Origin of the sequence: Vreelandella salicampi (genome assembly GCF_013415105.1) — a bacterium.
Taxonomy (GTDB): Bacteria; Pseudomonadota; Gammaproteobacteria; order Pseudomonadales; family Halomonadaceae; genus Vreelandella; species Vreelandella salicampi.
The window spans coordinates 1-57,671 of sequence record NZ_JACCDF010000019.1; the positions used below are offsets into that span (position 1 = coordinate 1).

Annotated in this window: 50 protein-coding genes and 1 pseudogene; 9 read left to right on the forward strand and 42 right to left on the reverse strand. The window is 56.6% G+C overall.

Annotated elements, in window-relative coordinates:
• The 6 genes and pseudogenes from HZS81_RS16550 to HZS81_RS16575 all read right to left on the reverse strand — a co-directional run.
• Window positions 1-130: pseudogene (locus HZS81_RS16550) on the reverse strand (electron transfer flavoprotein subunit beta/FixA family protein); the annotation flags it as partial.
• A gap of 112 nt (window positions 131-242) precedes the next feature.
• Window positions 243-1,466 (reverse strand): CaiB/BaiF CoA transferase family protein, encoded by a 1,224-nt coding sequence (locus HZS81_RS16555; RefSeq protein ID WP_179931623.1) that lies wholly within the window; start codon window positions 1,464-1,466, stop codon window positions 243-245.
• A gap of 53 nt (window positions 1,467-1,519) precedes the next feature.
• Window positions 1,520-2,698, reverse strand: a complete 1,179-nt coding sequence (locus HZS81_RS16560; protein ID WP_179931624.1) for an acyl-CoA dehydrogenase — start codon at window positions 2,696-2,698, stop codon at window positions 1,520-1,522.
• Window positions 2,699-2,880: 182 nt separating this feature from the next.
• Entirely contained in the window at window positions 2,881-3,384 is a 504-nt protein-coding gene (locus HZS81_RS16565) for a disulfide bond formation protein B (protein WP_422141798.1), read from the reverse strand.
• A complete protein-coding gene (gshA, locus tag HZS81_RS16570; protein ID WP_179931626.1) occupies window positions 3,384-5,024 on the reverse strand; it encodes a glutamate--cysteine ligase in 1,641 nt (546 codons plus the stop codon). The genes HZS81_RS16565 and gshA overlap by 1 nt, the downstream gene beginning before the upstream one ends.
• 146 nt (window positions 5,025-5,170) lie before the next feature.
• Window positions 5,171-7,531 carry a Tex family protein gene (locus tag HZS81_RS16575; protein ID WP_179931627.1) on the reverse strand — a complete coding sequence of 787 codons (2,361 nt, stop codon included), beginning with the start codon at window positions 7,529-7,531 and terminating at the stop codon, window positions 5,171-5,173.
• A 264-nt stretch (window positions 7,532-7,795) separates the two neighbouring features.
• Between HZS81_RS16575 and parS the strand changes: the two genes are divergently transcribed.
• Together parS and HZS81_RS16585 are read left to right on the forward strand one after the other, a co-directional pair.
• Window positions 7,796-8,266 (forward strand): type II RES/Xre toxin-antitoxin system antitoxin, encoded by a 471-nt coding sequence (gene parS, locus HZS81_RS16580; RefSeq protein WP_179931628.1) that lies wholly within the window; start codon window positions 7,796-7,798, stop codon window positions 8,264-8,266.
• The gene (locus tag HZS81_RS16585; RefSeq protein WP_179931629.1) at window positions 8,263-8,727 is read left to right on the forward strand and encodes a type II RES/Xre toxin-antitoxin system toxin; all 465 of its coding nucleotides are present in this window, start codon (window positions 8,263-8,265) and stop codon (window positions 8,725-8,727) included. Before parS ends, HZS81_RS16585 begins: the two co-directional genes overlap by 4 nt.
• Window positions 8,728-8,838: 111 nt before the next feature.
• Here HZS81_RS16585 and HZS81_RS16590 read toward each other — a convergent pair whose 3' ends face one another.
• From HZS81_RS16590 to yrfG, 4 genes are all read right to left on the reverse strand, one after another.
• On the reverse strand, window positions 8,839-10,395 hold the full coding sequence (locus HZS81_RS16590) for a phosphoenolpyruvate carboxykinase (protein WP_179931630.1): 1,557 nt from the start codon (window positions 10,393-10,395) through the stop codon (window positions 8,839-8,841).
• A 312-nt stretch (window positions 10,396-10,707) separates the two neighbouring features.
• Window positions 10,708-11,583, reverse strand: a complete 876-nt coding sequence (gene hslO / locus HZS81_RS16595) for an Hsp33 family molecular chaperone HslO (protein ID WP_179931631.1) — start codon at window positions 11,581-11,583, stop codon at window positions 10,708-10,710.
• A 7-nt stretch (window positions 11,584-11,590) separates the two neighbouring features.
• Entirely contained in the window at window positions 11,591-11,980 is a 390-nt protein-coding gene (hslR, locus tag HZS81_RS16600; protein WP_179931632.1) for a ribosome-associated heat shock protein Hsp15, read from the reverse strand.
• Between the two features lie 11 nt (window positions 11,981-11,991).
• Window positions 11,992-12,651 (reverse strand): GMP/IMP nucleotidase, encoded by a 660-nt coding sequence (gene yrfG, locus HZS81_RS16605; RefSeq protein ID WP_179931633.1) that lies wholly within the window; start codon window positions 12,649-12,651, stop codon window positions 11,992-11,994.
• Window positions 12,652-12,749: 98 nt separating this feature from the next.
• Between yrfG and nudE the strand changes: the two genes are divergently transcribed.
• Window positions 12,750-13,382, forward strand: coding sequence for an ADP compounds hydrolase NudE (gene nudE, locus HZS81_RS16610; protein WP_241697541.1), 633 nt, complete (start codon window positions 12,750-12,752; stop codon window positions 13,380-13,382).
• Window positions 13,383-13,520: 138 nt separating this feature from the next.
• Here the strand turns inward: nudE and HZS81_RS16615 are convergent, their stop codons facing one another.
• The 12 genes from HZS81_RS16615 to nrdR all read right to left on the reverse strand — a co-directional run bounded on the left by HZS81_RS16615 (window position 13,521) and on the right by nrdR (window position 28,149).
• Complete coding sequence (locus HZS81_RS16615) at window positions 13,521-14,576, reverse strand: oxidoreductase (RefSeq protein ID WP_179931634.1); 1,056 nt, start codon at window positions 14,574-14,576, stop codon at window positions 13,521-13,523.
• A gap of 43 nt (window positions 14,577-14,619) precedes the next feature.
• Entirely contained in the window at window positions 14,620-16,464 is a 1,845-nt protein-coding gene (gene ilvD / locus HZS81_RS16620) for a dihydroxy-acid dehydratase (RefSeq protein WP_179931635.1), read from the reverse strand.
• A gap of 135 nt (window positions 16,465-16,599) precedes the next feature.
• The gene (locus tag HZS81_RS16625) at window positions 16,600-18,702 is read right to left on the reverse strand and encodes a methyl-accepting chemotaxis protein (RefSeq protein WP_179931636.1); all 2,103 of its coding nucleotides are present in this window, start codon (window positions 18,700-18,702) and stop codon (window positions 16,600-16,602) included.
• 177 nt (window positions 18,703-18,879) lie between these two features.
• Window positions 18,880-21,366: an endopeptidase La gene (gene lon / locus HZS81_RS16630; protein WP_179931637.1), complete on the reverse strand. Its 2,487-nt coding sequence runs from the start codon at window positions 21,364-21,366 to the stop codon at window positions 18,880-18,882.
• A gap of 112 nt (window positions 21,367-21,478) precedes the next feature.
• Window positions 21,479-22,726, reverse strand: coding sequence for a DUF945 family protein (locus tag HZS81_RS16635; protein ID WP_179931638.1), 1,248 nt, complete (start codon window positions 22,724-22,726; stop codon window positions 21,479-21,481).
• Between the two features lie 53 nt (window positions 22,727-22,779).
• The gene (locus HZS81_RS16640) at window positions 22,780-23,253 is read right to left on the reverse strand and encodes a phosphatidylglycerophosphatase A family protein (RefSeq protein ID WP_179931639.1); all 474 of its coding nucleotides are present in this window, start codon (window positions 23,251-23,253) and stop codon (window positions 22,780-22,782) included.
• Window positions 23,246-24,259 carry a thiamine-phosphate kinase gene (gene thiL / locus HZS81_RS16645; RefSeq protein ID WP_179931640.1) on the reverse strand — a complete coding sequence of 338 codons (1,014 nt, stop codon included), beginning with the start codon at window positions 24,257-24,259 and terminating at the stop codon, window positions 23,246-23,248. Before thiL ends, HZS81_RS16640 begins: the two co-directional genes overlap by 8 nt.
• A gap of 40 nt (window positions 24,260-24,299) precedes the next feature.
• Window positions 24,300-24,797: a transcription antitermination factor NusB gene (gene nusB / locus HZS81_RS16650; RefSeq protein ID WP_179931641.1), complete on the reverse strand. Its 498-nt coding sequence runs from the start codon at window positions 24,795-24,797 to the stop codon at window positions 24,300-24,302.
• On the reverse strand, window positions 24,794-25,282 hold the full coding sequence (ribH, locus tag HZS81_RS16655; RefSeq protein ID WP_179931642.1) for a 6,7-dimethyl-8-ribityllumazine synthase: 489 nt from the start codon (window positions 25,280-25,282) through the stop codon (window positions 24,794-24,796). The genes nusB and ribH overlap by 4 nt, the downstream gene beginning before the upstream one ends.
• Window positions 25,282-26,469, reverse strand: coding sequence for a bifunctional 3,4-dihydroxy-2-butanone-4-phosphate synthase/GTP cyclohydrolase II (gene ribBA / locus HZS81_RS16660; protein ID WP_179931643.1), 1,188 nt, complete (start codon window positions 26,467-26,469; stop codon window positions 25,282-25,284). Before ribBA ends, ribH begins: the two co-directional genes overlap by 1 nt.
• A 70-nt stretch (window positions 26,470-26,539) precedes the next feature.
• Window positions 26,540-27,673, reverse strand: a complete 1,134-nt coding sequence (gene ribD / locus HZS81_RS16665; RefSeq protein ID WP_179931644.1) for a bifunctional diaminohydroxyphosphoribosylaminopyrimidine deaminase/5-amino-6-(5-phosphoribosylamino)uracil reductase RibD — start codon at window positions 27,671-27,673, stop codon at window positions 26,540-26,542.
• 20 nt (window positions 27,674-27,693) lie between these two features.
• Entirely contained in the window at window positions 27,694-28,149 is a 456-nt protein-coding gene (nrdR, locus tag HZS81_RS16670; protein ID WP_179931645.1) for a transcriptional regulator NrdR, read from the reverse strand.
• Window positions 28,150-28,372: 223 nt separating this feature from the next.
• Between nrdR and dsbG the strand changes: the two genes are divergently transcribed.
• Complete coding sequence (gene dsbG, locus HZS81_RS16675) at window positions 28,373-29,167, forward strand: thiol:disulfide interchange protein DsbG (protein ID WP_179931646.1); 795 nt, start codon at window positions 28,373-28,375, stop codon at window positions 29,165-29,167.
• A gap of 126 nt (window positions 29,168-29,293) precedes the next feature.
• On the opposite strand, the gene HZS81_RS16680 is transcribed toward dsbG, so the two are convergent.
• From HZS81_RS16680 to HZS81_RS16745, 14 genes are all read right to left on the reverse strand, one after another.
• On the reverse strand, window positions 29,294-29,584 hold the full coding sequence (locus tag HZS81_RS16680; protein WP_179931647.1) for a type II toxin-antitoxin system RelE/ParE family toxin: 291 nt from the start codon (window positions 29,582-29,584) through the stop codon (window positions 29,294-29,296).
• Complete coding sequence (locus HZS81_RS16685; protein WP_179931648.1) at window positions 29,572-29,850, reverse strand: CopG family ribbon-helix-helix protein; 279 nt, start codon at window positions 29,848-29,850, stop codon at window positions 29,572-29,574. Before HZS81_RS16685 ends, HZS81_RS16680 begins: the two co-directional genes overlap by 13 nt.
• A gap of 157 nt (window positions 29,851-30,007) precedes the next feature.
• Window positions 30,008-31,060 carry a c-type cytochrome gene (locus HZS81_RS16690; RefSeq protein WP_206679574.1) on the reverse strand — a complete coding sequence of 351 codons (1,053 nt, stop codon included), beginning with the start codon at window positions 31,058-31,060 and terminating at the stop codon, window positions 30,008-30,010.
• A gap of 2 nt (window positions 31,061-31,062) precedes the next feature.
• Window positions 31,063-31,725 carry a c-type cytochrome gene (locus HZS81_RS16695; RefSeq protein WP_179931649.1) on the reverse strand — a complete coding sequence of 221 codons (663 nt, stop codon included), beginning with the start codon at window positions 31,723-31,725 and terminating at the stop codon, window positions 31,063-31,065.
• Window positions 31,726-31,788: 63 nt separating this feature from the next.
• Window positions 31,789-33,129 carry an ATP-binding protein gene (locus tag HZS81_RS16700; protein WP_179931650.1) on the reverse strand — a complete coding sequence of 447 codons (1,341 nt, stop codon included), beginning with the start codon at window positions 33,127-33,129 and terminating at the stop codon, window positions 31,789-31,791.
• Window positions 33,126-33,827 carry a response regulator gene (locus tag HZS81_RS16705; protein ID WP_179931651.1) on the reverse strand — a complete coding sequence of 234 codons (702 nt, stop codon included), beginning with the start codon at window positions 33,825-33,827 and terminating at the stop codon, window positions 33,126-33,128. Before HZS81_RS16705 ends, HZS81_RS16700 begins: the two co-directional genes overlap by 4 nt.
• Before the next feature lie 141 nt (window positions 33,828-33,968).
• Window positions 33,969-34,376 (reverse strand): DUF6691 family protein, encoded by a 408-nt coding sequence (locus tag HZS81_RS16710; protein WP_179931652.1) that lies wholly within the window; start codon window positions 34,374-34,376, stop codon window positions 33,969-33,971.
• The gene (locus HZS81_RS16715; protein ID WP_179931653.1) at window positions 34,373-34,834 is read right to left on the reverse strand and encodes a YeeE/YedE family protein; all 462 of its coding nucleotides are present in this window, start codon (window positions 34,832-34,834) and stop codon (window positions 34,373-34,375) included. Before HZS81_RS16715 ends, HZS81_RS16710 begins: the two co-directional genes overlap by 4 nt.
• 44 nt (window positions 34,835-34,878) lie before the next feature.
• A complete protein-coding gene (locus tag HZS81_RS16720; protein ID WP_179931654.1) occupies window positions 34,879-35,070 on the reverse strand; it encodes a YgaP family membrane protein in 192 nt (63 codons plus the stop codon).
• A 45-nt stretch (window positions 35,071-35,115) separates the two neighbouring features.
• A complete protein-coding gene (locus HZS81_RS16725; RefSeq protein ID WP_179931655.1) occupies window positions 35,116-36,924 on the reverse strand; it encodes a SulP family inorganic anion transporter in 1,809 nt (602 codons plus the stop codon).
• Between the two features lie 49 nt (window positions 36,925-36,973).
• Window positions 36,974-37,840, reverse strand: coding sequence for an MBL fold metallo-hydrolase (locus HZS81_RS16730; RefSeq protein ID WP_179931656.1), 867 nt, complete (start codon window positions 37,838-37,840; stop codon window positions 36,974-36,976).
• Between the two features lie 207 nt (window positions 37,841-38,047).
• The gene (locus tag HZS81_RS16735) at window positions 38,048-38,497 is read right to left on the reverse strand and encodes a hypothetical protein (RefSeq protein ID WP_179931657.1); all 450 of its coding nucleotides are present in this window, start codon (window positions 38,495-38,497) and stop codon (window positions 38,048-38,050) included.
• Between the two features lie 39 nt (window positions 38,498-38,536).
• Window positions 38,537-39,169, reverse strand: a complete 633-nt coding sequence (locus HZS81_RS16740; RefSeq protein ID WP_241697542.1) for a rhodanese-like domain-containing protein — start codon at window positions 39,167-39,169, stop codon at window positions 38,537-38,539.
• A 315-nt stretch (window positions 39,170-39,484) separates the two neighbouring features.
• Window positions 39,485-40,477, reverse strand: a complete 993-nt coding sequence (locus tag HZS81_RS16745) for an OmpA family protein (RefSeq protein WP_179931658.1) — start codon at window positions 40,475-40,477, stop codon at window positions 39,485-39,487.
• Window positions 40,478-40,649: 172 nt separating this feature from the next.
• Between HZS81_RS16745 and HZS81_RS16750 the strand changes: the two genes are divergently transcribed.
• Together HZS81_RS16750 and HZS81_RS16755 are read left to right on the forward strand one after the other, a co-directional pair.
• A complete protein-coding gene (locus HZS81_RS16750) occupies window positions 40,650-41,333 on the forward strand; it encodes a hypothetical protein (protein WP_179931671.1) in 684 nt (227 codons plus the stop codon).
• Window positions 41,334-41,385: 52 nt separating this feature from the next.
• Complete coding sequence (locus HZS81_RS16755) at window positions 41,386-41,910, forward strand: FlgO family outer membrane protein (RefSeq protein WP_179931659.1); 525 nt, start codon at window positions 41,386-41,388, stop codon at window positions 41,908-41,910.
• Window positions 41,911-42,045: 135 nt separating this feature from the next.
• Here the strand turns inward: HZS81_RS16755 and HZS81_RS16760 are convergent, their stop codons facing one another.
• The 3 genes from HZS81_RS16760 to HZS81_RS16770 all read right to left on the reverse strand — a co-directional run bounded on the left by HZS81_RS16760 (window position 42,046) and on the right by HZS81_RS16770 (window position 44,450).
• Entirely contained in the window at window positions 42,046-43,242 is a 1,197-nt protein-coding gene (locus HZS81_RS16760) for a Calx-beta domain-containing protein (RefSeq protein WP_179931660.1), read from the reverse strand.
• A gap of 116 nt (window positions 43,243-43,358) precedes the next feature.
• Complete coding sequence (locus HZS81_RS16765; RefSeq protein WP_179931661.1) at window positions 43,359-43,568, reverse strand: DUF6447 family protein; 210 nt, start codon at window positions 43,566-43,568, stop codon at window positions 43,359-43,361.
• A gap of 201 nt (window positions 43,569-43,769) precedes the next feature.
• Window positions 43,770-44,450 carry a hypothetical protein gene (locus tag HZS81_RS16770; RefSeq protein WP_194249408.1) on the reverse strand — a complete coding sequence of 227 codons (681 nt, stop codon included), beginning with the start codon at window positions 44,448-44,450 and terminating at the stop codon, window positions 43,770-43,772.
• Window positions 44,451-45,065: 615 nt separating this feature from the next.
• Between HZS81_RS16770 and HZS81_RS16775 the strand changes: the two genes are divergently transcribed.
• A complete protein-coding gene (locus tag HZS81_RS16775) occupies window positions 45,066-47,669 on the forward strand; it encodes a sulfatase-like hydrolase/transferase (RefSeq protein WP_179931662.1) in 2,604 nt (867 codons plus the stop codon).
• A 67-nt stretch (window positions 47,670-47,736) separates the two neighbouring features.
• Here the strand turns inward: HZS81_RS16775 and HZS81_RS16780 are convergent, their stop codons facing one another.
• From HZS81_RS16780 to HZS81_RS16790, 3 genes are all read right to left on the reverse strand, one after another.
• Window positions 47,737-47,979 carry a SapC family protein gene (locus HZS81_RS16780; RefSeq protein ID WP_338401873.1) on the reverse strand — a complete coding sequence of 81 codons (243 nt, stop codon included), beginning with the start codon at window positions 47,977-47,979 and terminating at the stop codon, window positions 47,737-47,739.
• A 35-nt stretch (window positions 47,980-48,014) separates the two neighbouring features.
• Window positions 48,015-48,170 (reverse strand): hypothetical protein, encoded by a 156-nt coding sequence (locus tag HZS81_RS16785; protein ID WP_179931663.1) that lies wholly within the window; start codon window positions 48,168-48,170, stop codon window positions 48,015-48,017.
• A gap of 246 nt (window positions 48,171-48,416) precedes the next feature.
• A complete protein-coding gene (locus HZS81_RS16790) occupies window positions 48,417-54,719 on the reverse strand; it encodes a DUF4347 domain-containing protein (protein ID WP_179931664.1) in 6,303 nt (2,100 codons plus the stop codon).
• Between the two features lie 340 nt (window positions 54,720-55,059).
• Here HZS81_RS16790 and HZS81_RS16795 point away from each other — a divergent pair, with 340 nt between their 5' ends.
• Window positions 55,060-56,439: a sensor histidine kinase gene (locus tag HZS81_RS16795; protein ID WP_179931665.1), complete on the forward strand. Its 1,380-nt coding sequence runs from the start codon at window positions 55,060-55,062 to the stop codon at window positions 56,437-56,439.
• Window positions 56,440-56,451: 12 nt separating this feature from the next.
• Complete coding sequence (locus tag HZS81_RS16800; protein WP_179931666.1) at window positions 56,452-57,219, forward strand: response regulator transcription factor; 768 nt, start codon at window positions 56,452-56,454, stop codon at window positions 57,217-57,219.
• Window positions 57,220-57,671: the final 452 nt, after the last annotated feature.

Sequence of the window (57,671 nt, forward strand, 5' to 3'; positions counted from 1 at the left end):
CTACGGCGATTTCGCAGAAGGGATTCATGGCCATTTTGACGTTGGTGAGATCAACGTCAGAATTATCCGGCTTGACCCGAATTTTGACGTTGTAGTCGATGACGCGTTTCACCGCGACGAGGATTTTCATCAGCCACCTCTTGGATACATATTGTGTGAGGGAGAATGTGTGATGGAGCCTATATGATAGCGCCTGCTTAATGGCGTTAGTGCCGTACCCAACCCAGCTAACGCGTAATACGCTACACCACCCCTTTTTTCTTCAGTGCTTCAATCTCACTAGCCGGCTTTTTCAGCACGCGCTCAAGCACAGTGGCCGTGTCTTCCCCTAGCGCGGGCGGGGCCTTGTGGTATTCAAGCGCGGTTTTCGAGTACTTGATCGGGTTAGCCACGCCCTGCACCGGCCCATGGGCAGAATCGAGGGATACCTGCATGCCACGTGCTTGAACTTGTGGGTCGGCAAAAACCTGCTCGATATCCTGAATCGGGCCGCAGGGAACGCCAATCTCGTTGAGAAGCACGGTCCACTCTTTGAGCGTGCGCGTTTTGGTTACGCTGACTAACAGCTCAATAAGCTCAACCCGATGCTTTACCCGTTCAGCGTTAGTTGCAAAGCGTATGTCATGGGCAAGCTCGCCGTGACCAATCGCCTCACAAAAACGCTGAAACTGTCCATTATTACCGACGGCAATAATAATTTGCTCACCGTCGGCGGTGGGAAATGGCTGATAGGGTACCAGATTGGGGTGGTAATCGCCGGTACGCGCTGGCGGCTTCCCGCTACAGAAGTAGTTCTGCGCCTGGTTAGCGAGCCAGCTCACCTGGACATCCAGTAGCGCCATATCGATATGCTGCCCTTCCCCGGTCTGGGTTCGGTGGTACAACGCACCTAAAATGGCAATAGTGGCGTTCATGCCGGTGGTCAAATCCGCCACCGCCACGCCGACACGTTTCGGGCCGGCGCCTGGCTCGCCATCTGCCGCCCCAGTAATGCTCATCAGCCCACCCTGAGCCTGAATAAGATAGTCGTAACCCGCCATTTCGGCCATCGGACCGGTGTGCCCAAAGCCCGTGATTGAGCAGTAGATTAACCCCGGGTTAAGCGCCGAGAGCGTTGCGTAGTCTAACCCCTTCTTCGCGAGGCCGCCGCTTTTAAAGTTCTCGACCAAAATGTCGCTTTGGTTGGCGATCTCGCGAATCAAGTCTTGGCCTTCGGGCTGACTAATATCGACGGTCAGCGAGTGCTTGCCGCGGTTAGCCGCAAGGTAGTAAGCCGATTCACGTGTCTCACTGCCATCTTCCGCCTGAAACCAGGGCGGCCCCCAGAGGCGCGTATCATCACCGCTGCCGGGGCGCTCGATCTTAATCACCTCGGCCCCCATATCCGCCAGAATCTGGGTACTCCAGGGGCCCGCCAACACGCGGCTAAGGTCAAGTACACGCAACCCTTGTAAGGGACCTGCCATGGTTTACTCCTGCCGTGAGAAAGAATTAGGCTCGCTGACGTTTCAGGTAACGCCTAGAAAAAAGCTTGGATTCCGGTTTGTGCCCGGCCCAGAATCAACGCGTGGATATCGTGCGTGCCTTCATAGGTGTTGACCGACTCCAAATTCACCATGTGGCGAATCACGCCGTACTCGTCTGATACGCCGTTGCCACCGTGCATATCCCGCGCTACGCGGGCAATATCCAACGCCTTACCACAGTTGTTACGCTTGATCAGCGAGATCATCTCCGGCGCCCAGTTGCCGCTATCCATTAGGCGGCCCACTTGGAGTGCGCTTTGCAGGCCCAAGGTGATCTCGGTCTGCATATCGGCGAGTTTCTTCTGAATCAGCTGGTTAGCGGCGAGTGGGCGGCCGAACTGCTTGCGATCCAGCGTGTATTGACGACCGGCATGCCAGCAGAATTCGGCGCTGCCCATGACGCCCCAAGCAATGCCGTAGCGCGCTTTATTCAAGCAGCCGAACGGGCCTTTTAGGCCGCTTACGTTAGGCAGCAAGTTCTCTTCCGGCACGAAGGCGTTATCCAGCACGATTTCACCGGTGATCGAGGCACGCAGTGAGACCTTGCCCTCGATCTTCGGCGCGCTGAACCCCTCAGTGCCCCGCTCGACGATAAAGCCTTTAATTTGGTTATCGTGAGCGGTGGATTTGGCCCACACCACAGCAACATCGGCAATCGGGCTGTTGGTAATCCAAATTTTGGCGCCGGTGAGGCGGTAACCGCCATCCACTTTCTCGGCACGCGTGGCCATCGAGCCGGGGTCGGAGCCGTGGTCGGGCTCGGTCAGCCCAAAACAGCCGACCCACTCGCCGCTGGCAAGCTTAGGCAGGTACTTCTGCTTCTGCTCTTCTGAGCCATAGGTTTCAATAGGGAACATCACCAGCGACGACTGCACACTCATGGCCGAGCGATAGCCCGAATCGACACGCTCGACTTCGCGAGCGATCAACCCGTAAGCCACATGGTTGACGCCTGCACCGCCGTATTCCGGCGAGACCGTCGCACCCAACAGGCCGAGTTCGCCCATCTCGCTCATAATCTCGCGATCAAAGCGCTCTTCACGAAACGCCGATAACACACGCGGTTGCAGGTTTTCTTGGCAGTAATCGTAGGCGGCGTCGCGGATCTGACGCTCTTCATCGGTCAACTGCTGTTCCAGTAGTAACGGATCATCCCAATTAAAACGGCTCATCGTCATAGCTCCCAGGCTGTAGCGGCAATAGGTAATCTTCAAAGTGCCTTACTAGAAAATATCTATATTTTATCAAATCGTCAAAATATTTTTCTTTCCGCGCAAACGCACTCGGCACCCGTACATGACGTACGGGTGCCGAGCGGAGCGAAATAAACGTAAACGAAGTGCGTGAAAGCGGTTTAGCGGCGAGCCGTGACAGCGAGCCAAAGCAGGCTCAGTGGTGCCATAGCTAAGAACAAAAAGCCGATGAGTGTCCATGCCGGCAGCGACAGTCCTAGCAGGGAGAAACTGATTTCGGCGCACTCGCCGGAACCGGTGAGGACCATCGCTACCACGTCCTGTAGCGGTAACATATCCATCATATAATCAAGATTTGGCCCGCAGCTCGGCACTTCATCGGCGGGCAATGACTGCAACCACACATGGCGCCCGGCGACAAAAGCACCGCCGGCAACGGTGATCAAGCTCAGCACACCATACAAGGCACGCCCGATGCGCCCAACAGGGTTATGTAGTGCCGCGACGGCTAGCACGATGGCGGTGGCAATCACCCCCACCCGCTGAAAAATACACAAAGGACAAGGGGCAAGGCCGACGATATGTTCAAGCGCGAGCGCAACGGCCATCATCAATACGCAGAACGCGAACCCTGCCAGTGCCACCCCGCGCGTAGAAGCCAGCATCAAGATGACACCTCGCCGTGTAGTGGCGTGAGGGCGCGATTTTCGCGCGCGCTAGCAAAGTAGTCGGCCAGAAACGCGTCAAAGCTCTCTAGATCGGCTTCTTCGATATCTTGCTGCTGTTGATGCGACGTCTCTACTAGCTGATCTAGCAGTGACTCACGGGCACGCATCAACGGCTGATGGCGCAGCTGCTCGCCCTGTTCTTTGGCCAAGGAAAGCATCAACTCGTTAAGCGACACGTTCTCTTGTTCGAGGCGTGCCAAAAGCTGCGCTGACGGCGTCAGCGACGGGTCTTGCAGGCTAGGTGCCAATGCCGCAATTGCCTCGGCATGGGGAGAACCGTCCTCCATCGCATCCAACAACGTTGCCACTTCGGCCATCTCAGTAAATATTTGCTCGCCCCAGTCGCGCACGCTAGTGGTTTTGCCATCGCGAGTTAGCTCTAGCGCTGGGTCGCGGCCACGCTCGACGACAAAGCGACGGTTATCGTCCAGACGGTCGCACTCCTCATCGGAAATCCATGGGCTTTCGCTGAGCAAACACCACATGAGGAAGGTATCGATAAAGCGAATTTGGGTTTCGGTCACGCCGAGCGGATCAAAGGGGTTTAAGTCCAGACAACGCACTTCGATGTATTCCACACCGCGCGCTTCTAGCGCCTGGCTCGGCGTCTCGTTGTGCTTAGCGACGCGCTTGGGACGAATGTCGCTGTAGTACTCGTTCTCGATCTGCAGAATATTGGCATTAAGCTGACGCCATTCACCGCCGACATTCACGCCTAACTTTTCGTAATCAGGCCAGGGCGAGGAGATGGCGTGGCGCAACGTATTGACGTAGTTGGATAACGAGTTGAAACAGATTTTTAGCTGCTCTTGCACCTTGTTCTGGTAGCCCAGATCCGACATACGTAGCGTCGTAGCGTAAGGTGCATAATAGCTTTCATCGTCTAACGTTTTGAGCTTTTCCGGCACGTTACCGCTGGGCAAAAAGCTTTTGTCGATCACCGGCGAAGCGCCGAAGAGATACAGCAAAAGCCAGCTGTGGCGACGGAAGTTGCGAATCAAACCGAAGTAGCGTGCCGATCGGTAGTCGTTCAGCGAGATTTTCTCCTGCCCTTCAAATGCTTGTAGCTCCTGCCACATCGAATCCGGCAGCGAGACGTTATAGTGCACACCGGCAATCGCCTGCATAATGCGCCCATAACGCACATCTAGCCCTTTGCGATAAACATACTTCATGGTACCGACATTAGAGGTGCCGTAGTCAGCAATCGCGACGCTATCGTTGCCATTTAAGCGGGCGGGCATACTCGCCGGCCAGATCCACTCATCATCAAGGTAACGATAGCTAAACGCCTGCAGATCGCCCAAAAAAGCCAGCGCTTCGCGTGGCTCGGAGTAAACCGGCGTGATGTACTCTAAAAGCGCCTCGGAGTAGTCGGTGGTGATATGCGGATGGGTCAGCTTAGAGCCAAGCGCCCGCGGGTGCGGTGTCTGAGCAATGCGGCCCTCGGCATCGACGCGCAGCCCTTCTTTTTCGATCCCACGGCGCAGGCGCCCCAAGCGTCCCTTGCGGGCGGCGGGCAGCAAACGCGCCACGTTAGCGACTAAAAATGACGGTACAGAGAGAGGCTCAGACAAGGTGAACACTCCTTGTTTAAAAGCCCGCCGCAGCAGGCTAGGTGAACTCAGCGAATGTCGCCACGGCAACACAAATCGCAGGATATGGCGCCATTTAGGCAACAATCAAGGTAACAGGCTAATTAATTCACGCTATGACGCAGCTTTTACTTATCTTGGCGTGCTTTGAGTAACGCCGCCCCTAGCGTCCCCACCGGTGCGCTCTCTTGCGCCGGCTTAGTGGATTTTCGTTTCCCACGGCTGGGCTTTATGTCACCGGATTTAGCCCCGTTTTTAGCGCCATCGCCTCGCTGGCTAGCGGCGCTGTCGGCATCCGGTTGATCATCCAGGCGCATGGACATACCCACCCGTTTGCGCGCAATATCCACGCTCATTACCTTCACAGTGACGATGTCACCGGCTTTTACCACACTCCGCGGGTCTTCGACAAAGCGATCAGACAGCGCGGAAATATGCACCAAGCCATCCTGATGCACGCCGATATCCACAAACGCGCCGAAGTGCGTCACATTGGTCACGGTGCCTTCGAGCACCATACCCAGTTTAAGGTCATTGAGCGTTTCCACGCCTTCGCGGAATTCGGCAGCCTTAAACTCAGGGCGTGGATCGCGGCCGGGTTTATCCAGCTCTTTGAGAATGTCGGTTACCGTGGGCACACCAAACCGCTCGTCGGCAAATTCGTCCGGTTTGAGCGCTTTCAGCGTGGCGCTATCGCCGATCAGACTACGCAGCTCGCGCCCGCTCTGCTTGGCGATGCGTTCGGCGAGTGGGTAAGCTTCCGGGTGAACGGCGCTGGCATCCAGTGGATTTTTTGCCTGGGGAATACGCAAGAAACCGGCGCACTGCTCGAACGTCTTCGGCCCTAGCCGGCTGACGTCTAGGAGTTCCTTACGGCTGGCAAAAGCGCCTTTGGCGTTGCGCTGGGCGACGATATTGTCGGCAAGTGTCGATGAGAGCCCTGCTACGCGCGCGAGCAGCGCGCTGGAGGCGGTGTTCAAATCCACCCCAACGGCGTTAACGCAGTCTTCGATCACCGCTTCGAGCGATTTGGAGAGCTGGACTTGGGAGACATCGTGCTGGTACTGCCCCACCCCGATGGACTTCGGCTCGATCTTGACCAGTTCGGCCAACGGGTCCTGCAACCGCCGCGCGATAGAGACGGCGCCGCGCACCGTGACATCCAGGTCAGGCAGCTCGCGGGAGGCGTATTCAGACGCCGAGTAAACCGACGCCCCTGCTTCGGAGACCATGACCTTGCTCAGCTGGCAATCAGGCGCCATGGCTTTGACGAGCTCGGCGGCGAGTTTGTCGGTTTCGCGGCTGGCCGTACCGTTGCCAACCGCGATCAGCGAAACGTTATGCTTTTTCACCAAGCGTGCCAGCTCAGCAAGCGATTCGTCCCACCGCTTTTGCGGCGCATGGGGGTAGATCGTGGCCTGATCGACAAACTGGCCCGTGGCGTCCACCACCGCCACTTTACAGCCAGTGCGCAGGCCAGGGTCCATGGCCAGCGTGACTTTCTGCCCGGCCGGTGCAGCCAGCAGTAAATCTTTCAAGTTCGCCGCAAACACCTCAATGGCGGTGAGCTCGGCTTGTTCGCGTAACTGGCCCAGAAGTTCGGTTTCCAGCGCAGTGTAAAGTTTCACCCGCCAGGTCCAGCGCACGACCTCAGACAGCCATTTATCTGCGGGACGCCCTTCGTCACGCACACCCACGTGCTTGGCAATCGCCACCTGGGCGGGGTGTATATCGACCTCGTCTTCGCCGGGCAAACGAATCGCAAGACTCAATATACCCTCGTTGCGGCCGCGGAACATCGCCAGCGCACGGTGAGACGGCACTTTCGCCAGTTTCTCATCGTGCTCAAAATAGTCGGAGAATTTGGCGCCTTCCTGCGCCTTGCCATCTAGCAAGCGAGATGAAAGCTCACCTTCTTGCCATAGGCGCTGGCGCAACTGCCCCACCAGTTCCGGGTCTTCGGCAAAGCGCTCCATCAGAACTTGCTTCGCTCCGTCGAGAGCAGACTTGGCATCCTCAATCGCGGGCGTTTCGCCTTCCGCCGGGCGCAGGTAATTGGCTGCTTCGGTTTCGGGATGACGCGTGGGGTCGGCAAGCAGCGCATCCGCTAGCGGCTCTAAGCCCGCTTCGCGGGCAATCTGCGCTTTGGTCCGGCGCTTTTTCTTATACGGAAGGTATAAATCTTCTAAGCGTTGCTTGGTATCCGCCGCGTCGATCTTACTCGCCAGCTCCGGGCTTAGCTTGCCCTGCTCATCAATGGCGGAAAGTACCGCCGCGCGTCGCTCTTCCAGTTCGCGCAAGTAACGCAGGCGCTCATCGAGCTGACGCAGTTGTATGTCATCCAGCGCACCGGTGACTTCTTTACGGTAACGGGCAATAAACGGCACGGTAGCGCCTTCATCCAACAACGCCACCGTCGCCGATACCTGTTGCGGGCGAACGCTCAGCTCATCGGCTAAGCGCGTGAGAATACGCTGATTGACATCCATATATCGCAACTAACTCATGCAGCTTTTAGTAGAAGCGACAAGGTATCACAAAGCGGCATTAACTGCCTCAGGCAGGCACGAAATGCAGTACGGCGCCGTTAAGCGGTTAAACCCGACAACCCCAGAAATGGTGTCGTTTCACGGTCACTCATCTCAACAAACACCGTCGTCGCGATATTACGGCAGGCCTTTACTGGCGCAGAAGTTACTCCTGATATATTCTGTCATTTGAGGTTTATTAAACATCATTTGATGAGGTTGATCATGGCAGAAGCAGCCGTCTCGCCGCAAAAGCTGAGGAGAAATGAACGTAAAGCCCTCGCGGCCGATTTCTGGCGGTTCAGTACAAGTCAGGAGTTATGCAACGAATCTGAGCGCTTGAAGAGTATCCACGACGGGTTTTCCCCAAGTTTATTCCAAGCGGTGCGGGTGACCTTTCAGCTTCAGGACAAGCAGGTTGAGGTGCTGCTGAATGCATCCACATCGACGCTTGACCGTCGCCGCCGTGAGCGAAAGAAGCTGGACTCGGTGGCGTCGGAACGTCTTGATAGAATTGCGACCGTCAGCCATCTCGCTGTGGAGGTTTTCGAGGATAAACAGGCCGCAATCGATTGGCTGTCTCGCCCGAACGAGACGCTGGGAGGGCAGGCCCCGATTATGCTATGCGAGACCGAGATTGGGGCAAAGCAGGTGCGGCGTGTGTTGCACGCCATGGAGTGGGGCGGGGCGGCGTGAAAGCTTGGAGAATCGCAAAAGCGAAACGCGCCAAGGATCTTAGCGGCAAGGGAGCGGCTATCGAAGGGGGTCGCTGGAATGATGAAGACGTACCAGCAGTGTACATGGGACTAGGCCCTGCCATTTGTTGCTTGGAAACCTATGTCCATGCATCAGGAAAGCCAGCGGTACCACTGAAGTTAACCTGCTTTGAACTGCCGGATGATGCTTCCTTTTATTGGGAGCCGGCTATTGGGGACCTTCCTCATGGCTGGTCGTCACTACCGGCAGACCGCCCCAGCATGGACTTCGGTACAAACTGGATTCGTTCGAATAGCCATCTGGGAATGATAGTTCCTTCTGCTGTGCTGCCCTTGGAACGCAATATCGTAATCAATCCCCACCACCCCAAGGTTAGTCAGATTAACATCGTGGATAGCTACGATTTTGTTTATGACCCTAGAATGCTGGAAAAATTGTAACGCAATCCATACGTAAAAAAGTTGACGCCCAAAATGTCGCTCCCAAACAACAAGCGGGGCAATGCTATGCACTGCCCCGCTTGTTGTTATACCGCTGCCAAAATGCGGTAATTACATCTGGCTCGGGCCCGCTTTGACAATGGCGTCGTTAACACCTTCAAACTTCTTGAAGTTATCCACGAACTTGGTGGTCAGTTCGCGCAGGTGATGGTCGTAGGCGTCTTGGTCTTCCCAGGTTTCGCGCGGGTCAAGCAATCTGGAATCGACACCCGGCACGGCTGTGGGCACTTGCAAATTCAGCCCGTTGATGTGCTTAGTTTCCACGTCGCGCAGCACGCCGGATTGAATCGCACTGATAATGGCGCGGGTCGTCGGAATAGAAAAGCGCGCGCCACCTTCACCGAAGGCGCCACCCGTCCAACCTGTGTTGACGAGATATACTTGCGCATCTTTCTGTTCAACACGTTTGATCAGAAGATCCGCATACTCGCGTGCCGGACGCGGAAAGAACGGCGCACCAAAGCAGGTAGAGAACGTTGCTGCCAGTCCTTCGGATGAGCCCATTTCTGTCGACCCTACCTTGGCGGTATAGCCAGAGAGGAAGTGATACGCGGCGGCTTCTTTAGACAGCACAGAAACCGGGGGCAGAACACCTGACATATCGCAGGTCAAAAAGACGATCGCGTTAGGTTCACCGGCAAGGTTTTCCCGTACACGCTTTTCGATATGCTCGAGCGGATAAGCGGCGCGTGAGTTCTGTGTGAGGCTGTCGTCGACGTAATCCGGCTCACGACGATCATCGAGTACGACGTTTTCCAGCACGGTACCAAATTTAATCGCATTCCAGATCACTGGCTCATTCTTTTCGGAGAGATCGATGCACTTGGCGTAGCAGCCGCCTTCCATGTTGAAGACGGTGCCATCCCCCCAGCCGTGCTCATCATCACCAATCAGGTAGCGCGCCGGGTCAGCGGAAAGCGTGGTTTTACCGGTACCGGAAAGACCGAAGAAGAGGCAAGTTTCACCGTCTTCGCCAACGTTAGCGGAGCAGTGCATCGGCAGCACGCCGGATTCCGGCAGCAAGAAGTTCTGCACCGAGAACATGGCTTTTTTCATTTCACCGGCGTAGCGCATACCAGCAATAAGCACTTTCTTCTCTGCGAAGTTAATAATGACACAGCCGTCAGAATTAGTGCCGTCACGGCTTGGCACGCACTCAAAGTGCGGAGCATTGAGAATCTGCCATGTCTCTTTGGTGCTCGGGTTATACACCTCAGGACGGACAAACATCGTGCGGCCGAACAGATTGTGCCACGCGGTTTCCGCGGTCACGCGCACCGGCAGATAGTGAACCGGGTCGCTGCCTACGTGTAGCTCGGAGACAAAGTGTTCGCCACTTTCCAAGTAATCGCTGACGCGTGCCCACAGAGCGCCGAATTTATCGGCGTCAAACGGACGGTTTACGCTACCCCAGTCGATGCTGTCACAGGTCGACGGCTCGTCGACGATGAAGCGATCTTTCGGTGAACGGCCGGTACGCTCGCCGGTGTTTACCACCAGCGCACCGTTGGCCGACAGGCGGCCTTCACCACAGGCCACGGCGCGCTCAATCAGTTCGGCACTGGTTAGGTTCACGTGGGCTTGGGGGGCAGCTTGGGTCGTGGTCATGTCGATTCCTGGGCCTTGAGGCCAATTATCTCATTTACCCGGCGTCACCGACGCCTGAAAAATCACCCCTACCGCGTAGTTACACGGCTGGGCACGCTGAAAACGAGCGCATTATGACAAAAAGAAAGCCCCCGGGAAATGGGGGTATATGGCAAATATTTTGTAGTTAAACTACAACACAACCACTACATTTTGTGTTGCGCTGCAAAACTGCAGTAAAACGGCCGTTTACTCGTGACGCTAATCTTATTGATTCTTCGGTCTCTTATTTTCTTAGCGCATAATCCTCGCTTTTCCGTGCTGACGACAACATCAATGAATTGTCGGTGCTGAAGCGTCTGGATTAACCAAAAATGTCTCGATTTCTGCCGCTGTGTAGTGGTATTCCGAGTGGCAAAAGTGGCATTGCGTCTCTATGCCGCCCTGCTCTGCGACAATATCGCGCAGCTCATCTGCCCCTAAAGTCAGTAGCGCCTTGGCCATACGCTCGCGGGAACAGGTGCAGCCAAAATACAGCGCCTTGGGCTCAAAAACGCGCACCGTCTCTTCGTGATAGAGCCGATACAGCACTTCGCGCTGCTCCAAGCCCAAAAGTTCTTCGCGTTTGATGGTGTCGGCCAGCTGTGCGCTACGCTCCCACGCATCAACATCTTGATTTTGCGCTTCATGGGGTAAGCGCTGTAGCAGCAACCCACCCGCACGCTGACCGTCTGCCGCAAGCCACAGCCGCGTGGGTAGCTGTTCCGATTGACCAAAATAGGCTTCTAAACACCCGGCAAGCGAGTCGTGATCCAGCGCCACAATTCCCTGATACCGATGCCCCTCTTTCGGGTCGAGTGTGATCACAATCTGGCCGTCACCCACTAAATCGCGAAAGGCCGCCGTTTCACTTGGCAGTGCCGCTCCTTCCGCCACCCGGGCAATAGCACGCAATTCGCCGCCAGGATTGGATTCGGCCATCAAAAGCGAAAGCCCCCCTTGGCCACGCACTTCAATGCTCAAAGTACCGTCAAGCTTGACGGTGTCCGTCAGCAGGGCGACGGCGGCTAAAAGCTCGCCGAGCAGCGCGTTCACCGCGGGCGGATACGCATGGCGTTCAAGCACTTCCTGGTAAGCGCGCTCAAGGGTCACAATCTCGCCACGCACATTGGTCTGGTCAAACAAAAATCGTTGGATCTGATCGGACATGGTTTTCTCACTCACCCTGCTGGCGTTGGAAGCGCTGAATCTCGCGGCGCTGTTTTTTATCCGGGCGTTTCAGCGGGTGTTGCATTACCTGATTGTTCAAACGGCGCGCTTCGGCTTCACGCTCGCGCCGTTCACGACTTGCTTCGGTTTCGGCGTAAAGCATGCGGGCTTCCGGTGCGCCACGGCGCTGACCGGAGATACCGGTAACTTCGACATCAAAAATATCCCATCCCTGGGGGACGCGGATGATCGCACCCAGCTCTACGTTCTTGCTGGTCTTGGCCCGCGCACCATCGTATTGTACTTTGCCGCCTTCAATCGCCTTTTTCGCCAGCGCGCGAGTCTTGAAAAAGCGCGCGGCCCAAAGCCACTTATCTAACCGTACATTTTCGCTCATCTAGGCTCCTCCTACGGTAAATCGCGAGGCAATAGCTGGGCAAAGCGGTCCAACGCAATGAACTCTTGCAGCGCTTTCTCCGGCCGCTGACTATCGGGCTGCTTAATGCCAAGCAAATGCTTAATGCCAAATTCGCGGGCACTTTCCAGCACATGAGGGTTATCGTCAATAAACAGCGTGCGCGCCGGGTCGAATGACTCAAGCTCTTGTAGCGCGAACCAGAAAGCCTGCTCCTCCTTGGCCGCCCCCACGTCTTCTGAAGACACGATAGCATCGAGATACGCTTCAAGCCCCGTTAGCGGCAACTTGAGCTCTAGGCTCGCCCTATCGGCGTTGGTGGCCAGCACCACGCGAGGATGTTCTGTTTGTAGCCACTTAAGAAAATCGAGCGCATCACCACGCAAACCAATGAGATGCTGCACTTCACGCTTGAGGGCGACAACGTCCACGCCCAGTTCACGGCTCCAGTACGCCAAGCTGTACCAATTGAGCGTTCCCTGTTCACCAATAATGCGGGCTTTGAGCGCTGTTTGCGACGCTTCATCAAGCTGATGCAGTTCGACATAGCGGCGTGGCAAATGCTCTAACCAGAAGTGGCTATCGAAGTGTAAATCCAATAGCGTGCCATCCATATCTAACAACACGGTATCGATAGCTTGCCAGTCGATCATGCACCACTCCAGACAGTAGGGGAAAGCGTGCTATTGTAGCGCAATCGCTTTTACCCAGCACGCTTACACCCTGATCTTGCTTAGCCACGGAGGCACCGATGTCATCGTCTGATACACAACCCACTAACGCGTCGAAGCCTGAGGGCAACGCGCCAAAGTACCTGCAAAAACCCCAGATTTTAGCCCGTGAAAGCGTGGCAAAGAGCCGTTTGTTTCACGTTGAGTCGCTCGACCTGCGGTTTTCCAACGGCGAAGAACGCACCTTTGAGCGGCTAACCGGCGCCGACCGCGGTGCGGTGATGATCGTCGCCATGCCAGACCCAGAACACGTGCTGTTAATTCGCGAGTATGCCGCTGGCTTTGAAGATTACGTGCTTACGCTACCTAAAGGGCTGGTGGACCCAGGGGAAAGTTTCGTGACCGCCGCAAACCGCGAATTGATGGAAGAGTGTGGTTTCGGTGCGCACCGCATTGAGCCGCTTGTCGAGCTTTCGCTTGCGCCCAACTACATGCGCCACCGCATGCAGGTGCTTCTTGCCACCGACCTCTACCCCAAGCGTCTGCCGGGGGATGAGCCAGAGCCGTTGATTGTGGAAACTCACGCCATCGAAGAACTCCCCACCCTGCTGTTGCGTGAGGATTTTCACGAAGCCCGTGCCATTGCCGCGCTGTATATCGCCCGAGATAGGTTGCGCGAAGAGAAGCGCAATAGTGAGGCGGATTTGCTTTGATAGGGTAGTGAATAGTAAGTGGTAAGTGGTAAGTGGTAAGTGGTAAGTAGTGAATAGTAAGTGGTAAGGAGTGAATAGCCGGGTGCGCCGTAGGCTTACCACGCGCTACGAAAACACACTCACGCCTCACCCTTCACATCAATGATTTTTCAATACAATCCAGCGCCGTTGGCGGTGGCTGTCCAGTCCTGCTTCCAGCAAGGCCATTGAGCGCAGGGCATCGTCAACGCTTACCGGTAGCGGCGCTTTATCACGGATAGCGGCGGCGATGCCTTGGTAATAGGCAAGGTAGTCCCCCGGCTGGTTTGGAAGTTCACGACGCGTTAACGACGTGCTTTCGCCCTCTCTTTCGCGCAGCGTCAGGGTGCCATGTTGGCTATCTTCGCCCCATTGCGATGTCGGCACTTCGCCAGCTTTTAAACGATCCTCCTGAGGGTCTAAGCCGTATTTCACGAAGCTGCCTTGGGTGCCATGAATCCGGAAGCGCGGCGTCGGTTCGGCAACCAACGTGCCTGCCGCCAGAGTAACGCGATAGCTTTCGTAGTCGAGCAGTGCCAGAAAGTCATCGTCGGCCTGGGCGCCATCTCGCAGCACGCCGAGTTCCAGCAGAATAGCCTGGGGCATGCCAAATAGCTCGCAGGCTTGATCCAATAGATGCGGTCCCAGGTCATACCAGATACCGCCACCGGGTACGGCCTTCTCGCGCCAGCGGTCGCGGACTTCCGGGCGAAAGCGGTCAAAATGAGATTCAAAATGTACCAGCCGCCCTAGCGTCCCCGCTTCAAGCAAGGCTTTAACGGTCAAGAAATCGCTATCCCAACGGCGGTTGTGAAACACCGACAGTAGACACTCGTTGTCATCAGCCAACTTTTTGAGCAGCTTTCCTTCTGACAACGTAACCGTGAACGGTTTATCCACCACGACATGCTTGCCCGCCGAGAGCGCGGCTTTAGCAAGGGGGAAGTGAGTGTTGTTAGGGGTGGCAATCACGATCAGGTCAATATCACTGCGCTGACAAAGCGCTAATGCCTGAGCAGCTACCTCAACATCGGGCAGGGACGCTTGCACCTTGGCAGCATCGCTTGAAGACACCGCGACCAAGTCCAGGCCTTCCGTGGCCTGGATTAGCGGAGCGTGGAAGGTTTGGCTAGCGAAACCATAACCGACTAAGCCAACATTAATAATCGCCTTCATGTGATTCCTTACTCGAGTTGACTGCGTTTGTTAGCTGCGTGTATCAGTCGAGCTTGCTTAGATCACGAACAGCCCCTTTGTCAGCTGAGGTTGCCAGTAGCGCATAGGCTTTAAGCGCTGGGGTAATCTTACGCGGGCGCTGTTCTAGGGGTTTCCAAGCATCTTTGCCTTTGGCGTCCATGGCGTCTCGGCGAGCCTTAAGTTCGGCGTCCGAGAGTTTGACATTAATCGCCCGGTTGGGAATATCGATAACAATTGTATCGCCCTGCTCGACTAGCCCAATAGCACCGCCTGCAGCGGCTTCCGGTGACACATGACCAATCGAAAGCCCGGACGTACCGCCAGAAAAGCGCCCATCGGTCAGGAGTGCGCAGGCTTTTCCCAGGCCTTTAGACTTCAAGTATGAGGTGGGATAAAGCATTTCCTGCATACCCGGCCCACCCTTCGGCCCTTCGTAGCGGATCACGACCACGTCGCCCTCTTTGACATTGCCTTCCAGCACGCTGGCTACCGCTTGATCTTGAGATTCGACCACATGGGCTTTGCCTTCAAACACTAAAATCGCGTCGTCTACGCCAGCCGTTTTTACCACGCAGCCGTTTAAAGCGATATTGCCGTAAAGCACGGCTAGCCCACCCTGAAGGGAGAAGGCGTTTTCAAGACGGCGAATGCACCCATTGGCGCGATCACCATCAAGGCTCGGCCAGCGCGAATTTTGCGAAAACGCTGTTTGGGTAGGCACGCCTCCTGGTCCTGCTTTGTAGAACTCTACGACCTCAGCGCTGGGCGAGCGCATGATATCCCACTCATCGAGCGCCGCTTTGAGGCTATCGCCGTACACCGTGGGTACCGTATTGTCGAGCACGCCCGCGCGGTCCAGCTCACCGAGAATCGCCATGATACCGCCGGCACGGTGGCAATCTTCAATGTGATACTTTTGCGTATTGGGCGCCAGCTTGCACAGCTGAGGCACTTCGCGCGAGAGGCGATCAATATCCGCCATACTGAAGTCGATCTCCGCCTCTTGGGCGGCGGCGAGAAGGTGCAGGATGGTATTGGTGGAGCCCCCCATGGCGATATCCAGCGTCATGGCGTTCTTAAACGCTGCCAAAGAACCAATCGCACGAGGCAAAAGGTGGGCCTCGTTGCCTTCGTAATAGCGCTTGGCGAGATCGACAATACGGTGACCCGCTGTCTCAAAGAGGCGGCGGCGGTCAGCGTGGGTGGCAAGCATCGTGCCATTGCCGGGCAATGCCAAGCCCAACGCTTCCATCAAGCAGTTCATCGAATTGGCGGTAAACATGCCCGAACAGCTGCCGCAGGTTGGGCAAGCACTGCGCTCGACTTCAGCGAGCGTTTCATCGTCGACGCGATCATCAGCGGCCATGACCATGGCATCGACAAGATCGAGACCGTGATCGAGCAGTTTGGTTTTACCTGCTTCCATCGGCCCGCCGGAGACGAAAATCACTGGAATGTTCAAGCGCATCGCCGCCATCAACATCCCAGGCGTGATCTTGTCGCAGTTGGAAATGCACACCAGGGCATCGGCGCAGTGCGCATTGCACATGTATTCGACACTATCCGCAATGATATCGCGGCTGGGCAGCGAATAGAGCATACCGTCGTGCCCCATGGCAATGCCGTCATCCACCGCGATGGTATTGAACTCTTTGGCCACGCCCCCCGCTTGTTCAATTTCCCCCGCGACCAGCTGCCCCATATCCTTTAGGTGAACGTGACCGGGCACGAACTGGGTAAACGAGTTTGCCACGGCGATGATTGGCTTGTGAAAGTCGTCATCTTTCATACCGGTGGCACGCCATAGGGCGCGGGCACCGGCCATATTACGACCGGCAGTAGTGGTACGGGAGGGATACTCGGGCATGGTGTCCTCAATCTTCCTAAAGCCAAGCCGCCCTTACAGGCGGCTTGACTCAGTTAAATACAGCGCTGATGGGGTAACGCTAATATTAGCGTAAACGCTGATTGTGGCACGAGCCCGCGTATGAAACTAGCGGGGTTAGAGAGCGTGCTCCAGCCTCGGCGCTGCCTGTTGATGTGAGGTGCGCTCCAGCCGCGCCAATGCCGCTTCAATACTCTCTTCACGCCCGCCTTCCAGGCGGAACGCGGCGATAACGTTGGCTAACTCATGAGCCTCGTTGGTCAGTTGGCTGGCCGCCTCAGCGATCGATTGCACCCGGCTGGCATTTTGCTGTGTCACTTGATCCATCTCAGAAACGGCAGAGTTGATCTGAGTGATACCGCTGGTTTGCTCTTCCGAGGCATGCGTGATTTCTTCCATGAGATCGCTCACTTTCATCACCTGCGCGACCACGGCTTCAATGGACGTTTCCGCCTCCCCTGCCGCCTTTCGGCCACTTTGAATCTCGCTGTCGGAGGCATCAATCAGCTCGCGAATTTCCTGTGCGGCCGTCGCACTACGCCCTGCAAGCTGGCGCACCTCACTTGCCACCACCGCGAAACCGCGCCCGGCTTCACCGGCTCGAGCAGCCTCGACCGACGCATTCAGTGCCAGAATATTGGTCTGGAAAGCGATGCCATCGATCACGCTGATAATATCGGTCATCTTGGCTGAGCGCTTAGCAATACCCTCCATTCGCTCAACCAGCTCCTGCATTTTCTCGCCTGTCTCACGGGTGGCATTCGCATTTTCCATGGCAAGTTTATTCGCTTGTCGCGCATTGTCGGTATTTTGCTGCACCGTGGCGGTCATTTGATCCATGCTGGAGGCGGTTTGCTGCAACGATGACGCCTGCTGTTCGGTGCGCGACGCGAGGTCTTCGTTTTCATCGGCAATACGCTGTGCCGCCGGGGTCACCACTTGGATGCGCTCATCGACTTCCCCCACGATGCTCGACAGCGATGCTCGCATCGTGCGAATCGAGTTCAGCAGGTCACCCAGCTCATCCTGGCGTTGCTGATTAACCCGCGTTGCCAAATTACCTGCGGCAATTTGAAAGGTGACCCGACGCGCGTCGTTTAGCGAGCTTAAGAGCGACCTAAAAATCAATACGCTTAACAGCACCATCGTCGCGATGCCGATAATCAGCACCCCTGCTTGGGCGATCAACATTTGCGTTTGCCCGGCTTGGGCGGCGCCCATTAACTCGGCCGCCAACTCACGTTCACGCGCAACAAGGGCATCAGCGGAGGCTTTAAGCGCCGCTAACGTAGGCTCTACGTCGCCGTTGAAGGATTCAAACGCCTGAAACCCTTGTCCATCGTCCAATGCGGCATAAGTGGTGCTAATCCCCTCATGAATGGCGTTTAGCTGGTCACGAAAATCGGTAACGTCTTGGCGTTCGGTTTGATCCGAATTGCTATACTGCTCCCATCGGTCATTCATGCGCGCTTCGCTTTCTTCCCAAGTCGAGATGAGCGCCTGGAGGTCTACACCTCGCGGATTGCGCGCCGCCGGCGCCAAGGCGTTAACTTCCTGGTTAAGCAGTCGCTCAATGGCTTGCAAACTTGCCACGTCTTCAAGCCCGGCTTGATTCAACCGCGCTAAACGCTCTCCCGACACCATCAGCCCGTATACGCCCAAGCTACCGGCAACGGCAAGCAGAACAACGGCGACAAGCACCATGCCCATCAGCTTCGCCCGCATGCTGTTAAAGCTAAAGCGCGCCATCCAGCCCACCGGTCCCGTGCGCTTGATTTCCCCGCGTTGGAGCTTATATCCGCGTAAGCTGCCTTTCCGGCAAATCGTGGCATAGACACGCTCGGCACGCTGAATCGCTTTTTGCGTCGCGCGACGTTGGACCGAGGTGTAACCCACCACCTGATCGCCATCACGCAACGCCGCCACCGTGGCTTGTACCCAGTAATAATCCCCGTTTTTACACCGGTTTTTCAGCACACCTTGCCAGGTATGGCCCGCTTTTAGCGTTTCCCAGAGATCTTTAAACACCTGCGGCGGCATATCGGGGTGACGCAACAGGTTTTGTGGGGAACCAATGAGTTCATCGTAGGTATAGCCACTCACCGTGACAAAGTCGGAGTTGGCGTAGGTGATATTTCCGTCTGTATCAGAGCGAGAAATTAATACGTCGTCGTTCTCCAACGCGTACTCTTTATCGGTTACCGGCTGATTATCGCGCATTACTGTCCCTCATACTTGCCTTTGGTATATATATAAGCTTAAACGTATAGAGATTAGCGTTGACACACAACGACTAAAGTATGAGGAAATCAACGCCACGCGAACCGCGCAGCGTTGTGTAGGGAAGAGATCAGGGAAGAAATCAAGAAAGCGTACAGAGAAGAGCGTCGTAGACCCTCAGCCGAAAACAACCTTGGCGACATCCTGATAGCGATCAGCAAAGTGCACCGTCACCCCTTCTGTCAGGTAGTCTGGCAGCTCATCGTAATCGCGACGGTTGGCTTCGGGCAGAATTACCTCGAAGATATCGCTGCGCCGGGCGGCGATCACTTTCTCGCGAATACCACCGACCGGCAGCACCTGTCCGGTAAGCGTTAACTCACCGGTCATCGCCAAGGGCCGGTTGATCGCCTCGTGCTTCGCCAAAGAGAGCAGCGCCGTGGTCATTGACACGCCAGCCGATGGGCCGTCTTTGGGGGTCGCCCCTTCGGGCACATGCAGGTGAACAAACGCCGAATCGAAGAAACCCGCATCGGCGCCGTACTCTTCCAAGTGGCCCAAGGTATAACTGTAGGCAATATTAGCCGACTCTTGCATCACATCACCGAGTTTGCCGGTCAGTTTGAAGCCACGATCCAGCGAGTGCACCTTGGTCGCCTCAATCGGCAACGTAACGCCCCCCATGCTGGTCCAGGCAAGGCCCGTCACCACGCCTTCGCCCCTAAGCACCTTCTCTTTGCGGAAGATGGGTTTACCCAGAAACTCTTCTAAGTTATTCACCGACACTTTGACCGTTTCTTGCTCATTTTCGAGCATTTTCACGGCGGCTTTACGCACAATACGGTGTAGCTGTTTTTCTAACTGGCGCACACCTGCTTCACGTGCATAGCCCTCGATCACCTGTTTCAGCGCCGCATCCGTCAGGTTGATACGCTTTTTACTCAAGTTATCGCGTTTCAACAGCTTCGGCCACAGATGATGCTTGGCAATCGCAACTTTCTCTTCGGCGATATAGCCTGAGAGACGAATCTGCTCCATGCGATCAAGAAGCGGCCCGGGGATCGAATCCAGCGTGTTCGCCGTACAGACGAACAATACCTTCGAAAGATCCATGCGCACGTCTAGGTAGTGATCCAGGAAATCGACGTTCTGCTCAGGGTCAAGCACTTCCAACAGCGCAGAGGCCGGGTCGCCCTGGAACGATTGTCCCAATTTATCGACTTCATCAAGCATGATGACCGGATTTTGGACTTCGACTTCCTTAAACGCCTGCACCAACTTGCCGGGCATAGCACCGATATAGGTGCGGCGATGGCCTTTTATTTCTGCCTCGTCGCGCATGCCGCCCACCGAGAAGCGATAAAACTTGCGCCCCAGTGCCTCGGCAATCGAGCGGCCGACAGAGGTTTTACCTACCCCTGGCGGGCCTACCAGCAGCACAATTGAGCCGCCCACGTCGCCTTTGAACGTGCCCTCGGCGAGAAACTCGATGATGCGCTCTTTCACATCCTTTAAGCCATCGTGGTCGCGGTCAAGCACCTCACGAGCATGGGGCAGATCCAGGTTGTCGTCGCTGGTCACGCCCCACGGCAGGCAGGTGAGCCAATCCAAATAGCCGCGTGTCGTGCCATACTCCGGCGAGCCCGTCTCCAGCACGCTGAGCTTGTGGAGCTCTTCGTCAATACGTTCCTGCACATGCTCGGGCACGGTCAGGTTTTCCAGCCGCGCGCGGAAGGTATCGACATCGTTTTCGCGGTCGTCCTTGGAAATTCCCAGTTCACGCTGGATGACCTTGAGCTGCTCACGCAGGAAGAACTCACGCTGACGCTCCTGCATCTGCGCGTTAACCTGCTCGCTGATTTCGCTTTGCAGCTGCGCCACATCGATCTCTTTGCGCAACAGCGGCAACACTTTCTGCATGCGCTCGGCCACGGATAGCGTGGCGAGCACATCCTGAAGCGCCGGGCCTTTGGCCGAGGTAATCGCCGCGGCAAAGTCGGTCAACGGCCCCGGCTGATTCGGGCTGAAGCGGTTCAGATAGTGCTTGAGCTCTTCGCCATACAGCGGATTAATCGGCAGCAACTCTTTGATGCCGTTGATAATCGCCATGGCATAGGCGCGGGTCTCTTCATTCTCGGCGTCAACCGGCTCTTTGGGGTAAGTAACCTCTACCAGGTAGGGCGGTTCTTTCGACAACCAGCGCTTGATTTTAAAGCGCTGCAACCCCTGGGCAATAAACTGAATCTGCTGGTCTTCGCTTTTGAGCTTATGCACTTTGACGGCGGTGCCGATCTCAGGAAAGCTATCGGCACTGAGCGAATCCACGCCTGCCTCACCGACAAACGCCACCCCAATCGTGTGATGTGGCGTGTTGCCCAGCCGACGCATTGTCTCTTCCCAGCGCTCGCGGTTAATCACCAACGGCTGCACTTGGGCAGGAAAGAAAGGGCGATTATGAATCGGTAACAGGTAAATGCGCTCTGGCAGCATGTCGCTTGCCGACACAATAGAGTGCACTTGCTCACCATCGGAGCGGTACTCTTCTTCGCTGCGTTCATGTTCCTGCTCGTAGGCGGAGGCCTCTTCTTCCGCTACCCACGTTGGGGCTTCGTTTTCACTGTCGACGTCGTTATCAAATTCGTGGTCAAAATCCTGGTCGCTCATGCGCCCTCCCTCGGAATCAGTGGCGACGTATGCGTCGCCAAGCATTGCCTAAGGAATGCGGGCAGTTGCGCAAAACTTCAAGGCGGAAGGCCCAAGTGTGTGCCCAATGCGACTAGAAATCGGGGAGCGGGCGTCCGTTCACCCGCCACTTTCCCTGAATCAGGTCAAACGTGAGTGAGCGCGTACTTAGGGGAAGCCCCAGCCACAACGCAACGACAGGCGGCGCATTGTCCCAGGTGATATCGCCTTCGAAGTGAGAACGCCAACGTGACGGCATCGGCTGACGCGATGCGTCGATTAAGCTAAGCTCATCTAAGCGGCGAGAATCAAAAAATAGCGCGCCATCGGCATCGATATCGATACCCAAAAGCGGGCTTTGCATATCGATGGCGTGAATATCCAACCGCGGTGACTCTTTCAGCGTTTGCAAAAGGTTAGGTTCAAGACGCGCTAACAGCCCCTCTTCCACCGGCATATCGACGCTTCCTCGCGCGGCTTCCTGACGCAGCTGGGCAATTACCTCGCGAACGGCATCGGCGTCAATGCGGGAAAGTTCCGCCGCTATCCGCCCGCGTAGTATCGGCGCCTGTGGCGCCTCATCGCCCAAAATGGCGTCGCCAACAATGAGCTCGCTAGCAATGCGCAACTCTTGTTCATCAAGCACCATATCGCTTTTCAGTTCGAGTGGCGCCACCGTGAGATTAAGCTCAGGGTGGATAAGCGATAACGACTCAACCCGCAGTTGGTCATGCTGGTTAAAGTGGTAGGCATCCTGCGTGTAGGTATAGCGGCTCTCTAGCACACTAGGCCCGAGCACCAAACGGGCGTCACGATCTCTTAGCACCAACTCATTGAATAAGCCGCGCAGACGCCAATCGCCAAACACGCCCTCTAAGCGCACACGTGCTCCGCGCACCTCCAGGTAACGGCCATCTTGTTCGATCACAAGCGGCGCCAGCGCCAGGCGTAACTCCGTGTGTCCGCTTAAGGTGTGATAGCGCCCCTGCCAGCGGGGCGCAGAAGGCACCGACACATCGCCGACAGCACGCTGCAAAGCGGTGTCTAACCGCGGCAGGAGGGTTCCTTCAATATCGGTATTCAAAATACCATGGCGAGCACGGTATGAGACCTGCAGCCGCCATGGGCGACCGAGTAGCGGGGAAAGGAGGATCTTACCGTGAGACGTCAGCCAGCCAGCATCACTTTCGGTGCGCTGCACATGCCACTCGCCGCGGGCTTCTAAGTCTTCAAGCGCTTGATGCATACTGCGCTCAAACAAGATGCTTGATAGTAACTGAGCGGCCATCCACACCACGACCACCACCGCAATGGCCGGGACAATGAGTCGTTCCTTGCGCATGGTGCTACTCCCTGACGCACACCTCTAAAAACACGGCCTGAGCAGAAAGCCCATTAATGCAGCCAGAACCAAAGGTGCATCGTACTCCAAGCGTATAACCCTGCCATTACATCATCAATCATAATGCCGAAACCGCCGGCAACGCGGCGATCCGCCCAGCGAATCGGCCACGGTTTAAATACATCAAATACGCGGAAGACAACAAATCCCCAAAGCGCGGCTTCCCAAGAGAACGGTACCGCTGCCATGGTGATCCAATAGCCGACGAACTCATCCCACACAATACCGGAGTGATCGTGCACGCCCAGATCATGAGACGTTTTATCGCACAGCCAAACGCCTACCACAAAGGCGACAAGAACAATTCCCAAGTACCAGTCTAGCGGCAAATCCGCCATGAGCCAGAAGAAAGGAATCGCGGCCAAGGTACCAAACGTCCCCGGTGCAAAAGGCACGGCGCCACTGCCCAATCCAAAGGCAAAAAAGTGCGTAGGACGTCGCCAAACGCTAGACGGCGATTTATTCATGCGCCCCTCCCCCACGGTTCCCCGGCCGATAACGGCCTGATGCCGATTGCTCAACAAAGTGTTGCCACCCAGTTTTGGCTTCAGTAGGCACACCACTCACACCGAGCTCTTCCACACATCGCCCGATGGCGGTAAGCGTAACATTCAGCGGCGCCAGGGCAGCTTCAGCCTGCGCCCAGTGTGCCTGAGGAACCGTGACCAGCAGCTCATAGTCGTCGCCACCCGACAGCGCTGCCTGCAGGGCTTGCTGTGGGCCTAAGGCGTCCACCAGCCCCTCGGCAAGCGGAATAGCGTCGGCGTCAAGCACCGCACCCACGCCAGAGGCCTCGCGAAGATGCGTCAGATCCGCAAGTAAACCATCGGAAATATCCAACGCACTCGACGCGATCTCCCGTAGCGCTCGACCCGCGGCAAGGCGTGGCACTGGCAGCAAGTAACGCGCCAACAGTGGATGCGTCAGATCGCGTTCACCTTGTTGCCATAGTGCTAAACCGCCGCCTCCACCGCCTAACGCGCCAGTCACCGCGATCACATCGCCTGCCTGTGCGCCGCTACGCGTTAGCGCGCAACCGCTAGGCACTTCCCCCATGACGGTAACGCCGACCGATAAGCTGCCAGACGTGACATCACCGCCGACCAGCGTCGTCTCGTGCTGATCACACAGGGCGAGAAACCCTTGCGCAAACGCCTGCAACCAGGTACTAACGACCTCGTCGTCACCTAAGCGCTGCTGATCGAGCGTGAGCGCCATTAAGCACCAACGCGAATCTGCTCCCATCGCCGCCAGATCAGACAGCGCGACCGCCAAGGCGCGATGACCTATCGCCTTAGCTGGCGCGTCTGGCGGAAAGTGAACGTTCACCACGGACGTATCAACGCTGACAACCAGCTGCTGCCCGGTCGCGGGTGTCAGCAATGCCGCATCGTCACCCCCACCCAAGGCCACACCATGACCTTGGGCTAAGGGGGTAAAGTAACGCTGAATTAGATCGAATTCGGCAAGCACACAGGCCCCTTAACGCGATAGGTAGCCGTCACGGACGCTCTCATTGGCGACGCGCGACAACCTCGGCACTGCGCAAGCGGTTCGCCAGCTTATCCAGAATGCCGTTCACGTATTTATGCCCATCGGTGGCGCCAAACGATTTAGCCAGCTCCACACCTTCATTAATGACCACACGGTAAGGCACCTCCAGACGACGCGAGAGCTCGTAGGCACCTAAGCGCAGGATTGCCAATTCAACGGCGTCCAGATCTTCCAAGCGGCGATCAAGCAGCGGCGCGATATCACGATCCAGCTCGTCCTTGAAGCGCGCCACGTTGTGCAAAAGCTCATGGAACAGCGCCTTATCGGCGATTTCCATCACCTTGGCCCAATTCTCGTAATCTTCCAGGTCGTCGTCGGGCTTCTGGCTACGGAATTCCGATTCAATCGCGGTCATGGATTTGTGGGTCATTTGCCACTGATAAAGCCCCTGCACGGCCAGCTCGCGCGCCGCGTGGCGGCTTTCTTGCGCCCGAGAAGGCTTGCGCTGCTGACTCATTGCCCGGCCTCCGGGGAAAGCGCACGTAACAGTGACACCATTTCCATCGCCGCCATCGCCGCTTCGGTACCTTTGTTGCCGGCTTTAGTGCCCGCACGTTCAATGGCTTGCTCAATCGACTCGACCGTCAGTACACCATTGGCGACCGGCGTATCAAACTCCAGCTGGAGGTTGTTCATCGCCGAATTACAGCCACCGGCGACGTATTCAAAGTGCGGTGTGCCACCGCGGATCACGGCCCCTAGGGCGATGACTGCATCAGGGCGGCTCACTTTCAGCACTTTCTTCACCGCCAAAGGCAGCTCCCACGCACCGGGGACATGCACGATTTGAATCTGCTCGGAATCGACGCCGTGACGCACCAGACTATCCACGGCACCTTCAACCAAGCTATCGACCACGTGATGGTTAAAGCGCCCCACCACGAGGACATAGCGGCCATTAACGTCGAAAAAGTTACCTTCTACTTGCGAGAGGGGTTCCATCAATCTGTTCCTGCTGAAATAGAGTGCTGCTGAGAAGTCGACTCACCAGTGGCATCCGTTGGGCTTAGTCGCTCCACGACTTCCAAATCAAAGCCTGAAAGCGCGGAGAATTTCCACGGCGAGCTCAATAGTCGCATTTTACCCACGCCCAAGTGGCGCAAAATCTGCGAGCCCGTGCCAATGGTCAAATAGTTACCCGCGCCATCAGAATCGCTGGTACGCGGCTGACGCACACGATCTAAGAAAATATCTAGCTGATCTTTCAAATCTTGATGCGGACGCGCATCGTCAATCAAGACAAAAACACCGGGCTCGGCGCTGGCAATTTCCGCCAGGGCACGCTGGGCATCCCAGCGGTGCTTGCCGTCTTTTAACAGACCCATCACATCGTGCAGCGTATCCGCTAAGTGCACGCGTACGGTCGTCGGTTGATCGGCGGTAGGCTGACCGTTCACCAGCGCCAAATGGTGAGCGCCTTGAATACGGTCGCGAAAGACATGCAGCATCATGTCGCCATGAGCGGTGCTTTGCGGCAACGCCTCGACGTGATCCACGGTCTGCTCGTTAACGATGCGGTAGTGGATCAAATCGGCGATAGTGCCCATTTTGATGCCGTGCTCTTTGGCAAACGCCTCAAGCTCCGGTCGGCGCGCCATGCTGCCATCATCGTTCATGATTTCGCAGATCACACCGCTCGGGTCGCAGCCGGCAAGCGAAGCCAAATCACACGCCGCTTCGGTATGACCCGCTCGACGCAGCACGCCACCCGGCTCCGCCATCAGCGGGAAAATATGCCCCGGCTGAACAATATCGGCAGCCGTGGCATTCGGGGCGACAGCCGCTTGCACGGTGCGTGCACGATCAGCCGCGGAAATACCGGTTGTTACCCCGGTAGTCGCTTCAATCGAAAGCGTGAATTTGGTACCAAAGCCCGAGCCGTTATCGCTCACCATTAGTGGCAGATTCAGCTGCTCGCAACGGTGGCGCGTCATTGGCAGGCAAATCAGCCCACGGGCATGACGTGCCATGAAGTTGATATGCTCGGCCTGGACTTTCTCCGCGGCCATGATGATATCACCTTCGTTTTCTCGATCCTCGTCGTCCATGAGGATCACCATTTTGCCTTGGCGAATGTCGTCTACCAAGTCAGCGATGGGGGCCAGACCCCCGGAGGAGGAGTGCGCCATGGAATCTCCAAGTCTGTGTCGCATTGCGTGCGATTTCGCGCGTCAGGGTACCTTGGTATGACTGACGGCGCTAGTCACGAACCGGGGAGGCGACAATTCGCCAGTCCTGCCCCACCGCGCGAATATCGTGAATGGTCAGCCGACGCTGGTCGGCCATTTTACTCAAGCCCGGCAGGGCAAACAGCGGCCGCGCTTCACCGCCTAAGAGTGTCGGTGCGACAAAAAGCTGCATCTCGTCCACCACATCGGCGGCCAGCATGGCGCCAGCGAGCGTGGCACCGGTTTCCACCAGCAGCTCGTTAACCTGCTCATTTTCAGCCAACCAACTAAGCATCTGACGCAGATCGATACGCCCCCCTTCCGCAGCCGGAAGTACTTGCACGTCAGCCCCCGCTTGTTCGAGCTTGGTGCGTTTTTCCGGCGCGTGAGCAGCCGTGGTGAGGATTAGCGTTCGCCCGGGGGCAGACAAACAGGCAGCGGCGAGCGGTAAGCGCAAGCGCGTATCCAAAATCACCCGCAACGGTTGGCGCAGCACGACTTCGTCGGCGTTAGGCAACTGAAGCTGCTCGGCACGCAGCGTTAAGCGTGAATCGTCCATAATGACAGACTCCACGCCGCTTAACACCGCACTCGAGCGGGCACGTAAGCGCTGCACGTGACGGCGCGCCTCTGGGCCGGTGATCCACTGCGATTCACCGGAACCCATCGCGGTTCGGCCATCCAAGCTCATCGCCATTTTCAGCCGCACGAAGGGGCGTTTATGCGCCATACGCGCGATAAAGCCTGGGTTAAGCTGCCGTGCATCGTCCGCTAATAACCCGACATCGACCTGAATCCCCGCCTCTTCCAGCAGGCGAATGCCGCGACCACTGACCTGCGGATTCGGGTCCACCATCGCCACCACCACGCGGGCAACCTTCGCCTCCGCCAGCGCCAATGCACAGGGGCCGGTGCGTCCGGTGTGGGAACAAGGCTCTAAGGTGACATACACGGTAGCGCCCTCGGCGTTTGTGCCCGCCGCCACAAGGGCATGAATTTCCGCGTGGGGCTCGCCCGCCCGCACATGAAAGCCCTCGCCGACCACCGCAGCATGGCGCACGATTACGCAGCCCACGCGAGGGTTCGGGTCGGTGGTATAAAGGCCACGCTCGGCTAAATGCAGCGCACGCGCCATGTAGTGATGGTCATCGGGTGTAAACGGCATCGGCGAGAGCGCCCTTTAGGTCAAGGTTCTTGCGAAAGGCGGTCGATTTCGGCACGAAATTCGTCCAAATCTTGAAACTTGCGGTATACCGAGGCAAAGCGGATATACGCCACTTGGTCTAACTGCTTGAGCGCCTGCATCACCGACTCGCCGATTTCCCGCGCATTGATTTCCCGATCCCCTCGGGCGCGCAACGTTTGGCGAATACGCTCAACCGCCGTTTCGATGGCCTCCGCGCTGACCGGGCGTTTTTCCAGGGCGCGCAACATCCCCGCGCGCAATTTCTGCTCGTCAAAGGACTCGCGCGAACCGTCAGATTTTACCACGCGCGGCATGATCAGCTCGGCCGTTTCGTAGGTAGTGAAACGCTCATGGCAAGCCGCGCATTGGCGGCGACGGCGCACTTGATCACCATCCGCCACCAAACGGGAGTCTGTCACTCGGGTATCGTTAGCACCACAAAAGGGGCAATGCATTGGGTTGACCTGTTGTCAGGCGTGTTAAAAAGCATACGTTACGATTTATTCTATAACGCATTGTAACGACTTAAGCGGCTGGATTCATACAAACAGGGCCAAACGCTTTCTTCACAACGTCTTCGTGGCACTAATCCGCGGCTAATCTTCGCTTGAGATAATTCGTTTATACTCCTTCGCCACCCCAACCGTCACGCAAGCTCTCCACGCTCAAGAGGACACTATGTTGCGATCATCAACGCTTTTAGCGCCTATTTTAGTGCTTTCATCCGCCTTATTGTCCGACGTAAGCGCGCAAGTGTTAGCGCAAGAAGAACTTCCCGCGCCCGTCAAAGCCCTGGAAAGCCAAGGCATTGACATCCACGGCCAGTTTAGCGCCCCCGGCGGGATGCGCGGCTTTGGGGCGAGTGTACAAGGCCGAGAAATGGCGATCTACTTAACCCCCGATGGCGAGCACGCCATTGTCGGCACCCTGATGGACAGCGACGGCAATGATCTCACCAAGCCACAGCTTGATGAACACGTTCGCGCCCCGCTAGAAGCGCAAACCTGGGCATTGCTCGAAGAGAGCCACTGGATTCAAGACGGCGACCTCGACGCCCCTCGTGTGATTTATACCTTCACCGACCCCAACTGCCCGTACTGCCAACAACTTTGGGAAGCCACACGGCCATGGGTCGACGCCGGCAAGGTGCAGTTGCGCCACATTATGGTGGGTATTCTCGCCGCCGATAGCCCCGGTAAAGCTGCCGCTATGTTAGGCGCTGATGACCCAGCGGCGGCCTTACGCGCGCACAAACGTGGCGACCGTATTGAAGCCAGCGCCCAGCCCCGCGATATCGAAGAGCACGTGTATGCCAACAACCAGCTCTTTGAAGACCTGGGGCTCTACGCCACCCCCACCAGTGCATTTCAGCGCGAAACCGACAACGGCACCATGCGCATCGAGCGCATAGAAGGTATGCCCAGCGATGAGCGCCTGGTTGAGATGATGGGTAGCGAAGAGCCTTCATCTTAATATTTTATCCCCTATAGAGGATATTCGGTCATTCATCCTCTATAGGGGATAAATGACGCTTATCCTCCGTAATGTATAAGATCAGCTTATCGTACTTCCATTTTCAGTACACTGTGGGGTAAGACGTCAGAAACCGGCTTCTCTCTGGTGACGGATGGCCAATACCACCACAGTGTCCACATCAAGACGATATCGCGCGATGTAACCGTCATCACCAAAATCGATCAGCCAATCCCGATATTCCTCAGGTAGATCATCAATCGGGCGACCTATATGGGGGAATTTTCCAAGCTCCTGGATGCCGTGAACAATCTCCCTAGCGGCTCTTTCGGCTGCTGCTGGATTCTTCGGCCGTAGGAACTCACGCAATCGCTCAAGGTCCCGGACGGCTGCCGGGGCAAAGATCACTTGTGGCATGTTGGAGCCGACACCTCATCGTCCTTCCCCCAGCTGACTAGCCACTGCTCCACTTCGTCAGCAGCGACATGCAAGCCTGTTGATTGGTATTCCTCCCAAGCTTTGAGAGTCTCCTGCTTGAAAGCCTCTCGCCTTTCCTCGCGCTCTACGTACTGTTCAATAGCATCACGCATGAGCCAATGTGCTGATCGCTGACGGGCGTCGGCCAGATGCTGCAATCTTCCTTTCAACTCATCGGCGAGTTTGATCGATGTTGGTTTTGCCATGCTGACCTCCGTAGCAAAAGGTAATACCTTAAACTACTTTAGGTCGTGTCGGCGACTCTGTCGATGGCCAGCGCAGAAGAAAAATTTAATAAAACCCCGCCCAGCGAAATAGCCGGGCGGGGCTTAAGCTAAAAAGCGCTTTTTTTAATTAGACACCTCAATCCTCTAAGTCTTCAAAACGCGGTACGCCGACGTTCCAGGGAATGACCTCTTCGCCTTTTTCACCCCAATTAGCGTGATCCGCTAAGCGGTGGTCATCGTGTTCACGTACGTCGCCATAGCTTGAGTGTTTGTGGAAGGTCGGTCCGAACTTCTCAAGCATGTCATCTACGCTGCCGTCATAGCGCGGGTCCTGCGGGCGCTCTTGCCGCGTCATGTAATACGCCACGTCCCACGCTTCTTGGTCAGATAGCGACAGCGGCTGACCTAGCGGCATGTTGTTTTTGATAAACCCAGCCGCTGTGTGCGTGCGCACGATACCGGCACCCCAGTTGTTGGAGCCATCGCCCCAGAGCGCAGGAAAGACATACTCGCCATCCTCGTAGTGACCTGAACCATCTTCCTGGTGGCAAATCGCGCACTGCTCCTGATAAACCGTCTCACCCCGCGCGTAACTTAGCGCTTCCGGGCGGTCGGGCGGCGGGAAGCCACGGCCGTAAATCGGCTGATCGGGGTAAACCGGCGCACCCTTGGCTAACCAGCGGTGATACGCCGACAACGCCAACATATCATCGCTGCCATACTCGGGCGGCGTGCCGTTCATTGAGTAGGCGAAACAGCCGGCGATGCGCTCTTCCAAGTTGTTGACGTGTTGGTTTTTACCGCGGAAGTTCGGCAAGGTAATTGCCGCAGGCCACACTGGCGCACTAAACGGCTGACGACCTTCCCCTAAGTGGCAACTAGAGCAGTTCATGTCGTTAAAGACATTCTTCCCTCTGAGCTGCTGGGTGTTGGTAAACAGGTCATAACCACGACGAATGACTTTTTTGAGCTCAGGATGCAAGTCGGCGTCTTCGAGATCCGCCATGGTCGGCGGCACATGCACCAACTGGCCTTCTTGCGGCGCCGGGTAGCCCATCTCGACCAGATTTTGATAGGGCGTCTCAGCGTTCTGCTCGCCGTCGCTTTGGGCGTTGGCTGTCACGACGCCTGCCGCGGCGATAGAGGCACCGACGACTGCCAGCGCAAGGCTTTTTTTACGCATGATCATGATTATTCCTCCCCTTCTGCGCTGACCGTTTGACTGGCGTACCAAGCTGCTACCGCCTCGATATCATCATCGCTCATGCGCTTGGCAATGGCCCCCATCAAGTCCTGCGGGTCGTTGGAACGTTCGCCGTCTTTCCAGGCGTGCAGCTGGGTACGAATGTAACCCGCATGCTGGCTGGCAATACCCGGGAAATCACTGCCGACACCTTTGCCGCCTGGGCCGTGGCAGCTTTTGCACGAGACAATATATTTATCCCAGTCTCCCCGGTTGGCAATCTGCTCCCCACGGTTGAGGAGCGCATCGGAAGCACTCTCCCCACCGCCAGCGGAGGTAACCTCCATCTGGCTGTAATAGGCCGCCACATCCACTATCTGCTGGTCGTTCAGCATGTTAGCGAAGGGCATCATGGTGGCATTCTGGCGACGCCCGGCTTGAAAATCGTGCAGCTGCTTTTCGATATAACCGGCATCTAAGCCGGCTAAACGTGGCCACGATTCACCGCCCGGCACATTTTTACCACTGCCGTCGGCTTGGTGGCACGCAGTACATGTTGCGGCTGCCGTTTGGCCGCGATCTGGGTCGCCCGGCCCAACAGCGAGCACGCTGCCCGTATACAAACCGGCACCAAGTAGCAGGCCTAGCCCGCCTATAATCCTCTTGCTCATCACGGTTTCCCCTTTTATGTTGTCGTTTCCTTAAGCGTGAATGAAGCGGCTTAAGGTGGTTGGCTACCCCGCCTCTCCGTGTTGCCCAGAGGCGATGGCTGGCACAATGAATTCAACGGTTAGGCCTTCCCCTGCTTGGCTTGAAAACGCCACACGCCCGCCAAAGCGCTCGGCAATGGCGACGACGATCGCGAGCCCAAGCCCGCTTCCTTGCTGCTTACTGGCGCGCCAAAAACGTTGGGGGAGCTGCTTAAGCACCGCTGACGAGACGCCCGGCCCTTGATCCTGCACGCAAAATGCCACGGCTTGCTCGGTTTCGAGCCAGTATGCGCTCAGCGTGACGGGCTGATCCTCCGGGCCATGGCGCAAGGCATTGTCGAGCACATTGCGCAGCGCGGTAATCGCCAACTCGCGTGGCATGCATAACAGCACCTCTGGCCAGTGCTCGGGCAATACAAACCGCTGACCGGCATCGACGTTGGTATCGGCAATCGCACAGGTGGCAATATCGGCGACATCGCTTTCTTCACCATCGTCAAAGCGTAAATGCCCTTCGACGCGGGCTAATGTCAGTAGCTGGTCGAGCGTGCGGCTTAGCCGTACCACGCCCTCTTCCGCCTGCTTTAATGATTCAATCGCCGCTTGCCCCTCGACACGCTTAGCCACTTGCAGGTGCGTTTTAATCGCGGTCAGCGGCGTGCGCAGCTCGTGCGCGGCGTCATTGGTGAAGCGTTGTTCGCGCACAATCGTCTGCTGTACCCGCGCTAACAAGCCGTTCAACGTATTGATCAACGGGCGAATTTCCGCCGGCACGCCGTAGGTTGTCACCGGTGCCAAGGCATCCGGGTGGCGCCGTGATAGCGATTCGCGTAGCCGCGTTAGTGGTGCTAACCCACGCCAAAGCACCAACCACAGCACACCAAGGCTGCCGACTAAGGCCACGACAAAAGGCACAACTGCCACACGGATCACATCCCCCAGGAGCATGTCGCGTTCATCCATCCGGTCAGCGGTGGTAATGATTAAGCCGCCCCGTTCATAGGTGAACACGCGCCACGTCATATCGCCTTCTTCCCGATACGCATGGCCACGCTCGCCCGGCATTAATACCTGCTCCATGTCCGAATGCGTACGTGCCATGATTTCTCCCCGGGGGGAGTGCACTTGGCACGCCAGCCCCTCAATTGGCGGGATGGAAAGCGCTCGCTGGTCCGCTTGCAGCCACACCTCGGGCGGCAGTTGCAGCATTAAGCCAGCGACCATGCGCGCCGACTGCGCTAAGCGCTGATCCAGTGTTTCGACCACTTTATTTTCCAGATCCTGCATCAGCCACGCCGCCGCACTGCCCCACAGAAGCGATAGCGTTATCCCTAACGTTAGCAGCAGGCGTAGGCGCAAACTCATGACGTTTGCTTCATGGCATCTTGTGGAAGCATCACCGCCTCGGGCTTACCCAAGCGGTAGCCCAAGCCGCGCACGGTATCGATAATGCCGCTACCGAGCTTGCGTCGCAGGTGGTGGATATGCACATTCAACGCATTGCTTTCGACATCTTCATTCATGCCGTAAAGGCTATCTTTGAGCTGATCGGCGTTTAGCACGCTGCGCGGGGCGTACAAAAATGCCTCCAACAGCACGAGTTCACGCCGGGAAAGCGGTACCGCAACGCCGTCTATACTGACTTGCCGTGAAACCGGATCCAGTGTGAGTGCGCCGTGAGTAATCACTCCGCTGCTACGCCCTGAAGCACGGCGAAGCAGGGCGTAAAGCCGCGCGACAAGTTCCTCAAGGTCAAACGGCTTGACCAAGTAATCGTCCGCCCCGCCTTGCAAGCCATCCACGCGATCACGTACGGCATCGCGCGCGGTGAGTATCAGCACCGGCGTTTCCACGCCATTACTGCGCCACTCTTCCAAGAGCAGCAACCCATCGCCATCGGGCATCCCGCGATCAAGAATGACAACATCCGTGGTCACGGCCTCTAGTGCCTGGCTTGCTGCTTGCAACGTGGAGGCGTGATCCACGACGAAGTCATAGGTCATTAACCCTGCGCGAATGCCAGAGGCCACTAACGCATCATCTTCTACCAGCAATATATGCATAACGGTTCCTTAACTAGTGTAGTCAGCATGACAAGGTAGGATTAACCGACGGTTAAAAATCTCCATACAACACCAGATAAATACAAAAAACCCCCTACCATTGAGGCTGGCAGGGGGTGACATAACACGAAGGTCTAACCGTTAACGCGTGACTATTCGCGCCGCAAACCAACCCACCACCATCGCGATTAACATGGCGGCAAGCGGAATCGTCAGACCGCTGACAGACGCAATGGCAGGCCCTGGGCAGTAACCCGAAAGCCCCCAGCCAATACCAAAGAGCGCCGCGCCACCCAAAAGCTTGGCGTCGAGGTCTTTCTTGGTGGGCAGCTGGAAGCGCTCACCGAATAACGGCCCTGAGCGTTTAAACACCAGGCGATACCCGATAAAGCTCGTCACCACCGCCCCGCCCAACACAAACATCAGCGTCGGGTCCCAGGCGCCAGCGATATCTAAAAAGCCGAGAACGCGCGCCGGATCTGTCATGCCTGATATGGCAAGGCCAAGGCCGAACAACAAGCCAGCAATGTAGCCCATCACCATTTTCATGCCCCACCTCCTATCACATGGCGAACCACATACACGGTGATGATCGCGGTGATCAAAAACATCACCGTCGCGGCAATGGAGCGTGTTGACAGGCGTGCGATACCACACACCCCGTGGCCACTGGTGCAGCCGCTGCCAAGCCCGGTGCCTAACCCAACCAACAACCCGGCCACCAGCATCAACACAACACCGCCTGCGGGCTCACCGATAACGGCGCCGGGTGCATTGGCCACATTCCCGAAACCACCGCCCAAGACCATGAGGAGCAGTGGGCCGCTGATCAAGCCCAGCACAAAGGTCACGCGCCAGGCGCTATCGCCTTTCGGACGCTGGGTAATCAAGTTACCCACAATGCCGCTTATCCCGGCGATACGCCCCATGGTTCCCATCAGCCATACCGCTGACAGCCCAATCAGAACGCCACCAACCAGCCCTTGCAGGCTTGCCGTCCAATCCACGCTGTTCTCCTTTTTTAACGGGCGCTAATTAGCGATACCTGCGATTACTGTTTCGTCTTACAGGTGTTAACGCCTATCAGCGCGTAAAGCGGGCAGAAGTTAAACAGGCCCGTTGCGAGGGGCACGATACCAATCCAGCCCCAGGCACCAATGGTGCCGGTTAAGGCCAGAAGGATGAGCAAAGCACCTACAACAATACGGGCAATTTTATCGACACCACCTACGTTCGTTTTCATCGTCTATCTCCTAAAAAGGTTGTTGCTTAGTTTTTGCGGACAGATCTAAGCGGACGCCACTTTTGGCGCCGCCTCGGGAAAATCGTGCGCCAGCGTTAACGTTCGCGCGTTAGGGCAAGCGGACTGCTCGGGGTAAACCGCGTTGGAAGGCTGCGTCAGTGCCACCCACGCGCTAAAGGTACTCAAATGAACAAAGCCGGTTAATTCCTGGCAGAACGTAGTGTCCTGCAGACGATCCATCACGGGCCCTTTCACTTCTGCCAAGTGCAGCACCACACCGGCATCGTCCAACCGCTGATTGATGGTTTCCAGACTTTCAAGCGCTGAGGCATCGATCACGTTCACCGCTTGGCAGGCCAGCACCACGTGTTTGACGCCGGGCTGACGGCTCACCTCGTCCATCACCGTATCTTCAAGATAGCGCGCATTGGCAAAGTAGAGACTTTCATCAACGCGCAAAATGCACAGGTGAGGCGCGGTTTCGACTTGGTGACGCTCAACGTTACGAAAGTGCTCGCTCCCCGGCACCCGGCCAATCACGGCGCTATGCGGGCGGCTGGTGCGGTAGAGATGTAACGCCAACGAAAGCCCGACACCGGCTAAAATTCCGCTCTCCACCCCGCTGGCCAGCGTGACGATAATCGTCGCCAACATGGCGGCAAAGTCGCTGCGTGAATAACGCCAGGTACGCACAATGGCGGGGCAATCCACCAGGCTCAGCACGGCAATAATGATCGTCGCGGCCAGTGTCGCCACGGGCAAATAAGCAATCAGGGGCGTTAACACCAAAGCCGCCACACCGATACCCACGGCGGTAAAGGCACCCGCGGCGGGTGTCTGCGCGCCCGCATCGAAGTTGACCACCGAGCGTGAAAAACCGCCGGTAACCGGCATACCACCGGAAAAAGACGCCGCCAAATTGGCACTGCCCAACCCGATCAATTCTTGGTTGGGGTCTATACGCTGGCGACGTTTTGCCGCCAACGTCTGCCCCACCGATACCGATTCGACAAACCCCACGATACTGATCAGCACCGCTGCCATTAACAAATCTCGCCACAGACCCAGCTCAAACCCAGGCAACGTAATGGGCGGCAACCCAGCAGGAATATCGCCCACCACATCCACGCCGCGTTGATCCAATCCCAAACGCCAGGTAATCAGCGTGGTTGCCGCGACCGCGACGATAGGGGCGGCTTTGGTCAACATGTCGGCAACGCCAGACGCCACGCCCACGTTCAAAAGGCCCTTTTTCAGCCAGCGCCGCGCTGCATAAAGAAACACCAAGCTGCCTCCGCCGAGCAGTAGCGTCGTCAGATGAATATTGCCCAATTGTCCCCAAAGCCCGGTGACAAGCGCCACCATATTATGGCCGCTCGCCTCAACGCCCAGCAGATGACGCAGCTGCCCCGCCGCAATGATGAGGCCAGAGGCGGTAATAAAGCCTGAGATCACCGGGTGGCTGAGAAAGTTAGCCAGAAAACCCAGCCGGGCAAGGCCCATTAAGGTCAAAATTAGCCCCGATAGCAGCGCCAGTACCAGTGCGGCGCCTACGTATTCGGCACTTCCTGGCGTGGCAATATTGCCCAAGGCCGCCGCTGTCATCAGCGATACCACCGCCACCGGCCCCACGGCTAGCGTCCGGCTAGTGCCAAAAATCGCGTAGGCCACCAGCGGCAGTACGCTGGCATATAACCCTACTTCGGCTGGCAGCCCCGCTAACATGGCATATGCCAGCGACTGCGGTATCAGCATGATCGTCACAATCACCGCCGCCAACAGATCTCGCGTCAGGGTGCTGCGCTGATAGTGCGGCAACCACTGAAAAATAGGCAGGTAGCGTTTAGGATTCATGGCATTGCCTCGCCATATTGGCGTTTAACACCCAGCGGTAAGAACGGTCTTAAAACGTATTGATCGGCACTTTGAGGTACACCTGTCCGTTATCTTCAGCGGGCGGCATTTCGCCCGCCCGCATATTGACCTGTACCGACGGGATAATAAGCCGCGGCATCCCCAAGGTAGCGTCACGCTCTGAGCGCATCTTGACGAATTCCTCTTCGCTAACCCCATCACGCACATGCACGTTTGCCGCGCGCTGATCGGCGACGGTGGTTTCGTGTTGGTAGGTATCACGCTCGGGCGCCTTGTAGTCGTGGCACATAAACAGGCGGGTAGACCCAGGCAATGCGAGCACCTTTTGGATCGAGCGATAGAGGGCTCGTGCGTCACCGCCGGGGAAGTCACAGCGCGCGGTGCCATAATCCGGCATGAACAGGGTATCGCCGACAAAGGCGGCATCACCGATCACATAGGTCAAGCAGGCGGGCGTATGGCCCGGGGTATGCAGCACGCGCCCTTCAAGCCCACCGATTTGGAAGGTGTCACCCTCTTCGAATAGAACATCAAACTGGCTGCCATCGCGGGCGAACTCGGTACCGGCATTAAACGCCTTACCGAAAACCTCCTGTACCACGGTGATGTTGGCACCGATTCCCGTCTTGCCACCGAGTGTCTCGTGAAGATACGGCGCTGCCGAAAGATGGTCAGCGTGTACGTGCGTTTCCAAAATCCACTCAACCTCGAGACTGTGTTCACGAACAAAGTCAATAATCTCGTCAGCAGAGCGCACATCCGTGCGACCCGCTGCATAATCAAAATCGAGTACTGAATCCAGGATCGCACACGCTTGGCTGTTGGGGTCCTGAACCACATAGCTAAACGTGTTGGTCGGTTCGTCGAAAAAGTGAGTCACCAATGGAGCGGTCATAATCGCCTCCGAATAAACGTTGGATGCACCGGGAAAGGTGCTTTGGCATAAGTATAGCGCAAATAACGTTATATATTTATACTATTTTCAAATATAAAACCAAATGCATAAAACAACACCGCCCGAACGTCTACAAAAGAGAAACGCTCGGGCGGTGTTTGCTGCATTTACCGACATAACAGTGAGGGCGATATAGCCTAAAAAACGTTAGAAGCTATACACCGGGATCGACGGATCACGCATCATCTCAGCCATGGGACCCGGGGCGGCAACGCCGACACCTTCGCGTAGATCATCTTCAGAATAATCAGAGTTCGGCAGGTAGATGGCACAAACGTCAACACCGACGCCTTCTCCCATCATCATCTGCATTAACCCTTCGGGTTTGATCTGCCCGGCCGGGTTGCTTGGCGGCGTGTTAACCGCCTCATCGCTCTCAAAGTCATCGATAGCCAAATCACCGGCTGCGTCGCAGAGCAGAATGTGCAGATCCGTGCCTTGCTGTCGCATCGCATTACCCAAAATCATCGCCATGCTCTGAGTTTGTACTTCGTCGCTTGTCACGATCATCAAGGCGCGATCATCAGCGGTCGCAAGCGTCGGCAGTGCGAAAACGGCAACGCTTAACGCCGTCGCCGCCAATAGTGTGTGGCGCATCGTAAAACTCCTTTAAACAATGAAATACATCCAGCCGATTTAGTCTTCATACTTGCCTTCATACCAAGCGACATCGGGGTTGATCGTGTAACTCCACGGCAAACCCGCATTACGCCAACCGTTACGTGCACGAACGCCTGCCGAGTCGCCTTCTTTTAGCTGCCCCCCTTCAAAGCCGTCGCTCATGGAATAGACGTCGGAGTAGCCCATTTCCGCAACGACATCGACTGCGGGCGCACTGCGCGTCGCGCCAGAACGGCACATCACAATGATAGGGGTATCGTCTGCAACGCCGAGCGACTCAAGCTCGGCGCGTATCTGCGCTTCGAAGTTGGGGTTACGGGCAATCGGCCAGGTTTGGGCGTCATCATCAAACTGCGTGCGATCCGCCAGCACCCACGGCACGTGGATATCCGTCGGTTCTGCAAAGCCAGTGAATTTAATTTCGATAGGATCGCGCACATCAATCAGTATCGCATCGCTCTCTTCCTGCATAAGCTCATGTGCCTCCTCAGCGGTGACATAGAGCCCAAGCTTCGTTTCGCGATAAGCCGACGCGTCATCTTGCGCTTGCGCGATACTGCCCAAGCTCATGGCGACCGTTACGGCGATCGCCACGGGTAAAGCCGTGCGTGAAGAGAAACGGTGGTGCATAACGCTGCTGCCGTTCATAATAAAATCCTCTAAGTTAATAACTATAGAGACAGCTTAGCCAAAAAAACCGCCAGCATCCTGTGGCGGTTTGTCGCAAGCCGAAAGTTGCAGCACGGCAAGAAAAGGAATGAGAGAGCAAAAGGGAAGGGATAGTAAGGCGCGATCAAATATTGGATAAAAAATTTTGCCCGAATGCTTGGAATCAGGCACAAAATAGCTATACTCAAATTGTACCCGCTGGCATCCCTGTATACCCCTCCCCCAGCCAGCGGGCTGCAGTGAGCCAAGCCTTTTATGCCCGCCCTCCCCCGGCGGGCTTTTTTTCACTTGCCGCTACTCGACGTGGATCACGACCTCAACGCGGCGGTTACGCGCGCGCCCCTGTGCTGTGTCGTTATCGGCGAGTGGCTCTGTTGCCGCTAACCCGACCGCACGAAGGCGATCAGAATCCACTCCGGCGTCTTCCAGCACCTCGACAATCGCAATGGCCCGCGCGCTAGAGAGCGCCCAATTGGAGGGGTATTCCGTCGTGTTGATTGACCGGCTGTCCGAGTGGCCTTCTACAGAGACTTTACCGTCGTAGCGTTGGATCGTTTCCATAAGGCTCGCCACAAGTGCTTCGCCATCCCCGGTTAAGTCGGCGGTCGAACTGGGGAAAAGCAGCTGATCCTGAACACGAAGGTTAATCCCCTCCGACACACGCGACACTTCAACGCCCTCCAGATCCGGCAGGTAGAGTGAGTCGTCCACCCGCTGCGCGAGCGATTGATTAAGCGCCAACGCACTTGCCACAGCGTCGTCATCGACGTCCACCACATTACTGGGCGGGCGATCCGTCAGCACCACCATAAAATCGGCAAGCGGCCGGGTTAAATCAAACCCTGAAGGCATCATTAAGCGCGGCAATTCCGGTGCGGGCAGCTGTTCAGGTTCGGCCTCAAGTGCCGGCTTAGCCAATAGCCGCGGGGGTGACGGTACGCGCGGCGGTAACCCCGCCACCCCTAAGGCAGCACTAAGCGCCATCGGGCTAAGTTGCCCTGGCGCAGTAGGCGGTACCCGCTGGGCGTTGCGTAAGTCCGCTAGCGGCTCCGGCAGCGGCACCTCTAAACGCGGTATCGGGCGCATTTCCTCTTCTGCAGGCGCGCGCGAGCCCACCAACCACCCGGGGTTGGCCGCCTCCGCCGCCACAATAATGATCACAAACAGTGCCACTAGCAGCGTCATGACATCGATATAACTCACCATCCATGCGTTGTCGCTATCATCATCGTGATGCACTTTTAATAGAGAATCGTGGCGTGGCCCGCTGCGGTGATCTTCAAGCATCCGTGTTATCGCTCATTCAAGTTTCTAACTCCGTAGCCGATCTTTGTTAGGCATGGCAAACTAGTCTATCAAACGCCGTTTTTGTCGCGAGAAGGATCTGCCGGTGCCGTCTTATTTACCTGATACGTTTCGAACACAGGCCAGCGCCTTACGCTGGCTACGCCCCCTCGCCATGGGCGCGGTGCTTGCGACGCTAAGTGGCTGCTTTTATGCCAATACGTCACAAGCGCCGATTGCGACCACCTACCCCTATACCGAGCAGCAGCGCATGCAGGCCGCCCATCACTGGGATGTGCTCGCGCAGCACGAAGCCGACGGGATTTTGCGCAACAGCCGCGTGCGTTTCCGCGACCTTTATATTCACCCCGATGACCAGGCACCGCAGGATGAAAACCAAGGCGGCGAATTTGGTCGCGGTTTTCACGACCTACTCACCAGCCAGTTGGTTTCTCGTGGCGCCAATGTCACCACCGTACCTAGCGCGCAAAGCGCCACGGTGAGGTTTAACGTTGAGGTCGTGAATCACCGCGACCGCGGTTACATCCGCCCGCCACGAGGCGCTTTCACAGCCCTCGCCGGTGGCGTGGCCGTGGCCACACACCCCTTCAACCATTGGAGCGAGCCTGCTCTCGCGCTGCTACCTGCTGCCATCGCGGCGGATATCACCAGCGGTAGCTGGACCTATACGGGCAACGAAGAAATCATTGTGACCACGCAAATTGTGGATGACGAGCGCATTCTCTACTCATCATCGAACATTTACTACACCAACCAAGGCGACCGTCGCCACTATGCCCCGCACCGGGTGCCCCAACCGCCTGCCACCCCCACGGTTTCCATCACAGACTCTTGGTAACACCATGCCTCTGATTCCCTTTTTCCCAATGCGTTCACGCACGGCTTGCCTTATGGCCGTCGGTTTTTTTACGCTACTTCTAAGCGCTTGTTCCGTACTCGATAACAACAGCGCGCCCCCCGAGCCTAAGCCGGATCTATCAGAGCTTGCCCATCAAGCGGCAGAGCGCATCGTCGCAGGCAATCCCGATATCACCCGCTACAGCCCGATGATTGCCGCGACCTTTGTGGATATCGATAACCTAAGCCAATCTTCCACCTTTGGCCGCATCAGCTCCGAAATCATGGCATCCGCGCTTGCGCGCCAGGGCATGCAGGTACGCGAAGTCAAAATGCGCGACAGCATGTTTATTGAAGAGAGTGTGGGTGAGCTCATTCTATCTCGCCAAGTGCAGCGCCTAAGCGCCCAGCATGACGCCCGCTCGATTTTGATGGGCACCTACGCCCAAGGGCAGGATTATGTTTACGTCAGCGCGAGGGTCGTACGCTCTGGTGATGCCATGGTGTTGGGCACCGCGGATTTTCGATTGCCGCTTAACAACAACACCCGCAGCTTGCTTGATGCAGGGGGTTGGTGAGTGCAGGTTAAAGGGCAAATCACGCAATAAATGACGCTCCTGGAAATAATTACCTAGGCAGTTGACTCCCGATTTATCGGGGCAAACAGTTCAGCCATTCGTGCAATGAATGGCGCTCCTGCTCAGAATGCTTGATTACGCCATCCATCCATCGTCATCGATGATCGTACGCACTGCGGTCAGCTGGGCCACACCCTCGCCAAAGCTGCCGCCCTGTGGATTAAACACGTCCAAGTAAAACGCCTCATCAGGCTCGGCAATATCGTCACCGATCACTTCCACGGCAATTGCGGCTTGTGTTTCGCCGGGATAAAGGATCAGTGTATCGGCCACGGCGATATAATCCTCCCCAGCGGTAGCGCTGCCGTCTCGGGTAGCATAGTCAACGCTTAACCACTGCTTAGGATCATCACGCTCGCCGTTAAATTCGAGCAGAAAGTACACAAGCGACGTGCCGTCATCCTCCTCAAGAAGGGTGGTTTCGACCTCTTCTGGGCTCGCCGGTGTGTTCGGGTCGGCCTTACGGAGGCTTCGGTCAATCCACTGTTGATAGTAACTTACCCGCTGAAAAGACGCTATTTCGCCAAAACTGCTGTCTTGAACGTCATTGATATCAGGAGATTGCCCGTTGCGGCTAAGCGACGCCGTGTAAGTGGCGACACCCGCGACGTCACCATCAATAAACGCCGGGCCGCCGCTGTCACCAGGAGCAATCAGACCCTCTGCACCACCACGCCCGGTATCGCGCAAGCCCATTAGCACACCCAGCGCATCGTTTTCGCTGCTGCCATCATCAAAGTCGATGATCAGTTGGGAGCCAGGTAATGGGTCCCAAGCAATGCCACCCCCAAGCGCCTCCTTCAGGGCGTCTCCTGTGGTGTCAAAACGGTTTTCGGCTAGATGTTTAGTGGGCGCCACACTACCGCTTTCCACATACCCTGTAAGGCCATCGCCGGGAAGGCCGTAGCCGACAAGCGTAATATCACTGCCCACATCATCGTCGTAGCGGTAGAGCGTGCTTCGCTCAGCGCTCGCCGGTGCCGGCTCGCCTAGCCACACCAGGGCGAGGTCGCCATTGCCATTATCCGCATCGAAAAGAGGATGAAGCGCATACTGCGAGGCTGGCACGTTAATACGCCCGGCCGGTGTATCCATACGCACTGTCACGGTATCAGCGCCCTCAAGCACGTGGGCAGACGTTAGTACGGCGCGACCGCCGTTTAGCAGTACGCCTGAGCCGTAAAAGCCCCCGGCTGACACCTGAACAACGCCGTCATAGCCTTCGCCGGGCATGACTCGATAACGCTCAGGGTCGCGAGTAACAGTTACCATCGGAAAAACCTCACAGTAATGAGGTATTGAAGATTAAATACATGGCACCAACGGCACCCCGCCACAGCCGGTTAACAAAACGGCAATGGCGAGTAATAGCGTTACCTTTAACATACTCAGTGCGTCTCTTTCGGCAGTTCTTCGGAAAGCGCGCGGGCATAAGCGGTGCGAGCGGTCTGAAAAATCGCCAACTGCTGCTTGAGCTTTTCGATCTCAGCATCGGTTACGCGCAGGTTGGTCACCTGAGCTTTGGCGTTGTCGGACAGATCAGCCACGTTGTACTCAGTGCCGTCGATGGTGATCGTTTGCTGCTTTTCGTCTGCCATGATAAAAAATCCTTAGATAAAAAATTTCTAAATTTTCGTTCCCGGTTAATACGGCGAACGTGGCCTGAAATTGTACGCGATCAGCCAAGGGATCGCACTTTAGCACGCTGCAGGTAGCCCAAACTTAATGGCACAATTTCGGCTAAAGCAAAAAAGGCAGCCAATGGCTGCCTTAAACAAAACAGTAGCTGTCAAGAAAATCTAGAACGTGTAACTAATACCGATCAACGCCACCGGGAATACCGGCAGTTTGTCGATGTCATCCTTCAAGCTTTCTTCTTCGCCGCGAATATCATCACGCAACGCCGGGTCGATGTTCTCGAAGCCGTTAGTCGTCCGCAGCGAGACATCAATATCCGTCGCGACAACACCGAACTCAGAGAAAAAGCCAAGACCACTCTCGTTGGAGCTGCGCCACCCCCAGCCAAGATAAGGCTGGGTGCCATCTGCCACGGTCGCGGTGCCCACCACAGAACCGATCTGGGCCGCGGAGTAATCTGTGCCGTTCAATTCGTAGGTCATGCCGTTCTGCGGTGTGCCTGTCACGCTCGCGTCGATATCCGGCATCATGGCACCGGCAGCGATGAAGAAACGCCCGCCGAACGGGTAGTAATCCAGCTTGAGGCTCGACGCCTTCATGCCAAACTCGGCCTCGTAATCAACGCCGTCCTCTTCGAAGTCAGTGTCGAAATCTAACCCATCCGTGTAGCGGGCGGTTACCGCGAGGTTTTTATGAAACCGGTAAGAGACATCACCGCCAAACCCTGTCGTACCGGCAATCGCACCGACCGAAATACGCCGCTCAAACTCATCCGCGCTTGCGTTACCCGTAGAGGCTAATACCAGCGCGCCAATCACAAGACCTAATGTCGTTTTCTTCATCCTTATGTATCCCTTGATTGCCCCCGTCATCCAGGGGTTATTTTTCCTCGTAATGGCGAGGCAAGCGTCAAATACGCGGCGGCTTATACTACCAGAGTCAGCGTGTAATTAATGTAGGAAATCTGATTGCGACATGTAAGAGATAGCTTACAACATTAGCGAGGTACAAAAGTTACAGAAAAACCTGGCTATGCTGCACTCATTGCTGAAGGCGAGCGATCTCCTGACCTATGTATGACCCGAAGGTTGGTCACTTGATTGCGGGCGTTCTCGAAAAGTACGACGAGGTCATACTCAGTACCGTTCTCATCACCTCCGATAGAGCGTGCTGCACTCCGCGCTCACTGGGTTGGCGCCTGCCAGCCACGCCAGGGCCTGGTCGGTATTGGCCTCAACCACATGCACGTAAAACCCCCGACAGTTCTGAAGCGCTGGGCGTTGCCAATGCAGCAGATGACCGCCTGTCATATTCTGGTAACATACCCGCCATTGGAAATCCCATGGCTCGCTGTCCGCTACTCGTCTTTCCGGCGAATGACCGCCGCCAGCGTGTGTTTACCCACCAGCAGTGTGCGTTTCGAGCGATTCTGTTTTTTCTTATTCAGGTTGTGTTGCATGAGTGTTAACTGGCTACTGTTTTCCTTGATGATGTACCTTCTGGCATGCTGGCTATTGCCACGCCGGAAAGTGATCGCCCTAATAGCGGCCTTGTTAGGAATAGTTTTAGCACTGCTATCGTCGGCACATGTGGTGTCGGTACAGCTGGCGGGAAGCCGCATCAACGAAGCCGTGCTATACCACTTGATTGTCGGGCTGGACGGCGCTGGGTTCGGTGAGTACCGATCAACCATCCTGCTGGCAGCTGTAATGCTGGTAGCCACCCTCGGCTATGGCGCTGGTTGCTACTATCTCGCCATGCAGCGGCGCCATGGGCGGCTGGCCATGCCATTGGCGGTTGTGGCGGTGTCAGGTGCACTCAGCATTAATCCCGGGGTAACAGGTGCCTACGAGACCTCGAAGGTATATCTCGCTGAGGAGCCGGTGATTCCACTGCCGGAGGACCTGATATATGAGAAAGAGCCCCCCCTGCGGAGTGGCGTCAGTCAGCCAAAGAATCTGGTGTTGATCTACGCCGAATCAGTAGAGGCAGGCTACTTCGATACAGAGCGTTTTCCGAGTCTGGTGCCTCACCTCAATGCCCTGCGCGAAGAGAGCCTCTCATTCTCGGAGGTTCATTCACTGCCCGGCATGACATGGACCATTGGCGGGATGGTGGCCAGCCAGTGTGGTGTTCCGCTGGTGACGGCCAGCAACACTCGCAATGCGGCGATTAATACTGAGGAATTTCTCCCCGAGACACATTGCCTTGGCGATATTCTTGCCGAGCAGGGTTACCACCAATACTACATGGGAGGGGCTGACAGCAGCTTTGCGGACAAGAACCTCTTTTATCAAAGCCATGGCGTACCCAATGTGGCAGGGCGCAACCAGCTTGCTTACCAGCTCGATGACCCTGAATACCTGAATCAGTGGGGGCTCTATGACGACTCGCTGCTGGAAATGGCCAAGGCCCGCTTTGATGCCCTGGCGAACGAGCGCGATCCCTTTGCCCTAACGCTGCTGACTCTTGATACCCACCACCCCAAGGGGCATGTCTCGCAGAGCTGCAAGGATGAGCCCTACAACAATGATGCTAATCCAGACCTCAACGACAATCCCATACTCGACGCTGTGCACTGCAGCGACCAGCTGCTGGTGGAGTTTGTCGACCATGTGCTCAGCACTGAGACCGCTGAGGAAACCCTGGTGGTAGTGATGTCGGACCACCTGGCCTTGCCCAACACCGCTTCAGACATCCTGAAACAGAAGCCACGGCGCAATCTTTTCATGATGCCGGGAGTCAGCCCCGAGCTACTGCCGGAAGGGATCGATCCGGCAAGACCCGCCTCTCTGATGGACGTAGGCCCGACGCTGCTGTACCAGATGGGATTTGATATCCCGGCACTGGGATACGGGCGGAACCTGCTAGCACCGGACGAGACCTTCATGGAGACCCACGCGGATCCGGTAGCGGCGATCCGCGAGCGCTTCTCCACTGTGCGACACCTATGGCAGTACGCCAGCCTTCGCAAGGGGCTCAAGGTGGAAGCAGTGAAACAGAAGGCCTCCATCGGTACCCACGAATTCCCGCTTCCAGCAATGGTGACACTACAGGACAACCTACGGCTTGATCAGACCCGCCGCGCCGACTATTTGCTCGCACACCTGCAAAATGCCAATGCTGCCAAGCGATTCCTGTGGCTAAATGATTGCCAAGCATTGCCGGAAGCGCTAGTCGAGGAAATATCCACTGAAACCGAAACAGCAAATCTTTGCTTGCTGGTAGGGCAAGGGCGGGGGATTAGTCGACCTGCGATGGTGCTCCAGGACGATGACCCCACCCACCTAGCATTGAGCGATCTTGAAACCTTTCTGGAAGCCCCGCAAGACGACCGCCTCAGCGAGACTCTGCTGCAGCACCTGCGGCTACAAGACCAAGGCGGCAAAGTAGCTCTCTCGCCTGACCGGGCAACGCTGCAAAACGGCGAAGGAACAGTTCGGCGTGTCACGGCATCCTCATTGGCCGTCCTGGCTCAGGCCACCCCCCTACCCGACCATGCGTTCATTGCCTGGCGGGGTATCCATGACAGCCGCCGCCTGTCACCGCAAATTATCATGACACCCTGGCAGGCCGCCCTCGAGCCGGAATTCGACTTGCGCGCCAAATCGCCCTCATCGGTGCCAGAGTACCGGAGCGCCTGGACAGCAGCGCTCATTAAGGGAGAGCAGGTGCTGTCAGACCATCTGTCGCCAGGCAATAGCCGAGAAAGCGTCTCGCGCCTTAAAACGATGCTTGATGACGGCTCGGAGCTCGATGCGCGCGCGACCGGTGGGTTCCTGGCCAAGCAGTGGGAAAACGCCTACCTCCGTCACAATGGCAAGGATCTTATGACACTGCAGCGAGGAATCAACCTCTGGGTGCAAACGCCTGACGGAGAGCAGGCGCGCTATAACTTCGATACTCATGGAGAGCACGGCGACAGCGAAGCACTGGTCGAAACCTTGGAGAAAACTCCGGAAGGCTCTCTGATGGTATTCGTCACCACCGATGAGTTCAGCGCCGCCTTGTCGGGAAAAGCCATGACTCACTTGCGCGAGCTGGGAATCATGCAGCCGTGAGGCCGTCTCAACAGCAGCCACCCTGCTAGCAGGGCGACTAGGTAGCCTATGGGCCAACCCCGTCTCTTCAGCTATCAAAGTCGAAGGCGAGATCGTCATCCTCACCGAACAGCTTGTCAAGGTTCTCAAGAGCCGCGTCAGCACTACCATGCCGGGTATGGAACTTCGCACCTTCGGTCAACTGGCTAAGCTGGCTCATCGAAAACAGCTGGGCATGGGCGAGTGCCATGGGGCCACTGCGTAACGTGGCGTAGGCGTCAGCATCCAGAGCGTTCAGTGCCTTCTCATTGACGCGGTATAGGCCGTTCACTTTCAGCGGCTCTTGCCCTTCGCCGCATTCCAGCGTTAACGGCCATCGCTGTGCAGGTAGAGGTTATTCTGGCCATCCAAACTCAGCAGGGCCACAGGTTGATATCTATCACCATGCTGGATAAACGGCAACAACTTGGAAAGCTCCGCGAGCAGCACATGAGCCACGGCTTGGTTAACGGCAAAAGCCATAGCTATCACGGGGTAAGTAATAACCGTCAGCGTGCTCGGTTTTCGAGAGCGCGATCCATTGGGGCCTAGAGGCTCCTTATCCAAAATAGCCCCCCCCAGCCGAAGCCAGGGGTAGTGTTATTAACCGCAGTAAAGCCGCAGGCAGCACTTACATTCTGCGCCATTGGGTAAGTCGCCAACTGCTGCTTGAGTTTTTCGATCTCGGCATCGGTCAGGCGCCATGTAAAACCATGGCGCCTTGATCCCTTAAGCGATGAAATCCCACTGCGTGGCGTTCATGCCGTGGGTGCGAATTTCCTCGGAATCCATGAAACCGCCAACCACGTCGCGCAGCGAGGCCCCACTTTCCAGCTCACTCGCCCAGTAGGCCTTGCCCGGCGCATCCGCTTCCCGACCCAGCAACGAGCCATAGAGCGTACCCAGCACCGTATCGATGCCGTCACCCTGCACATCGAGCCGTAGCCCAGCTTCCGGCGAGGTAATAAACAATTGGGCCATATCGGCTTTGCTCAACCCTTCGGCTTGCCGCTGCGCCCAGTACTGCACTCCCTCTACATCTCCTTGACGTCCCAAGACTTGGGCATAGAGAGCAGTGACTTCCTCAAGTATGGAGTCATAGCCTAGCGTCAATTGGTCGTCGGCGAAAACCAGTTGCTCTATGTTGATCAGGGTGTCGGCATCTTCCGGCTTGTCATGGCGATACACCGTAATTACCGCATGCTGTTGAGAGACGACATATTCATCACGGTTTCCTTCGTAGCGGACAGTATCTTCATCCAGACCACCATGAAAAACATTGGCACCGCTATCAGAGTAAATTAGATCGTTGCCTTGCTCACCGAAGAGCCGATCGTTGCCTCCCATTGAACCGATGGTGTCATCGCCACCACCACCCCACAATTCATCGTCGCCCGGTCCGAGTAAAATCACTTGTGCCTCGTTGTCACCAATGACGACATTATCCCCCTCTCCTCCCTCAATGCTTACAGCGCCTTTAATGCTGGCGAAATCGATATTGTCCAGCTGAAGACGTGTACCACCAGGGAGGTTGGTCACATCAATAACAAATGCTTCCTGAAAACCACTCGTGGAGTTATCTGTCTCACCGCGGATTACGATCGGATCATTGGCAGCAATATCCGAAGTAAAGGTTAACGTACGGATATCCAACTGGGTGCCGTCAGGGCGAGTGTTGAGCCAATTGACTGCGGTTTGCGTCTGCTCGGACACGTTACTGGGTTCTTTATCTTCAATACTGGCAACAAGATTAGCCAGGGCCTGGTCACGCTCCGTTGCGGTGCGTGACCCATCGCTGGACAATTGCATCCCTCCTGGCAACGTGGCAGTAACGACATTATTGTTACCCGTATTTTCAACCAACCGGGCACTTCGTGTTTCGTTACTCGTATTCTTAAAGGTTTCACGTATAGCCGACTCTCCCATAGGAGTATCAGGGAGTGGCATTACATCAACCTCAAGTTCTGGTTCAGGGCGTGAAGGCGATACCGGAAGCGCAATAACTGGATCAGTTACTAGAGAAGCCACCGTTTCAGCGGTGCCTTGGCCATCGGTATAGCGGGCTTGAACACTAATTTCCGCCCTTATATCTGCCCGTCCCAAGGTATAGGTCTCTTTGGTGGCGCCCTCTATAGCCTCATCGTCACGCAGCCACTGATAGTTGATTGTGCCCAGACCGTCTTCATCGGCCAAGGTATTGGACACTGTGAGGGTCTCGCCTTGCCTTGCTGTGCCAGTAATGATCACACTGCCAGTGGGGGCGTCGTTGACATTTTCTACCGGGACGGTGGCGCTTGAAATCACGGCTTCTGCTGTACCTTGAACATCGGTATACGACGCTCGCACGCTGATCTCGGCATCCACATCTGATTGAGTCAAAGTGTAGTTTTCGCCCGTAGCCCCCGTGACTTCCACCCCATCGCGCAGCCACTGGTAACTCACCGTGCCCATGCCATCAATATCGGCTAGGTTGTTACTCGCGGTGAGCGTCACGCTTTGCTCAGCAGTACCGGTAATGATTACACTGCCGGTAGGTGCGTCGTTGACATTTGCTACCGGGACGGTGGCGCTTGAAGTCACGGCTTCTACTGTACCTTGAACATCGGTATACGACGCTCGCACGCTGATCTCGGCATCCACATCTGATTGAGTCAAAGTGTAGTTTTCGCCCGTAGCCCCCGTGACTTCCACCCCATCGCGCAGCCACTGGTAGCTAATCGTGCCCATGCCATCAATATCAGCCAAATCGTTGCTCGCGGTGAGCGTCACGTTTTGTTCAGCGGTACCGGTAATGATCACACTGCCAGTGGGGGCGTCGTTGACATTTGCTACCGGGACGGTGGCGCTTGAAATCACGGCTTCTGCTGTACCTTGAACATCGGTATATGACGCTCGCACGCTGATCTCGGCATCCACATCTGATTGAGTCAGGGTGTAGGTGATGCCCGTGGCACCGCTGATGTCTACACCATTGCACAGCCACTGGTAGCTGAAGGAGCCCAGGCCATCTTCGTCGGCCAGCCCGCTGGTATCGGCATTCAGGGTTTCGCCCTGAGTGCTGGCGCCGGTAATGGTGACGTTGCCGGTGGGCGCGTCGTTGATGTTCGCTACCGTCGCCGTGGCGGCAGAGGTGACCGATTCATTGGTTCCTTGTTGATCAGTGTAGCTGGCCCGCACGCTGATCTCGGCGCCCACGTCGGCTTGCGTCAGTGTGTAGCTTTCACCCGTGGCTCCGATGATGGCGCTGCCATCACGCAGCCATTGATAGCCGATGCTACCTAGGCCATCGCCATCGGCCAGGTCGTTGCTGGCTGTGAGCGTTTTGTCTTCTTCCGCAATGCCGCTGATGGTGACGGTGCCCGTGGGGGCGTCGTTCACCGGCTCTACGGGCAGGCTGAGCGTGGCCGTGGCGCCGGGATTGCCGTTCACGTCCGTTCCCTGCACGGAAATGCTGCGGTTGGTGACGCTGGGGGCCTTGGAAGCGTTCTCGTACTGTAGCTCGCGCAGCAGCGTCTGATAGTCGGCCGCCGTGGCCGTGCCGGTCAGTGTGATCTGTGTCGAACTGTCGTAGTTGACGGTAATGCCGTTCACTACATCATTGTGGCCACGCCCGCTCAACTGCAGGCTCTCGGAGGCGCCGTCCTGTGGATTGGTCAGCGTGATGACCAGCTGGTTGAGGTTGTCGCCATCGGGCTCGGTGATGGTGGCACCGGTGGCAATGAGCTTGCCGCCGTCGCCCTCGCGATAGCCGCCCGTGGCGCTCAGGCCCACCACCGGCGCCGTGACGACGCCGACCGTGGCGGAGGCCACGAGGGAGTCGTCGGTGCCGTCATTGACCACCACGTTGACAGTGCGGTCGCTGATGGTGATGTCGATGGCGGCGTCGGTGTTGTCGTACTGGATGCCGCGCAGGATTGTCTGATAGGTGCTCGCGCTTGCCGCCCCGGTTACCGAGAGCATGCCCGTGTCCTCTGTGTAGTTCACGGTCAGGGCGTTGTCGGAGGCCGCCGTGCCGGCGGTGCTGTTCAGCAACAGGCTCTCTACACCGTCGCCATCGGGGCGGGTGGTCAGGGTGGCGGTCAGGCTTTCGATCTGGTCGCCGCTGTCGACGTCGTTCAAGGTAGCGTCGGCCGTGGTGACTTCAACCGGGTCGCCGCCACTGGCGAATGTCGCGGTGTTGCTCGTGCCGCCGATGCTGCCGTTGAGGTCGAGCGTGGGCGCGTCGTTCGCGCCCGCCAGGTCGACGGTCAGTGTTTTCGTGACAGCCGGTGCAATGCCATCGCTCACCGAGACAGTGAAGTCCTCGCTCGCATCAGCATTCAGCGCATTAACGGCCGCAGCATCCGCACGGAACAAATACTGGCCAGTGGCTTTTTCGAGATAGAGCGTGCCATAAGTGCCTTCCACGGAAAGGTCGTAGGTTATGCCGCCCTCCGTCAGCGCTGCGCTTGCGCCAGCACCGTTGAAGCCATAGGTCAGGTCACCGCTGTCGGGATCACTTCCGGAAAGCTGGCCCGTCTGGTCGCTGAAGGTATCGTCGCTTACAGTGTCCGCCAGGGTAATAGTGCCGGGAGTGGTCAACGCTGGCGCATCGTTAATGGTATTGACGGCGATCGTACTGGTGCGCACCGCACTGACAGAATGGCCATCATTGACGGTGAAGTTCACAGTACGTGCCGTGTCGCCCGGATCGTCGCTGGTGTTGGAGAAGGTGATCGCACGCAACGCTGCCTGTATATCAGCTGCTGAGTGGCTGCCGCTAATGGTGATGGAGGCGGCACCGCTTCCAGTAACATTTGCATCGCTGATGGTGCCGTAAGTGCCGCTCAGGCTTAGCGAATCGCCGGTAGCAGCATTAGTGATGTTCACTGTCGCGCTGAGGGTGTCGCCTTCAGCATCAGAGACGGTGACGTCGGGAGCCACCGCGACGGCACTGCCGTTCTCGGTGAAGCTCTGGTTGGCGATGTCGTCGCCTGAGCCGTTGTTCCCACCCGCGCTTCCGTCCAGGTCTACGACAGGCGCACTATTGGCGGTCTGGAAGTTGAACGTGGTGGTGTCGGACACGCTAGCCACGTTATTGCCAGCCGTGTCATGGAATATCGTGCCGTCCCACTGCACGGCAACATTGGTGCCGCCGGGCAAAACTACGCTGGGATCAATGGTGATGGTGGTAGTGCCCCAGCCGGAGATCTGGGCGTCGTTGGCGGCGATGGTGGCCACCGTCGCGCTGTCGGTGACGTTATACAGCGTGACGTTGCCCGTTCCCTGCAGCACCGCTTCATCGAAGGTGAGGGTGATGTTGTCGGCGCCGTTGACGTCGGTCGCCTCGTCAGCAGGGGTGGAGCTGCTCCAGGTTGGCGCCGAGGTGTCGACATTCACTGATATAGGGGCGGAAGCGGCACTTTTGTTGCCCGAAGCATCACTCTGGCGCACGATAACGCTCTTGGCACCGTCTTCTTGAAGAGTGAAACTGGTGCCGTTTCCGGTGCTCCATGTCTCACCGTCATCGGTGCTGTATTCCCAAGTAGCGCCATCTACCAGGCCAGAGACATTGACCTGGCCATTGTTGGTCACTCCATCATTGTCACTGACACCGCTGTCGCCTTCCAGTGCCAGAGCCGGCGCATCGGGTACGGTGGTATTGATAGCGTAATTATTGGAGTTGGTGGTTCCGGAGCCAACATTCCCCGCCAAGTCGGAAACGCCATCCAATACAACCGCGATTACGTTAGTGTCATCATTGATGTTGGAGATTGGCGTTAGCGTTGCCGTCCAGGTTTTGCCACCATCCGCTGTCTCTACAGCACTGAGCATGCCGTTTGCCACCGTAAGGTTGGCATTGGAGAAACCCTGAACCGCTTCGTTGAAGGTGAAGGTAACCTCCGATGTTTCGTCCGCTATCAAGCTGGTATCAGCTACATCGATCGTCACAGTGGGCGGCGTTGTGTCCTCTTGAACTGGATCGCTGAAATCAATCGTATCGAGCAAGAGCTCGACCATCCCCATCATCATGCCGGAATCAGAAACCGTGAATCTGACGGTATCAATGTTGGTCCAGGCGCTCCCGAAGTTTAGCGCGCCACCAGCATACATTCCTGAATCCTGATCAGACTTCGTATAGGTTATTGCACTCGCCGCGTCAGGCCCATAGGTACCGGTACTTGCCAGATCAACTTCAACCGAAACGACTTCGCTGCCTTTAGCCCATCCAGATACTTCGTAACTGCTTGAGTATGAAAATTGATAATACCCAGCCGCCAACTGGTTTAAGGTAAAGAGCGACTTGGCATCAGGACCATCACCATCCGGATCAACCGAGGAAAATTCAACATAGTTACCCATATCGACAAACAAATATGCGGCATTACCTGTTGTGAAGCCAGTAGGCTCATCGATAATGCGGATTTCAGCCATCATAGAGCCCGGACTCGCCGAAAAACTTAACCCCTCAGACCCACCGACCGTATAAGGCATGTAATAATGCATATAAGGGAGCATGCCTGAAAAGGCTTGATCGACAGGAGCAGCCAGCACGTTGTCGTACTCCATTCCTAGCAGGGACTGGGTTTTTATCTCACCCACCTGCTGCTCCAGAACCCAATTGCCACCTTTATCATTAGCACCCGTGAGGTCGCTGGAAGCGGCAATATCAGCGCCGGTGATTTGGGAAAGTTTGCCGATAAAATCCAAACCAGTTTGATCGGCAGCGACATTACAGCCATACAGCAAGATATCGCCGTCTTCAGTCAGGCTCTGGCCGATTTTCGCCAGTGCTTCAGAATAGCCGGGTAAGGTATCGTTATTCAGGCTGGCGGTGCCGAGTTGCACTTCACCTTGGCTGCCGTGGGAGAGGATATGGATGGCGCCATAACCTTCACGGCCCGCCGCCCATTCTGCCATCTGCACAAGGCCGTCGCGGGTGGAGTCCAGGATCACGATCTCGTTTCCTTGGGGAACACCGTCGACAAGAGATTGCCAGTCATCAACACCTGTATCGATGAAAATGACTTCCTTGAAGTTACCATGTTGCAAAAGATCGCTCGCCATCACCCGCCTCCATATTCTTTTTTATTGCCCCCACGGTGAGAGCCGTTTAATCACATACTGCGTCGACAACCTCTGCCACGGCAGGCAGTACCAGCTTCCTGCATTATCCATTACATTGGCTCGCACTTTTCACGCGATGTTACTAAGTAAATCGGACTAAGTAGAAACAACCCGTCTGAGAGAGTCAAAAGCATTTTTGTGACATTTGTTTGCATTTTCGGCGGACTTGACGAAATAAGCGTGCACCTATAATTTACAGTGCTTATTTAGACCTAAATATTACACAGTCGCCTGAAAGGCTGTCGGGTCGATAACAGCTCTTTTCTTGAATACGGTCCCGATGGTGATACCCGAGCTTGATACCCGCACGCTTCTGGCGGTGCTGTGCATGACCCTGGCGCTTTCGTCCTTGGTACTGGCGCTGCTTTACCGCCTACACCGAGGCCTGCCTGGCCCTCGTGAATGGGTCATCGGCATGGTCGCCATCAGCGTTGGAGTGGGCTTGCTTTACGGACGCAACCTCATCCCATCGTTCTGGTCCATCGCGGTTGCCAACGCTTTGGTTCTGATCGGTCACGCCTTTTTGGTGGCTGGTATCCGACGTTTCTTCGGTCAGCCGGTTGGATGGTCCTTGCTGGCCACCATTGTGGTGGTGTTTTGCCTCCCTATCGTACTTTTCCATGATGCCCCCGACGCTATCGGGCTTCGCATCATCAGCATCAGCCTCGGGATGAGTCTCCTGGCACTTCTCGGCGCCTGGACTCTCAAGCGTGAAAGCCGCCTCCAGCTTAATGCGCTTCAGGCAGTGGCGGTGTTGCTTACCCTGCATGGGGTTATCAACCTGGCACGTGCAACCCAACACTTGTTACAGCCGGTATTGGCCACCGACATAATGCAGCTCGGCCCCAGCACGAGCACCTTCTTCGTCTGGGGGATTCTCTTTTTCTTCGGCATGACCGCGGGGCTATCGGTCATGGTGACGGAGCGGCTGCGTGACATGCTGCGGGAGCGCCTCGACAAGGAGAACGCCGCCCGTTGCGCGGCGGAAGCCACACTCCAGGAGCAACTCAACTTCCTGACCATGGTTTCGCACGAATTTCGCACTCCACTGGGCATCATGGCGGCGTCGGCGGATCTCATTGCCTGCAACTTACCGGCGGACGATCAGGAATCGGCCGAGGAACTGGACCGCATCCACCGCGCATCGCGGCGATTGAGTAATCTAGTCGAGGGGTGCCTGGCCGATGACTGGCTAGAAAGCGTTTCTCAGAGCCGCCGTTCGGGCGAGCTCAACGTCACTACCGTGCTGGCCGAACTTGCCTCGGAGTACAACGTGACTCTGCATGCAGACGCGGAGCCGATCTGGGTGGATGCCGACCCCTACCTGCTGCCCATCGCCTTTTCCGCCCTGCTGGACAATGCCTGCAAATACGCCCTTACACACGAAGGGGTGGCGCTGTCATGCCGCCAGAAAGGTAATCATGTTGAGGTGGCCGTACGCGACGATGGACCGGGCATTGACCCCGCCGATGTGTCACGGCTGTTCCAGAAGTTTTATCGTGCGCGCCGCACCCAGCATAAACCGGGTGCGGGCCTCGGCTTACACTTAGTTCAGCGCATCGTCACCCTGCACAACGGGAGCATTAGCTTGGACCAGACCCATGGCACAGTATTTTGCGTCTCACTACCCATGCTCAAGACTTGAGTGGAGAATTCGATGACCTTGATACGCATCGCCCTTGTGGATGATGAACCGGATTTCCGCCAACCTGTTGCTCGCTACCTGCACAAACGGGGGATGACGGTCTTTGAAGCCGGTTCGATCGAGGCATTGCGTGGCATGCTTTCCGACATCTCCCCGAACATCATACTGCTCGATGTGGGCCTTCCCGGTGAAAGCGGAATGGACGCGATTAAAAGCCTGCGCGAAGAAAGTAACGCCGGTGTCATCATGGTGACAGCTCACGGGGGGCTCGAAGCGCGTATCGAAGGCCTCGGGCGTGGCGCCGACAGTTATCTTTGCAAACCCGTGAGCATGCGCGAACTGGAGGCGGTGGTGCTCAGCTTGTGGCGGCGGATCCGCAACAGCGACACCGTAGCGACGGCTGCTGAAACAACAAAAGCCCAGCCAGCGGAAGAATGGAACTTCGACGTCGAAGCATGGGTACTGATCTCGCCGGATGGAGAAGCCGTCCGGCTGTCCGCGGCTGAGTATGGCGTTCTGCTTCAGCTGACGGCGACACCCGGCGAGCCCGTATCACGCGATCACCTATTTGTCGCCTTGAAGAAGCCGCAGAGCGGGCCGGATGACCGCAGTCTTGATGTCCTGGTTTCCCGACTTCGGCGCAAGTTCTCGACCTCTGCCTTCAAGCTTCCAATCCAGTCGGTCAGAGGTGTGGGCTACGTGTTTCCTGGGCCGGTCTCTCGACGTAGCCCGGTCACACAAGACGCAATAACACCTCCCGCCGGTCGCCAAAAAAGCTAGGAGAAACCATTCGACCTCCTGCAGGACGTAGTGCCCGCATTCGGCGGCCAAGGATTGTTCAGGGAAGCAGACCTGCTTGAGAAACCGCACCAAACGCTGCTTGGGCCTGGCCCACGACACGCAACAGCTCTACTAGATAGACACGTTTCGACAGAAAGCCCACCTCACCCACCCAGCGAGGCATGTGCCCACTGAGGTAAGTAGGAGGCATCATCGACCGGATGGTAACCAATGACTCATACTGAAGAGCCCATGATTGAGTTGCAGGGCAGAGGAATAAACCTGCAAGCGAAAGTGCTGCAAGGCCCGTTTGCCCTAGGAAGATCATCCCTTGTTCATTGCGGATAACTAGATAGCGCCAGGCTCAGTGCATCTCTTTCTTGGGTAGCTCTTCAGAAAGCGCCCGCGCATACGCGGTACGCGCAGCCTGAAAAATCGCCAGCTGCTTGAGC

Bases quoted from the DNA above. Each gene is read 5' to 3' on its own strand.
- HZS81_RS16555 (WP_179931623.1), bottom strand. From the start codon at position 1,466: ATGGCAGGTCCCTTACAAGGGTTGCGTGTACTTGACCTTAGCCGCGTG.
- HZS81_RS16560 (WP_179931624.1), bottom strand. From the start codon at position 2,698: ATGAGCCGTTTTAATTGGGATGATCCGTTACTACTGGAACAGCAGTTG.
- HZS81_RS16565 (WP_422141798.1), bottom strand. From the start codon at position 3,384: ATGCTGGCTTCTACGCGCGGGGTGGCACTGGCAGGGTTCGCGTTCTGC.
- HZS81_RS16575 (WP_179931627.1), bottom strand. From the start codon at position 7,531: ATGGATGTCAATCAGCGTATTCTCACGCGCTTAGCCGATGAGCTGAGC.
- parS (WP_179931628.1), top strand. From the start codon at position 7,796: ATGGCAGAAGCAGCCGTCTCGCCGCAAAAGCTGAGGAGAAATGAACGT.
- HZS81_RS16590 (WP_179931630.1), bottom strand. From the start codon at position 10,395: ATGACCACGACCCAAGCTGCCCCCCAAGCCCACGTGAACCTAACCAGT.
- hslO (WP_179931631.1), bottom strand. From the start codon at position 11,583: ATGTCCGATCAGATCCAACGATTTTTGTTTGACCAGACCAATGTGCGT.
- hslR (WP_179931632.1), bottom strand. From the start codon at position 11,980: ATGAGCGAAAATGTACGGTTAGATAAGTGGCTTTGGGCCGCGCGCTTT.
- yrfG (WP_179931633.1), bottom strand. From the start codon at position 12,651: ATGATCGACTGGCAAGCTATCGATACCGTGTTGTTAGATATGGATGGC.
- nudE (WP_241697541.1), top strand. From the start codon at position 12,750: ATGTCATCGTCTGATACACAACCCACTAACGCGTCGAAGCCTGAGGGC.
- HZS81_RS16615 (WP_179931634.1), bottom strand. From the start codon at position 14,576: ATGAAGGCGATTATTAATGTTGGCTTAGTCGGTTATGGTTTCGCTAGC.
- ilvD (WP_179931635.1), bottom strand. From the start codon at position 16,464: ATGCCCGAGTATCCCTCCCGTACCACTACTGCCGGTCGTAATATGGCC.
- HZS81_RS16625 (WP_179931636.1), bottom strand. From the start codon at position 18,702: ATGCGCGATAATCAGCCGGTAACCGATAAAGAGTACGCGTTGGAGAAC.
- lon (WP_179931637.1), bottom strand. From the start codon at position 21,366: ATGAGCGACCAGGATTTTGACCACGAATTTGATAACGACGTCGACAGT.
- HZS81_RS16635 (WP_179931638.1), bottom strand. From the start codon at position 22,726: ATGCGCAAGGAACGACTCATTGTCCCGGCCATTGCGGTGGTGGTCGTG.
- HZS81_RS16640 (WP_179931639.1), bottom strand. From the start codon at position 23,253: ATGAATAAATCGCCGTCTAGCGTTTGGCGACGTCCTACGCACTTTTTT.
- nusB (WP_179931641.1), bottom strand. From the start codon at position 24,797: ATGAGTCAGCAGCGCAAGCCTTCTCGGGCGCAAGAAAGCCGCCACGCG.
- ribH (WP_179931642.1), bottom strand. From the start codon at position 25,282: ATGGAACCCCTCTCGCAAGTAGAAGGTAACTTTTTCGACGTTAATGGC.
- ribBA (WP_179931643.1), bottom strand. From the start codon at position 26,469: ATGGCGCACTCCTCCTCCGGGGGTCTGGCCCCCATCGCTGACTTGGTA.
- ribD (WP_179931644.1), bottom strand. From the start codon at position 27,673: ATGCCGTTTACACCCGATGACCATCACTACATGGCGCGTGCGCTGCAT.
- nrdR (WP_179931645.1), bottom strand. From the start codon at position 28,149: ATGCATTGCCCCTTTTGTGGTGCTAACGATACCCGAGTGACAGACTCC.
- dsbG (WP_179931646.1), top strand. From the start codon at position 28,373: ATGTTGCGATCATCAACGCTTTTAGCGCCTATTTTAGTGCTTTCATCC.
- HZS81_RS16680 (WP_179931647.1), bottom strand. From the start codon at position 29,584: ATGCCACAAGTGATCTTTGCCCCGGCAGCCGTCCGGGACCTTGAGCGA.
- HZS81_RS16685 (WP_179931648.1), bottom strand. From the start codon at position 29,850: ATGGCAAAACCAACATCGATCAAACTCGCCGATGAGTTGAAAGGAAGA.
- HZS81_RS16690 (WP_206679574.1), bottom strand. From the start codon at position 31,060: ATGATCATGCGTAAAAAAAGCCTTGCGCTGGCAGTCGTCGGTGCCTCT.
- HZS81_RS16695 (WP_179931649.1), bottom strand. From the start codon at position 31,725: ATGAGCAAGAGGATTATAGGCGGGCTAGGCCTGCTACTTGGTGCCGGT.
- HZS81_RS16700 (WP_179931650.1), bottom strand. From the start codon at position 33,129: ATGAGTTTGCGCCTACGCCTGCTGCTAACGTTAGGGATAACGCTATCG.
- HZS81_RS16705 (WP_179931651.1), bottom strand. From the start codon at position 33,827: ATGCATATATTGCTGGTAGAAGATGATGCGTTAGTGGCCTCTGGCATT.
- HZS81_RS16710 (WP_179931652.1), bottom strand. From the start codon at position 34,376: ATGAAAATGGTGATGGGCTACATTGCTGGCTTGTTGTTCGGCCTTGGC.
- HZS81_RS16720 (WP_179931654.1), bottom strand. From the start codon at position 35,070: ATGAAAACGAACGTAGGTGGTGTCGATAAAATTGCCCGTATTGTTGTA.
- HZS81_RS16725 (WP_179931655.1), bottom strand. From the start codon at position 36,924: ATGAATCCTAAACGCTACCTGCCTATTTTTCAGTGGTTGCCGCACTAT.
- HZS81_RS16730 (WP_179931656.1), bottom strand. From the start codon at position 37,840: ATGACCGCTCCATTGGTGACTCACTTTTTCGACGAACCGACCAACACG.
- HZS81_RS16735 (WP_179931657.1), bottom strand. From the start codon at position 38,497: ATGCGCCACACACTATTGGCGGCGACGGCGTTAAGCGTTGCCGTTTTC.
- HZS81_RS16740 (WP_241697542.1), bottom strand. From the start codon at position 39,169: ATGAACGGCAGCAGCGTTATGCACCACCGTTTCTCTTCACGCACGGCT.
- HZS81_RS16745 (WP_179931658.1), bottom strand. From the start codon at position 40,477: ATGCTTGAAGATCACCGCAGCGGGCCACGCCACGATTCTCTATTAAAA.
- HZS81_RS16750 (WP_179931671.1), top strand. From the start codon at position 40,650: ATGGGCGCGGTGCTTGCGACGCTAAGTGGCTGCTTTTATGCCAATACG.
- HZS81_RS16755 (WP_179931659.1), top strand. From the start codon at position 41,386: ATGGCCGTCGGTTTTTTTACGCTACTTCTAAGCGCTTGTTCCGTACTC.
- HZS81_RS16760 (WP_179931660.1), bottom strand. From the start codon at position 43,242: ATGGTAACTGTTACTCGCGACCCTGAGCGTTATCGAGTCATGCCCGGC.
- HZS81_RS16765 (WP_179931661.1), bottom strand. From the start codon at position 43,568: ATGGCAGACGAAAAGCAGCAAACGATCACCATCGACGGCACTGAGTAC.
- HZS81_RS16770 (WP_194249408.1), bottom strand. From the start codon at position 44,450: ATGAAGAAAACGACATTAGGTCTTGTGATTGGCGCGCTGGTATTAGCC.
- HZS81_RS16775 (WP_179931662.1), top strand. From the start codon at position 45,066: ATGAGTGTTAACTGGCTACTGTTTTCCTTGATGATGTACCTTCTGGCA.
- HZS81_RS16785 (WP_179931663.1), bottom strand. From the start codon at position 48,170: ATGGCTTTTGCCGTTAACCAAGCCGTGGCTCATGTGCTGCTCGCGGAG.
- HZS81_RS16800 (WP_179931666.1), top strand. From the start codon at position 56,452: ATGACCTTGATACGCATCGCCCTTGTGGATGATGAACCGGATTTCCGC.